Raw genomic sequence first — 56,880 nt, forward strand, 5'->3', positions numbered from 1 at the left:
AGTCGGATGCGGCGTAAACGCCTTATCTGACCTACGTTTTGTGTCGTTGTAGGCCTGATAAGACGCGGCAAGCGTCGCATCAGGCAACGGCAGTCAGATGCGGCGTAAACGCCTTATCTGACCTACGTTTTGCATCGTTGTAGGCCTGATAAGACGCGGCAAGCGTCGCATCAGGCATTACAAGGGGCTGCTATTTAATAAACGTAAACGCCGTGGTCACACGCTTCACGCCGCTCACCCGGCTGGCAATATCTGCCGCTGCTTTCGCTTCACGTTCAGTCACCAGCCCCATCAGGAACACTTCACCATTTTCGGTGGTCACTTTCACGTTGGACGATTTCACCAGATCGCTGGTTAAGAGCTGCGAACGCACTTTGGTGGTGATCCACGTATCGTTAGACGCTTCGCCCAGACCAATCGGCTGGCCCTGACGAATCTCGTTATACACTTCATTCGCGCCATCTACGCCCATAGCAATCTGTTTGGCGCGAGCCGAAAGTTCAGAGTTTGGTGACTGCCCAACCAGCAGCACTTTGCCCTGATAGGCCGTTACATTAATGCGCGCTTCTTTCTTAATCTGTTCGTCTTTCGACAATGCGCTGTTCACGCGCACTTCCAGAGTACCATCGTCCACCTGGGTACCGACACTGCGTGGGTCAGTTGCGGCTTTGGTACCCACAGCAGCGGTACCCACTACGGCAGCGGCAACACAACCTTGCAACAGCAGCGCGGAAATAAGGACTGCGATTGGCGATAATGCCTTCATGTATTCTCCTTAATCATCCTGGTGAGGGAAAAGCGTGTTATCGATCAGATCGCACAGGCAATTTACCGTCAGCATATGCATTTCCTGAATGCGAGCACTACGATGCGAAGGAATGCGGATCTCCACATCCTGTGGCCCTAACAAACCTGCAAGTTCGCCGCCGTCATAGCCGGTTAATGCCACAATGGTCATATCACGCGTAACGGCAGCTTCTACCGCTTTTACAATATCGCGGCTGTTGCCACGGGTAGAAATGGCTAACAATACATCTCCCGCATGACCCAGCGCCCGCACCTGTTTTGCATACACTTCATCATGTAAGCGATCGTTGGCAATCGCCGTTAAGACAACATTATCAGTATTTAGTGCAATGGCAGGTAGGCTGGGCCGCTCCGTTTCGAAACGGTTGATCATGCTGGCAGCAAAATGCTGTGCGTTGGCAGCGGAGGTTCCATTACCACAACAGAGGATTTTGTTGCCATTGAGCAGAGACTGAACCAGCGTCATGGCTGCACGGGAGATGGCATCCGGAAGCGCCTCTGCCGCCGCAATTTGAGTTTGAATGCTTTCAGTGAAGCAAGCTTTAATTCTTTCTTGCACGCTAATCCTTAAACCTTAATTATGAGTGGCCATTAAAGGCATCCTTAATCCACTCAACCTCATTCCCGGTGAAGGCTACCACATCGAACCGGCAATCCACAGTATCAAAACTCCCATTATGACGCGCGAGCCACAAGCGGGCAGTCTGTAATAATTTGTGTTGTTTGCTGCGGGTCACACTGGCTACCGCGCCGCCGTATAGGGCAGAGCGGCGGTAGCGCACTTCGACAAAAACGGTGGTCTGGCCTTCACGCATTATCAGATCGATCTCGCCGCCACGCTCGTTCACGTTAGCGGCGATAAACCGCAGTCCTTTGCCTTCCAGCCAGCGACGCGCTTGCGCTTCCCACGCATCGCCGGTCTGTTTAGTGGTTAACTGGCGGGGACTACCTGACCTTGTTGGTACTGTAGCCATGATAACTTCCTGTTAATCACGCAATCCGGGTTAGCCGTCAGACCTCCGGTATTACCGTTGATTTCAAAACCCTGAACCTGGCGCATTTGTGAGAAATGATTTGCCAGCGACCATGCATCAACACCCATTGCATACATGCGAGCCAGCGAATAATCGTTATTCACTGCGCTTAGTGCCTGCTGCATTAACGGTAGATTACCGCCTGCCAGCATCGGGATCTCGCTGTACTGTAATCCTTCCATCTCAAGTCGGAAATCAGGGCCAGCAGAGCCTTGTGCGCTGCGGGAACTGGCGTACAGCGTTGCGCCGCTATGGCTGCCGTTACGCATGGCGATCATCGGTTTGACGAAAGCGATTTCGCCCGGCGTTGCCACAATATAGACCGCGTCGACACGACCACCGTTATTAGTGAACTGGTCATCGGTTGGTGTGGTTTGCAGCGTCGGATTGTTTGTGGTCATGCCGGAATCGGTTGTCGCTCTGGGGGTAATCGGGCTACCCGTTAAGGCGATGCCGGAGCCGCCGTTCACGCCCGCGCGTAATTCGCTGATGGAACCAAATTTTTGTTGCAGAACGGTGCCGCCACCCAATTTCTGCCACTCTTGCGCGAAGGCGTTTGCTACGCGGTCGCCAAGCGAACTGCGCGGGATCAGTACCAGCGGCGCCTGTTTCCCCTGGTCACGAATATGACGTGCCGCATCGCGTGCTTCATCTTCCGGCGATAGCGCGAAGTAACAGATATTAGCGCGGTTTTCGATATTTTCCGGCTGATTCAGCGCCAGAACGTTCAGTGGCGTGTTGCTCTTCAGCAACTCTTCAACATTATTTTTCAGCAGCGGACCGACCACAATGCTCGCGCCGTCTTGCTGAACCTGGCTTAAGATCTGGCTAAGCGGTTGTGAAGAGGTATCGTAGATTTTCAGTTCTGCGGCTGGATTCGCTGGCGTGCTTACCGCCGCAGTACTTGCCGCAGGGGCGCTTACAGGCACCGGCTGTGCTGCGGTTTCTTCACCCGTTAGATCGCTAACCGAGGCTTGTGCCGGGCTGGCAACGCCATCCACGGTTTGCGGCTGAGGTTGTTCTGTTACGTCAGCGGCAGGTGCGGCAGCTACCTGAGCCGCCACTGGCTGAGTGCCAATGTTTTTCGCCGCTTCAAAGCCTTGCTGAATTGTGCGACCAAATACCGCAGCCTGACCATTCAACGGCAGCAGCAGGGCGATTTTATTGGTTGACGCTGGTTTGAACGCTTTTACGTTTACCAACTGTGTTGGCAGCATTTTCGCGCCCGGGTTGTTCGGATAACGTTTTTGCCAGTCGGCGATCCCGGCTTTCATCATGTTGGGATCGTTACGGTTATCAAACCAGACGCGTTGCAGATCCAGCCAGCCTTGCAGGATATTTTCGTCGGCGTTAATTACCAGCGTATTCGCCTGCTGTTGGGTCATGGACGATAGCGCCTGCCAGGTAGCGTCAATATTCTGTTGCTTTTCCTTCGCGCCGAGCAGAGGTTCCTGGGCGACTAACGCACGCAGTAATTCAATGGAAGGACGTCCCTGGCTGGCATCGATTTTCGCCTGCCAGTAGCGCGCTTGCTGGTTTTGTTCTAAATCGGTCGGCGTGATTTTTGCTAACAAGGTCTGTGCGCCAGTAAAATCTTTTTGCGCCAGCTTGATTTCTACCGCCAGCAGCGTTTTCTCGCGACGCTGGGTATCGTTTAGTTCTTGCGGTAGCTGATTAAACAATTCCACCGCTTGCCCGGTTTTGCCTTCTTTCACCAGTGCACGAATGGCGAGTAATTGCCAGTTGATCCTGGTATCATCAGAGCTTTGCTGCATCTGCTGTAGATAAAAGGCAGAATCGGCCTGCGCCGTCCCCTGCATGTAGGCAGTGGACTGATCGGGGGTATGGGTGCCACAACCGGCGAAAATCAGGGCTGCCAGAACAACAGGCAGACAACGCGCGGCTTTCAAACGAGAAAATGTTGAGGGTACCATAATGTATCCAGTGATATTTTTTTTACGCAATGCTCAATATTAAATCGGCAATACGGACGACACAATGAAACAACACCAATCGGCGGATAATTCTCAAGGCCAGCTCTATATTGTACCTACGCCAATCGGTAATCTGACGGACATTACCCAGCGTGCGCTTGAGGTATTGCAGGCTGTTGATCTGATTGCTGCCGAGGATACCCGTCATACCGGTTTACTGCTGCAACATTTTGGCATAAACGCCCGGTTGTTCGCGCTTCATGACCATAATGAACAACAAAAAGCCGAAACGCTGCTGGCGAAGCTACAGGAAGGGCAAAACATTGCGCTGGTTTCCGATGCCGGGACGCCGCTGATAAACGATCCGGGCTACCATCTGGTGCGAACCTGCCGTGAAGCGGGGATTCGCATAGTGCCACTACCGGGGCCATGTGCTGCCATCACTGCGTTAAGCGCCGCGGGTTTACCATCAGATCGTTTTTGTTATGAAGGCTTCCTGCCTGCCAAATCAAAAGGCCGCCGCGATGCGTTGAAAGCCATTGAAGCGGAACCACGTACGCTGATTTTTTATGAATCGACCCACCGTCTGCTAGATAGCCTTGAAGATATCGTTGCGGTATTAGGCGAATCGCGCTACGTGGTGCTGGCACGTGAGCTCACCAAAACCTGGGAAACCATTCACGGCGCGCCCGTTGGCGAGCTGCTGGCGTGGGTAAAGGAAGATGAAAATCGCCGCAAAGGCGAAATGGTGCTGATTATCGAAGGCCATAAGGCGCAGGAAGACGACTTACCCGCAGATGCGCTGCGCACGCTGGCGCTGTTACAGGCCGAGCTTCCGCTGAAGAAAGCGGCGGCGCTGGCGGCAGAGATTCACGGCGTGAAGAAAAATGCTCTGTATAAGTATGCGCTGGAGCAACAGGGGGAGTGATTTGATTACAGGCGTCGCAGCAGGAATAGAGCTACAACGCCTGTACCAGGCGAGTTAACGACGACACATCTCATCAATCACGCATGTGAAATGGTTATGCAGCCATAAAAACGAAGCCGGGATAGCGGTGGAGACTTTAGCCGTGAGAAAACGCGCTGTTGCATCCTGCTTTCCTTCGCCAGTCACCAGTAGCAAAACTTCGCGGGCATTGAGAATATCCTTCAGTCCTAAGGTGATCCCCCGGGTTACGGGGCGACCCGCGGTTATTAACATTTCATGTTGCTGCGTTCTGGCATCAAGTTGGCTGATATGGCAGGCCGGTTGCAGGCTTTCTCCCGGCTCGTTCAGCCCCAGATGACCGTTTTTCCCCAGCCCAAGCACGCACAAATCGATACCACCTTTAAGCGCAATCAGGTTTGTCACCCGCTCACACTCCGTCTCGTTAATATCTTCAGAGCGAAAGCTGATGAGCTGGTCTTCACGTAGCCCCAGCGGCTGCACGATATGTTGCTGAAGGAAGGTTTCGCAGGTGCCGGGCAGGGTTAATGGCAGATCCACCCATTCGTCGAGCTTGACGAAGGTAAGTTGGCTGACATCAACGTGCTGCTGGTGGATTTTTTCCACCAGATAATAATACGTCAGTAATGGCGTGGCTCCGGTCGCCAGGCAGATCACGGCGTTCGGTTTACTACGAATCACACCCAATAAATATTCGCTGGCGCGTTCACTTAACGCCGTATAGTTTTCAACTTGCTGAAGGATTTGCACAGGATGAAATTCCTTAAGTAAAGAGGCTCCGTCAGGTGCGATGCTCAAACCGATGGCAAACGCAAAATTGCCTGATGCGCTACGCTTATCAGGCCTACATCGTTTCTGCAATGTATTGAATTTGCATGATTTTGTAGGCCGGATAAGGCGGTAACGCCGCATCCGGCATGAACAAAGCGATCTTTGTTAACAATCTGAGGCACCGCCAGACGCAGTGCCTCGTTTTATTTATAAAATGCCGAAGGCGGAACAAACGATGGAAAGCACAAAAGTCACGCCGATTAACAGCACCGGATGCGCTTTTTTCACCCGTAGGAAGTAATACATCAGCAGGGTATAAGCCATCGGCAAAATATTCGGGAAGACTTTATCGAAGAAATCCTGTTGCAGAGCGACGCTGTGGGTACTGTCGATAGCAAACGACGTCACCACGTTAATATGCACATATGAAGCGATCAGCCCGCCAATTACCGTGATCCCGAGGATGGTTGCCGAACGGGCGATCATCTGCGAGTTTTCTCTAACTTTATCGATAGCCTTTACGCCGACCGAATAACCAACGTGGGTCCAGCCGACGCGGAGGAAAAAGATAATCAGGTACACGGCGAAGAACAGAATCGGCCCCAGCAGGTTTCCCTGGCTGGCAAATGATGAGCAAATTCCCGCCATAATCGGCAACAAAGTGAACCAGAAAATCGCATCGCCAATTCCGGCGATTGGGCCGAACAGCGCCACTTTGAGGCCTTTAATGGTGTCGCGGTTTTCCCCTTTCTCTTCCATCGAAATTAACAATCCCATCAGGAATCCGACCAGATTCGGATGGGTATTAATAAATTCGAGGTTATCTTTCATCGCCGCGCTTAAGCCCGGTTTGTCGTCCTTATAAATCTTTTTCAGGATCGGCAACATCGCCCAAGTAAAACCGCCCGCCTGCATCCTTTCGTAGTTAAAGCTCGCTTGCAGCAGCGACGAACGAAAGCCCAGACGGGTGATATCTTTTTTACTGATTTCAGATCCCATTGCTGTAGTCCTCTTCTTCATTTTTACTGGCAACGGGCTGCGGTTGCGCTTGCTGCCGGGATTTCGCATTGAAAAACTCATACACCGCAAAGCCTGCGCCCAGCACGGCAACCGGCAACAGGTTGCTGACCTGGATGTAGCAAACAAACAGGAAACCAGCGATCAGGTAAGGGATATATTGCGCTTTGAACATCACGCGCAGCAGCAAGCCAAAACCAACGGCAGGTAGAATGCCGCCAGCCACTTCAAAGCCGTGGGTCAGCCAGGCGGGCATCGCCTTCACCAGCGCCTGCATCGCGCCCTGCGCCAGGTAAGTACAGAGGAAAGCAATCACCGCATACGCTAAAGCGACGATGAGCATCGTTGTCCAGTTAAGTCGGGAAAACGCTGCTGTATCCGCCTCTTTCGCGCATTTATCGGCTTTGGTCATAAATAATGAGAAAGCGGAATAGAAGAACAGAATGACGTACTGCATTAACAAACTAAATGGCAGGCCAAGACCAATTGCCGTTTTGGCATCAACGCCCGTAGACCATGCAATGACAGTGGTCATCAGCCCCGCCATAATCGGGTTGGGCGGCTGAACACCACCGGCAGGGGTTAATCCGGCGAAAGCCAGCTCTGTCAGACCACCGGTAATTAAGCCAGTCTGAATATCACCGAGAATAGCGCCAGTGAGGGTACAAACGATTATCGGGCGGAATAAAAATAAGGCTTCCAGCCAAAAATCAATCCCCAGAACGAAAACTAACGCCGCCAGGGATAGCCCCTGAATTAGGGTTATTTCATGCATTTTTATTACCTCAAACCAATATTAAGGCGATTTTAGATTTAGTCAGGAATTTGTTCTTTTTGATCGCCGGGGACGTCCTGGATAAAAATATTCACGCCGCGTTGTTTAATAAAATGTAAGTCCGTGAGATCTTGATAATCGACATACACTTTACTGCTGATTTGCTTTTTCCCTTCCGAGAAATGCATATTACCGACGTTGACATCTTTCAGGTCAATACCACCTTCTACCAATTTACGTACCGTTTGTGGCGTACGGCAAATCAGGAAGATTTTCTGATGCGGCGCAGCTTTTCCGATAACATTAATGGTTTTTTCGATAGTAAAGAAACGAATGCCAAAGCCGTAGGTTTCCGCGGTAATCCCCATCAATTTCTGTTGAATATCATCGTTCGCGACGACATCATCCACGACCACCAGCAGATTCGCACCGATAGTGGATGTCCAGGTCACGCCAACCTGGCCATGAACCAGACGGTTATCAATACGGGTTAAGAGAATATTTGGACTGCTCATTGTGTCATCCTCACCATAAAGTTGAATAATATAATCTTTTTAAATATATTATTGTTGCGATATTGTACTGATGTATTTATTAAGGTTTAGTTATCTCCTTTGCCGTTAAGGCACTACCCGATATTAATCGGGCAGTGCATTCTGAAAAATCGTATAAAATTAATGATTACGCGGAAATTCGATTCGCTGAACCACAGACATTAATTTTATTTCTGACAACTTCTTTCATCGCATCCATACCGACGCGCATATAATAACGAGGATCATTACCCTGCGGATTTTCCGCGAACCAGGCTTTTACCGCACCTGCGAAGGCAATTTTTAATTCCGTGGCGACATTAACTTTCGTCACACCCAGTTTAATCGTCCAGCGAACAAATTCATCAGGGACATCGCTGGCGCCATGCAGTACCAGAGGGATGTCTACCATTTCACGAATTTCCGCCAGCCGTTGGAAATCAATTTTTGGTATTTTCCTGTACAAGCCATGCGCCGTACCGATCGCTACCGCCAGGCTGTCGACGCCAGTCAGTTCGACAAAGCGTCTGGCTTCTTGTGGGTCGGTCAGGAACGCGCTTTCGGCGTCGACGCTCATGTCATCTTCAACACCGCCCAGACGGCCCAGTTCTGCTTCCACGCTGCAATCCTGCGAGTGACAGAAATCGACCACTGATTTCACCAGCTTCACGTTCTCGGCAAACGGGAAGTGGCTGCCGTCGATCATCGCACTGCGTACGCCTGCGTGGACTTTTCGGCGAATATCATCGAGTGATTCGTGGTGGTCGAGATGCAGCGCCAGCGGCATGTTGTAGGTTGTGGAATAGGCGCTACACAGAGCGTAAATCTCTTCCAGCGCAATATGTTTAAAGGTCCCCGGCGTCCCGGCGAGGATCACTGGCGATCGCATTTCGCTACATACTTCGAGGATCGCCTGGATCGTCTCGGCGTTATGAATGTTAAAGGCTGGCACCGCGTAGCCATTGGCCTGGGCGTCCTGTAACAGATATTTGGTGGAGATAATGCTCATAATGCGATCCTCTTATGCCTGCCACGGATGAATGATTACGCCTTGCACCACGCGGTTTACGGTGCCACTGGCTGATGGGGTATCCGGCGTATTGCCCATGTGCAATGACTGCATGAGTGCAAACGTCTGGGCGTACATCAGGAAGCAAAATGCCTGTTCAACGTCGATAAAGTGACGGGATGGCGGCAGGATGATATGCGGGCCAGCGGCGATAACGTCGGTGCTTTCCGCGGCGATGGCGATTACGCGCATTGCCTGGTTGTCACGGCGGAGTTCTGCCAGCAGATCAAGATCATACTGACGGGTGTAAGGGTGGCTTGAGACAAATACCACCACCAGCGTTTCGTTATCGACCAGCGATTTCGGGCCATGACGGAATCCGGTCGGGGAATCATAAAAGGCCGCCAGTTTACCCGCCGTTAGTTCCAGCACTTTCAGCGCCGACTCGCGTGCTGCGCCCTGTAAGCCACCGCTACCGAGATAAACGATCCGTTTCCACGGTGCGTAACCAAACACACCTTCGCTGAAATCGCCCAGTGAGGTCAGGATCGCCTGGCAACGATCCGCCACATCGCGGAAGCTCTGGCTGTTGATCGTCTCAGGTGCGAAAACCGCGAGGCAGCTGGCCATCATGGTGGTAATGCTGCTGGTCATCGCAAAGCCGCGATCGTGTGTTTCTGCGGGCATCAGCAGGGCAAACGCGTTGTCGCTGTTGATCGCGTTTTGGTAAAGATCGCCCGCTTCGTTGCAGGTGATCGGCAGGTGATAGCACTCGGGTACAAACTGATTCGCCAGTTCCACGGCGGCAACGCTTTCCGGGCTGTTGCCGGAACGCCCGAAGGAGATCAACAGCAGCGGATGAGCTGGGTTCAGGTAGTCCATCGGATTAGTGACCAGATCGGTGGTTGGTACGGCGCTGAAGTTTTTACCGGTATGGCTGGCGAGCCACGGCGCGATGATGTCACCGATAAATGCCGAGGTTCCGGCTCCGGTCAGGATTACCCGCAGATTCTCTTTGCGCAGTAACGGTTCAAGGAAGTTACTGAGCGCGGAACGTAACGCGTCGATGTTGGTGAGGGAACGGATCCATGCGCGAGGCTGATGACGGATCTCTTCTTCGGTCCATGTACCGGTGGTCGCGGCAGCAGGGGTGTAATTTTCTGACATAACTCAATCCTTAGTCTGATGAACTTGACTTCCGGCGTGGTAGCTTTCGCTTGCCTTTCGTTTCATTTCACTTGGTGATTTCTTTCGTTGATTAAAATCTATAGAAAAGAAACTGAAAGTTCAATGGAGAAAAAGGAAATAAAACGAAATCTGTGATCGTTGAAAGAAAAGATAAGGGAAGCAAAAGGGATTTCCGGATGCGGCGTAAACGCTTTATCCGGCCTTACGGTCACCAACTGTAGGTCGGATAAGACGCGTCAGCGTCGCATCCGACACCACTGCTCAGATCAAAACGAAAGAAAAAGAAAGGCCTTACGGGGGAAGTGAAGGCCCAATAACGGAGCAAACAATTAAAACGAAGCTAATTGACCCTGAATCCAGATTTGTTGCACATGCAGCCCGCTATCCAGCGCAACGACGCTGGCGCGTTTGCCCGGTTTAAGCGATCCCAGAACACCATCAACACCCAGCATTCGCGCCGGATGCAGCGACGCCATATGGATGGCTTCCGCAGGCGTTACGCCCGTCAACTCGACCATATTGCGCACTGCCGCATCGACAGACAGCGTACTGCCCGCCAGCCCACCGGACGCGGTACGGACAACGCCACCGTGCATCTGCACTTCTTCACCACATAACGTATAGCGACCATCCGGCATCCCGGCTGCCTGCATCGCGTCGGTGATCAGCACGATTCTCTCTTTCGCACAGCAACAACACAGCGACATCGCCGCCGGATGTACATGATGCCCATCGGCTATCAGTTCCAGCCAGGCGCGCTTGTCTGTTAATCCCGCGCCAACCATTCCCGGTTCGTGGTGATGTAAACCCGTCATCCCGTTATAGCAATGTACCAGGCCGTCTGCTCCAGCATCAAACGCAGCGCAGGTTTGTTGCCAGGTTGCTGCGCTATGTCCCAGCATCACCCGTACGTTTTGCTGTTTAAGATGGCGGATGGCCTGCAATGCCCCTTCTTTTTCCGGTGCCAGTGCCACCACGCGCAAAGTGTGCTGAGAAACGGTAATCAATTGATCCAGCTCGGTAATTTCCAGCTCGCAGAACAGATCCGGCGGATGTGCGCCTTTATTCTGCGGCGTGAAGTACGGTCCTTCGAGATAACTTCCCAGCACTTGCGCACCAGGTCCGCCGCGTTGGCAACGTTGAGCAATACGCGCCAGCGTCGCATGAATGGCATTAAGCGGCGCGGTTACGGTAGTCGGCAACCAACTGCCGACACCTTCGCGCGCTTTGTGCATTGCCAGCTTGTCGAGAGCATCCGGTGCGTCATCCATCACATCAACGCCCGCGCCGCCGTGCACATGGGTGTCGATGTAAGCGGGGCAGAGCAGTTCCGCATTGCGTTCAGTCACGCCTGGTGGAATCGGTTCGATTGCCGCGATCACACCGTCAGCAATGCGCAGCTGATGATCATCAAGCCAGCCCTCTTCAGTCAGCAGCCTTCTGGCGCGCAGAACGTGTGTCATATTCCTTCCTCGACCGGACATTCCTCATGGCAGCGGCCTAACTCGTCCACCAGACTGGTCAGCCCACGATGTCCACACTCCAGCGCCTGCACACGGAATTCTTCACCGCTTAATCCTTCGCGCTCCAGCACCATCTCCAGTAGCAGTTGTAAATTGGTCCCTGTGATCACTTCACAGCCCGGTTTTTGCATCGCCAGCGTTGAAGCCACGCGAAACGGCGTGCCGCCCAGCAAATCCGTCAGAAAAACAATGCCGTCTTCACAATCCAGTTGGGCAATGGCCTCTTCAAGCTGCGATGTAAGCAGCGCGGTGCTTGAGGTTTCGGGAAAATCGATGGCAATAAACTGCGATTGCTCGCCGAGGATTTGCTTCATTGCTTTTTCCATGCCGCTGGCAAATCCGCCATGCCCTGTCAAAATAATACTTAACATCTAATACCTCATTGTATTTAAAGGAAATGACAGAATTTACCGACGATGCCGAGAACCACGGTCACCGCAATCAGGCGCAGCGGACTCCAGCCGCGGCGTACCAGCCAGAACATGGTCAGGGTGTAGACCAGTGGTAAGAAGGCAGGCATCAGTTTGTCGATAACATCAGCCTGTAACTTAACCACTGCGTCGCCCGCCGTGATTTCCAGCGTGGTACTTAAGCGAACATAGGTTGCCACCAGCGCACCGATTACCGTCATCCCAACGATAGACGCTGCATGGCCGACTTTTTTGGTATTCGCTTTAATCAGCGGGATCGCTGCGACGCCCATTCGATACGCGTAATGCGCAAGACCAAAACGCAAACCAAGATGCACCACGTTGAACAGCACAATAAATACGACTGCGCCGAGAATAGAGCCTTGTAGCGCGAGGCTTGCACCTATCCCGCCACAAATTGGCAGTAGCGTTAGCCAGAACATCGCATCGCCAATCCCGCCGAGCGGCGCACCGACGGCAATTTTGGTGCTCTGAATACTGTTTACATCCTGCTTAGAACGCTCCATCGCAAGGATAATGCCGATAACAAACGTCACCAGAAACGGATGGGTATTGAAGAAACCCATATGCCCCTTCATGGCGCGCGCCAGGTCACGTTTATTAGTGTGGATCTTTTTCAGTGCTGGCAGCAGACCGTACAGCCAACCGGAAGCCTGCATACGTTCGTAGTTAAAAGAAGCCTGCAACAGCATGGAACGCCAGGCGACGCGGTTGATATCTTTTTTCGTCAGCTCCGCGCCAATGCTCTGATCTTCATACACGTTTTCATTGACGCCAGTCAGCAATGTTTCTTCGTTTTCACTGACGTTCGGCAGGGTGGTTTGATTAGATGCCATCTTCAAATTCCTCTTTCTGTGCCGCAGGTTGAGTCGGTTCAGGAGATTTACGCAGCAGGTCGATCAGCGCCATCGCCAGCGCGGCGGCAGCAATAGCCAGCACCGGTAACTTGAGCCAGGCTGCGGCAACAAAGCCCAGGATGAAGTAGGGGATGTAGACGTTTTTCATCATGATTTTCAGCAGCACGGCAAAACCGATTGCTGGCATGATGCCGCCCGCGACGCCGAGGCCGTCGATTAATCGTTGCGGCAGGACATCAATGATGGTTTTTGCATGTTCCGCACCGAAGTAGATAGGCAGGAAAGCGCAGAGAAAATAGAAAGTGCCGAGTGCCAGCAGTGCCAGATAGTTCACGCGTTCAATACCGCGTGTATCGGCGTTCTCTGCCATCCGGTCACAGCGGGACATTACGCCAGACATCACCGAGAACAGGAAGGTAATCCCCATCTGTACTGCGACAGCGAAAGGTACGGCGACACCGACCGCGACATCGGGTTTCACGCCAGTAGTAATGGCAAACGCCGTGCCGACGATAGTACCGATAATCACGTTAGGCGGCTGTGCGCCCGCCAGAGGGGCCAGCCCCATCCACACCAGTTCCAGCGTACCGCCGGTTAAAATACCGGTATGCAGATCGCCAAGTACCAGCCCGACCAACGGGCCGAGGACCACCGGGCGGTGCATATGGGTTAGGCCGTTAAACATATCCAGGCCAGCGATAAAGGCGATAATGCCCAACGCAAATGCCTGCAACAGACTGATTTCCATGATGAATCCCTCAAAGTAATTTAAAGAGGTCCACAGCAGGCTCTGTCGGGACGCCCTGAACGAAGCATTCCACCCCAGCGGCTTTCAGGTCGTTAAATGCTGCGATATCGCCCGCATCCACTGAAACCGTTTTGGCGATTTGCTGCTTGCCATTGGCGTAGTGCATATTGCCAACGTTAATGCGGCTAACCGGGACGCCACCTTTCACCAGCGTCAGGAAATCGGCGGGTGTTTTACAAACCAGCAGGATTTTCTGTCGATCGGCGGCGCGATGAATGTTGTCGATAACTTTTTGCAGCGTCCAGAAACGTACGGCTATCCCTTCTGCCAGTACCATTTCCATCAGGTTTTGTTGTACCGGATCTTCGGCAACCTCATCGTTGGCTACCAGCACCAGATTTGCCCCCGCAAATCCGACCCACTGAACGCCGACCTGACCGTGAATCAAGCGTTCATCAATCCGGCTTAAAACAATATTTGGCATAGCGTCTTCCTCTTTGTTTTGGTTATTGGCCTTCACAGGCTGTGTGGTACTGCGCCAGGATGTCCTGAATGTGGTTGATAATGAGTTCCCGTGGCGTCGGTTGCAGCTCGCCGGAGCGAACTTTCACGTACTGCAGCGGCAGATACTGGCTGATGAGCGGCAGCGGAATTGGTGAATCCGCCAGATTACGAACCAGATGAGCGAAAGCGTCATCAATCTGGCTGTCCGGCCAGTAATAGCGCACGCGATCCGAGTAGCTATAACCACGCGCCAGACGACGCGCGTTGCCGTCACCGTGGTAGTGGCTTTGCCAGTATTCCGGGCGGTCGAGCATCACGTTTTCCAGTACCTGACGCAGACCGGAACAGGCTTTCGCTGGCACCAGTTCTTCTTCAATCGCTGCCAGAGAGAACAGGGCTTCACGCAGGGCGAAGGTCAGCGCCGGGCCGACTTTCAGAATGGCAAAGTGGTCAATAACCAACTGACGTAACGATTGCGGCGTTTGATAATCCGTAGAGTGAGCTTCGAAAATCAGCGTTTCGTAGTTTTCGACCATTTGGCTTAAGGCGGTCGCTTTGGCGGGCTGATAATCAATAACGTTGGTGTGATCGAATTCGACGCCAGGCTGAACTACCAGCGCAATGATGCGTGGCCAGATGGCATTCAGGCCCTGCTTTTCAAAGGCGTGGCGATGGGCTTCCAGCGTGGCGCGGGCGGCATCCGGCGTGGTGACCGCCAGCTCGCTTAAGGTTTCATGCGCGCCGCCAGGCACCGGCACTTCGGTGCCAATGACATACTCCAGATCGGCCTCGCCAAAATGTTCACGGCAGGTTTCTTCCGCCACTTTCGCCAGACGAGCGGCGCGTTCGGCCACGATGCCATCGGTTAAGGGAATCGGATCGTCCTGACAAGACATGCTGCAATCAAGGTGAATTTTTTTGAATCCTGCCGCCACGTAGCTTTTAATCAAATCATCGGCATTGGCCATTGCCTGAGCGGCAGGCAGATTTTGCCAGTGGTTTGGCCCCAGATGGTCGCCACCCAGAATCAACGCGTCCTGTGGGAAATTCAGCGAGTCAGCAAGCTGGCAAACAAAGCCGCGAAAATCGGCTGGCGTCATTCCGGTATAACCGCCGAACTGGTCCACCTGATTGGACGTCGCTTCAATCAGTAGCGGCGTTTGGTTTGCACAGGCGTAGCGGATTGCAGCTTCCAGCACCAGCGGATGTGCGGAACAAACGGCATAAATCCCATTTGTTTTGCCCGCTTTGTGCTGTCTCACCATTTCTGTCAGATGTTTCACTTTCCTCTCCAGTTTAGATTGCTGCGATATTAATCTTTCGTTTTGTTTCAGTTGATACTGCTCCATGGTGAGATAAAAATAAAACGAAAGATAATGGTTTTCTGATCTGATTCACAAAAGAAACATAATGAAAGCAATTGAAACGAGAGAAGCTTGCGCCAATGGGCAAGGTGGGCTTGCATTTGCTTAATAGAAAGGCGTTAATAGGCAAAACGAAATGAAACGAAAGTTTTACGAAAGGACTTACTATGAGTAATACCGACGCTTCAGGCGAGAAGCGAGTGACAGGCACCAGTGAGCGACGAGAGCAGATCATTCAACGACTGCGCCAGCAAGGAAGTGTGCAAGTTAATGATCTATCGGCATTGTATGGTGTATCTACTGTGACGATCCGTAACGATCTGGCGTTTCTGGAAAAGCAGGGGATCGCTGTGCGGGCCTATGGGGGCGCGTTGATCTGCGATAGCACGACGCCGTCAGTCGAGCCATCAGTGGAAGATAAAAGCGCGCTCAACACGGCGATGAAACGCAGCGTTGCGAAAGCTGCCGTTGAGTTGATTCAGCCAGGTCATCGGGTGATCCTCGACTCCGGGACCACCACTTTTGAGATTGCCCGTCTGATGCGCAAGCACACTGACGTAATTGCGATGACCAACGGTATGAACGTGGCCAATGCTTTGCTGGAAGCGGAAGGCGTTGAGCTGCTGATGACCGGCGGGCATTTGCGCCGTCAATCGCAATCTTTTTACGGCGATCAGGCTGAACAATCGCTGCAAAATTACCACTTCGATATGCTGTTTCTTGGCGTAGATGCTATTGATCTGGAGCGTGGCGTCAGCACGCATAATGAAGATGAAGCCCGTTTAAACCGTCGGATGTGCGAAGTTGCGGAACGGATCATCGTAGTCACCGATTCCAGTAAGTTCAACCGCTCCAGCCTACATAAGATCATCGATACCCAGCGGATCGACATGATCATTGTCGATAAAGGCATTCCTGCAGATAGCCTGGAAGGGCTGCGAAAGGCAGGGGTTGAAGTGATTCTGGTCGGGGAGTGAGAAAGGGTGCCCGCTGGTCAACACCAATGCGTTCGGCGGGCATTGTGAACACTATCAATGCTTTTCTTCTGTCTCTCGGGTGAGGGTTTCCCAGTCGGCAGGAGGATGTCCTCTTTTTAACATTTTGCTGAATACGGTATAGGCATCTGTTTTTTTACCGTAGGAGCGCAGCGTGTTTTCATCGTTCATCCATCCCAGAATGATGACTTTCTCTTTTTCGCTGTAACGAAAGAAGAGACGATAACGACCAGCGCCAAATTTTACCCGTGACCAGTCTTTATTTTTCCCAGAGCCTAACGACTTACCATGACGGAATGCCGGTGATGATGGATTGACCGTGATATGCTCCTCAATCACTTTATGGACTACCGCCAATAACTTTGTGGCGGCTTTTCTCTGATAATTTTCAGGCTCTTTCCCCTTTAATGTCTCGACTTCGGCAACTAAAGCGTCGTAGGTTTCCTGAAAGCAGGGATGAGCATATAGCGCCCAACCATTAACCCTTTGTGGAAAATCCATTATTCGTCGTCGCCAATCTCATCATCAATGTTGACGTCCATGCCAGCGACAAGTTTCTTTCCTTGTTGAATGTTGAATGGACGAGTTTTTTGCGGGTTGTTCTGGATATCTGCATCCAGAAAACGCAAAAATGCATTCATAGTATGATCCTCCTGTTCATCTCCCAGTCGGCACATAAATACTTGCCCACCAGGCAGGATTTCGTAATGAATGCTGTCCAGGCCTGGCTTCAGTTTTAAGGCCTCACGCACTGGCGCGGGGATAGTTGTTTGTCCGCGTATCGTGACCTTTGATTCAGTGGTCAGTACAGCGTGAGAGCGAGCATTAGCGGGCATGATTCACTGTCCTTTTACAGCCTGTTTTCTGCTCAAATTATAAGCTTGAACTAAGGTAATGCAAATGCATTATTAATGGACGTGGGGACTTTAAACAATAAAAACATGGCACTAAGGCCATGTTTTGCGAGGGACGTTCCAAAAGAAATCAGGTCACCGGTGCTGGGTTAAACACCGCCAGCTGGTTATGCAGTCCCCATTGATCCGAGAAGGTTTTCTTCTTCCCGCTGGCGACGTCGAGAATAAAGTGGAACAGCTTCCAGCCCACCTCTTCAATGGTTTCTTCGCCGGTGGCGATGGTGCCTGCGTTGATATCCATTAAGTCAAACCAACGGTTTGCCAGCTCGGTGCGGGTCGCCATTTTAATGACGGGTACCGCCATCAGGCCATACGGCGTGCCGCGACCGGTCGTAAACACTTGCACGGTGATACCCGAAGCCACCTGTTGCGTGCCACAGACAAAATCGCTGGCTGGCGTCGCGGCGTAAATTAATCCGCGTTTAGTCGGGCGTTGACCAGGCGACAGCACTTCAACAATTGCGCTTTTACCCGATTTCGCAATGGAGCCGAGTGCCTTCTCTACCACGTTTGCCAGACCGCCTTTCTTGTTTCCCGGCGAAGGATTGGCGCTGCGGTCGGTTTTCCCCATATTGAGATAGTTATCGTACCACTCCATCTCTTCCAGCAGCCGTTTGCCGACCTCTTCGTTAATGGCGCGCGGTGTCAGTAGATGAATCGCGTCACGCACTTCCGTTACTTCTGAAAACATCACCGTTGCACCGCAGCGCACCAGTAAATCAGACGCATATCCAACCGCCGGGTTTGCCGTTACGCCAGAAAAGGCATCGCTGCCACCGCACTGCATGCCGACAACCAGTTCTGAAGCCGGACAGGTTTCTCGCTGCCGTTGATTCAGTTTGTGCAAATGGCGTTCGGCGACCTGCAAAATATCCTCGACCATGGACTGAAAACCGACATGCTTTTCATCCTGCAAGCTGACAATGCTGGCGCTTTCTACTGGAATAGCTTGCACATCATCCGTTCCAATCAGCAGGCGTTCAGGCTGTAACTTTTCACAGCCCAGGCCAATCACCATCACCTCGCCGCCAAAGTTAGGGTTCAGCGAAATATTGTGAATGGTACGTATTGGCACTACAGCCGCCGGAGCATTAATCGCCACGCCACAACCGTACAGGTGATTCAGCCCCACCACGCCATCGACGTTCGGGTATTTTGGCAGCAGATCGCGCTCAATGATTTTTACTACGTAATCCACCACGCCTGCCACACAGTGGACGCTGGTGGTAATGCCGAGCAGGTTTTTGGTACCCACGCTACCATCAGCATTGCGATAGCCCTCAAAGGTATAACCTTCCAGCGGCGGTAAGGGTTCCGGGACTTTGGTTGCCAGTGGTAGCGTGTGTAACGGCGGCGCTTCCGGTAGTACTACCATTGATTCGTCGATCCAGCTTCCGCGTGGGATTGCGCGCACGGCGTAACCAATCACTTCGCCATAACGAATAATTTCACCATTAGCCGGAATGTCCAGCAATGCGACTTTATGCCCCTGAGGAATATGTTCAATTAATTCCAGTCCGTCCGGAAAACGCGTTCCTGCTTTCAGGCCATTATCATTAACAATAATTGCCACATTATCTGTGTCGTGAACTTTTATATAAAACGCAGTTGGCGTTTCTTGTCTGATTTCGATGTTGGCCATTGTGCAATATTCTCCAGCCAGGGACTATTAAAATGAGGACCTGGTCTCATTTAAAAATAAATGACTTCATTGGGTGAAATAAGAATGTCAGGAGTTTAAACGCAGAAATGTGATCAATGTCAATCATTTCAGGGATTGCAGTACCGCCCGGCAAGGCAATGCGTAAATCTGTGCTTTAGCGCGCAACCTTATGTGCATATGCTCAAAATAATATTTAAATCGTATTAATTAAATTAGCATTTGCACAATGATTATTATTCTCGCGCTGCTTATACTGATTCCCGAGTTCATTGTCATTACGGCATAAATGAAACTCATAAATAACATCTTCCCCATAATAATAAAAATCAGCATAAGTACCCGAGGTAAATAAAATGATTCTGGACACCGTTGACGAAAAAAAGAAAGGCGTGCATACCCGCTATTTAATATTACTGATTATTTTTATTGTTACCGCCGTTAACTACGCCGATCGTGCAACGCTGTCTATTGCTGGTACCGAAGTGGCAAAAGAGTTGCAGTTAAGTGCGGTTTCGATGGGTTACATCTTCTCCGCTTTTGGCTGGGCCTACCTGCTGATGCAAATCCCCGGCGGCTGGCTGCTTGATAAGTTTGGCTCGAAGAAAGTTTACACTTACAGCCTCTTTTTCTGGTCGCTGTTCACCTTCCTGCAAGGCTTTGTTGATATGTTCCCGCTGGCCTGGGCAGGGATCTCCATGTTCTTTATGCGCTTTATGCTGGGGTTTTCGGAAGCGCCGTCATTCCCGGCGAACGCCCGTATTGTCGCGGCCTGGTTCCCGACGAAAGAACGTGGTACTGCCTCCGCCATCTTTAACTCGGCGCAATATTTCTCGCTGGCGCTCTTCTCACCGCTGCTTGGCTGGCTGACTTTTGCCTGGGGCTGGGAGCACGTCTTTACCGTTATGGGAGTGATTGGTTTTGTGCTGACGGCGCTGTGGATCAAGTTGATTCATAACCCGACAGATCACCCACGTATGTCTGCGGAAGAGTTGAAGTTTATCTCTGAAAATGGCGCGGTGGTTGATATGGACCATAAAAAGCCGGGCAGTGCAGTGGCAAGCGGTCCCAAACTGCATTACATCAAGCAATTGCTCTCCAGTCGCATGATGCTGGGTGTATTTTTCGGACAATATTTTATCAACACCATCACCTGGTTCTTCCTTACCTGGTTCCCGATTTATCTGGTGCAGGAAAAAGGTATGTCGATTCTGAAGGTAGGCCTGGTCGCCTCGATTCCGGCACTGTGTGGTTTTGCTGGAGGCGTGCTCGGTGGTGTCTTCTCGGATTATCTGATCAAACGCGGTTTGTCACTGACCCTGGCTCGTAAGCTACCGATTGTACTGGGAATGTTGCTGGCTTCCACCATCATCTTATGTAACTACACCAACAACACCACGCTGGTGGTCATGCTGATGGCGCTGGCCTTCTTTGGCAAAGGATTTGGTGCGCTGGGCTGGCCAGTGATTTCTGACACCGCGCCGAAAGAGATTGTTGGTCTCTGCGGCGGTGTCTTTAACGTCTTTGGCAATGTTGCCTCCATTGTCACTCCACTGGTGATTGGCTACCTGGTAAGTGAACTGCACTCCTTCAATGCAGCACTGGTTTTCGTGGGATGTTCGGCGCTGATGGCGATGGTCTGCTACCTCTTCGTGGTTGGCGACATTAAACGTATGGAATTGCAGAAATAAGCAAAGGTATAAGCGATGAATAACGATATTTTTCCCAATAAATTCAAAGCCGCACTGGCTGCTAAACAGGTACAAATTGGTTGCTGGTCAGCGCTCTCTAACCCGATTAGCACTGAAGTTCTTGGTTTGGCTGGCTTTGACTGGCTGGTGTTGGATGGCGAACATGCGCCAAACGATATCTCCACATTTATTCCCCAACTGATGGCCCTGAAAGGTAGCCCCAGCGCGCCAGTGGTGCGGGTGCCGACCAACGAACCGGTAATTATTAAGCGTCTTCTGGATATCGGTTTCTATAACTTCCTGATTCCATTTGTCGAAACAGAAGAGGAAGCGGTACAAGCTGTGGCATCTACTCGTTATCCACCAGAAGGTATTCGCGGCGTCTCCGTTTCTCACCGCGCCAATATGTTTGGCACCGTGGCGGATTATTTCGCACAGTCGAACAAGAACATCACCATTCTGGTCCAGATTGAAAGTCAGCAAGGCGTAGATAACGTCGATGCTATCGCCGCTACCGAAGGTGTAGACGGCATCTTCGTCGGTCCCAGCGATCTGGCTGCGGCATTAGGCCATCTCGGCAATGCATCACACCCAGATGTACAAAAAGCGATTCAACATATTTTTAACCGTGCCAGAGCGCACGGCAAACCCAGCGGTATCCTCGCACCGGTCGAAGCCGATGCGCGTCGTTATCTGGAATGGGGCGCGACGTTTGTGGCTGTTGGTAGCGATCTCGGCGTGTTCCGCTCTGCCACCCAGAAACTGGCAGATACCTTTAAAAAATAACCACCACCGCAACAAGAGAGATGATTGATATGACTATGAAAGTTGGTTTTATTGGCCTGGGTATTATGGGTAAACCAATGAGTAAAAACCTTCTGAAAGCAGGTTACTCGCTGGTGGTTTCTGACCGTAACCCTGAAGTTATCGCAGAAGTGATTGCTGCAGGTGCAGAAACAGCTTCTACGGCTAAAGCGATCGCTGAACAGTGCGACGTCATCATTACCATGCTGCCAAACTCTCCTCATGTGAAAGAAGTGGCGCTGGGTGAAAATGGCATTATTGAAGGCGCGAAACCCGGCACGGTATTGATCGACATGAGTTCTATCGCACCGTTGGCAAGCCGTGAAATCAGCGAAGCGCTGAAAGCGAAAGGCATTGATATGCTGGATGCTCCGGTTAGCGGTGGTGAGCCGAAAGCGATTGATGGCACTCTGTCAGTGATGGTGGGTGGCGATAAGGCTATTTTCGACAAATACTATGACTTAATGAAAGCGATGGCGGGGTCCGTGGTACATACCGGGGAAATCGGCGCAGGCAACGTCACCAAACTGGCCAACCAGGTCATTGTGGCGCTGAATATTGCCGCGATGTCAGAAGCGTTGACGCTGGCAACCAAAGCAGGCGTTAACCCGGATCTGGTTTATCAGGCAATTCGTGGTGGACTGGCGGGCAGTACCGTGCTGGATGCGAAGGCGCCAATGGTGATGGACCGTAACTTCAAGCCAGGTTTCCGTATTGATCTGCATATTAAGGATCTGGCGAATGCGCTGGATACCTCCCACGGCGTTGGCGCGCAACTGCCGCTGACGGCTGCGGTTATGGAGATGATGCAAGCGCTGCGTGCCGATGGTCTGGGAACAGCAGACCATAGCGCCCTGGCGTGCTACTACGAAAAACTGGCGAAAGTCGAAGTTACTCGCTAATGACGTCGTGCCCGGATGGCTTATTGCTATCCGGGCCTGGAATCCAGGCCGAATAAGAGAAACGCCCCCCGGCGTCATGTGGTAACAGGCAAAGGTATGAAAATCGTAATCGCCCCAGACTCTTATAAAGAAAGTTTATCAGCCAGCGAGGTTGCGCAGGCGATAGAAAAAGGATTTCGGGAAATTTTTCCTGATGCACAGTACGTTTCTGTTCCTGTTGCCGACGGTGGCGAAGGAACGGTGGAAGCGATGATTGCTGCCACCCAGGGGGCTGAACGTCACGCCTGGGTTACAGGGCCGCTGGGCGAGAAAGTGAATGCCAGTTGGGGGATCTCCGGCGACGGCAAAACCGCGTTTATCGAAATGGCGGCGGCCAGTGGGCTGGCGCTGGTGCCATCGGAAAAGCGTGATCCGCTGGTAACCACTTCACGCGGCACAGGGGAGTTAATCCTGCAGGCGCTGGAGAGCGGTGCAACAAGTATCATTATCGGCATTGGCGGCAGCGCCACCAACGATGGCGGTGCAGGGATGATGCAGGCGCTGGGAGCGAAGTTAAGCGATGCCAATGGCAATGAAATCGGCTTTGGCGGCGGCAGTCTTAATACTCTGAATACCATTGATATCAGTGGCCTCGATCCACGTTTAAAGAATTGTACGATTCGCGTCGCCTGTGATGTCACCAATCCGCTGGTGGGCGACAGTGGCGCTTCGCGGATCTTTGGCCCGCAAAAAGGGGCGAATGAAGCCACGATTGTCGAACTGGACAAGAATCTCTCTCACTATGCTGATGTCATCAAAAAATCGCTGCATGTTGATGTGAAAGACGTCCCCGGTGCAGGTGCGGCGGGCGGAATGGGCGCGGCGTTGATGGCTTTTCTTGGCGCAGAGCTAAAGAGCGGTATTGAGATTGTGACTACGGCGCTCAATCTGGAAGAACATATTCATGATTGCACGCTGGTTATCACAGGAGAAGGGCGCATTGATAGCCAGAGCATCCATGGCAAAGTACCGATTGGGGTGGCTAATGTGGCGAAGAAATACAATAAACCGGTAATTGGCATTGCGGGTAGTCTTACGAAGGATGTTGGCGTTGTGCACCAGCATGGTATCGATGCTGTATTCAGCGTGTTAAACAGTATTGTTACGCTGGATGAAGCTTTCAGCGGGGCTTATGACAATATTTACCGAGCTTCGCGCAATATTGCTGCAACACTGGCGATTGGAATGCGCAACGCGGGGTGACAAGGGCGTGTAAACCCTCTATACTGCGCGCCGAAGCTGACCAGACAGTCGCCGCTTCGTCGTCGTCCTCTTCGGGGGAGACGGGCGGAGGGGAGGAAAGTCCGGGCTCCATAGGGCAGGGTGCCAGGTAACGCCTGGGGGGGAAACCCACGACCAGTGCAACAGAGAGCAAACCGCCGATGGCCCACGCGAGTGGGATCAGGTAAGGGTGAAAGGGTGCGGTAAGAGCGCACCGCGCGGCTGGTAACAGTCCGTGGCACGGTAAACTCCACCCGGAGCAAGGCCAAATAGGGGTTCATAAGGTACGGCCCGTACTGAACCCGGGTAGGCTGCTTGAGCCAGTGAGCGATTGCTGGCCTAGATGAATGACTGTCCACGACAGAACCCGGCTTATCGGTCAGTTTCACCTCTTCAACGAAAACCCGCCAGTGCAAACTGGCGGGTTTTTGCTTTTGCGCGGCAGTAAGATGAATGACTGTCCACGACGCTATACCCAAAAGAAAGCGGCTTATCGATCAGTTTCTTTTTTTCAGTATAAATACTCTTTTTTCGTCACCCTTGTTGTCTCCCGAGATTACTTACCTTCAAATATGAATTATTAGTTTTGTGATCATCAACACAAAATGCTATCCGTGCATTATGAGGGCAGCAGAAATCATGGAAAACGATTGCATTCACAAAATGACGTCCTGCTATGATGGTAAAAGTTGACGTTAATCAATTGTTCGAGATGATCAATATCTGTATTCGACTTTTTAAAATATTGATAAAATAGATGTTTTGTGACCAACAAATTCCGCGAAAAAATGTGACGCGGCGCATTATTTACCTGTAAATATGATTTGTTTATAATAAAATTTGATAACTTGCTCATTAAATTTAACTTAAAATTCGACTGAGAAATACACGATATTTGCTTGAAATATCGTCGCAGGGAATTTTTTAATAAGTTATATAAAGCGTGTTGTTATCGCCATAAAATATGGTTATCCCCCCCTTTGTTTTTTGATAAAAGTCAGGCTTTACGCGGATTTTATTATGTTAACTTATTGATATTAAAGGTTTATATTGATTTAAGTAGATACTTGGAAAGCAATTGAAAGTTAATTTGTGAGTGGTCGCACATATCCTATTCATTCCATTTTGATACACTTCATGTCGTCAATGAGGTAATTAATGCAGGCCGATATGAGCACTATTCTTCTTCCTAAAACGCAGCACCTGGTAGTCTTTCAGGAAGTCATCAGAAGTGGCTCTATTGGCTCGGCTGCAAAAGAATTAGGTTTAACTCAACCTGCTGTAAGTAAAATCATTAACGATATTGAAGATTATTTTGGCGTGGAATTAGTGGTACGGAAAAATACCGGTGTAACGCTGACGCCAGCCGGTCAATTGTTGCTCTCACGTTCCGAATCCATTACCCGCGAAATGAAAAATATGGTTAATGAGATAAGCGGTATGTCCTCTGAAGCCGTGGTGGAAGTCTCATTTGGTTTTCCTTCGCTAATTGGCTTTACCTTTATGTCCGGGATGATCAACAAATTCAAAGAGGTGTTCCCGAGAGCGCAAGTCTCAATGTATGAAGCACAGTTGTCCTCGTTCTTACCTGCTATCCGCGACGGACGCCTCGATTTTGCGATTGGTACATTAAGTGCAGAGATGAAGCTTCAGGATTTGCATGTTGAGCCGCTGTTCGAGTCCGAGTTTGTGCTGGTGGCCAGCAAGTCCCGAACATGCACCGGCACTACCACGCTGGAGTCGTTGAAAAACGAACAGTGGGTGTTGCCGCAAACTAATATGGGATACTACAGCGAACTTCTCACCACGTTACAAAGAAATGGCATCAGTATTGAAAACATCGTTAAAACCGACTCAGTCGTGACAATTTATAATCTTGTTCTCAATGCTGATTTCTTAACCGTGATTCCTTGTGATATGACTTCACCTTTTGGTTCTAATCAATTTATTACTATTCCGGTTGAAGAAACGTTGCCCGTGGCGCGATATGCCGCGGTATGGTCAAAAAATTATCGTATTAAAAAAGCAGCATCGGTTTTGGTTGAACTAGCCAAAGAGTATTCATCTTATAATGGGTGTAGACGAAGACAATTAATAGAAGCTGATTAGTTATTTGTTTTTCTCAAACATAAATAATCCACCTGTCTTTTTTCGGGTGTCGGTTACGGTTACCTACATATTTAATTCAGGTTAAGAGGTTTATCATGCATATTACATACGATCTCCCGGTTGCTATTGATGACATTATTGAAGCAAAACAACGACTGGCTGGGCGAATTTATAAAACAGGCATGCCTCGATCCAATTATTTTAGTGAACGTTGCAAAGGTGAAATATTCCTTAAGTTTGAAAATATGCAGCGTACTGGTTCATTTAAAATTCGTGGCGCATTTAATAAATTAAGCTCTTTAACCGATGCTGAAAAACGCAAAGGTGTGGTGGCCTGTTCTGCGGGTAACCATGCGCAAGGGGTTTCGCTCTCCTGCGCCATGCTGGGCATCGACGGGAAAGTAGTAATGCCGAAAGGCGCGCCAAAATCCAAGGTCGCGGCGACATGTGACTACTCCGCTGAAGTTGTTCTGCACGGCGACAACTTTAACGACACCATCGCCAAAGTTAGCGAAATTGTCGAAACGGAAGGCCGTATTTTTATCCCACCTTATGATGATCCGAAAGTGATTGCCGGTCAGGGAACGATTGGCCTGGAAATTATGGAAGATCTCTATGATGTCGATAATGTGATTGTGCCAATTGGCGGTGGCGGTTTAATTGCTGGTATTGCGGTAGCGATTAAATCTATTAACCCGACAATTCGTGTTATTGGTGTGCAATCAGAAAACGTTCACGGCATGGCGGCTTCTTTCCACTCGGGAGAAATAACCACGCACCGAACTACCGGCACCCTGGCGGATGGTTGTGATGTCGCCCGCCCGGGTAATTTAACTTACCAAATCGTTCGTGAATTAGTCGATGACATCGTGCTGGTCAGCGAAGACGAAATCAGAAACAGTATGATTGCCTTAATTCAGCGCAATAAAGTCGTCACCGAAGGCGCAGGCGCTCTGGCATGTGCTGCGTTATTAAGCGGTAAATTAGACCAATATATTCAAAACAGAAAAACCGTCAGCATTATTTCCGGCGGTAATATCGATCTTTCTCGCGTCTCTCAAATCACCGGTTTCGTTGACGCTTAATTAATTCGTTGAGGATAGGATATGAGTACTTCAGATAGCATTGTATCCAGCCAGACAAAACAATCGTCCTGGCGTAAATCAGATACCACATGGACGTTGGGTTTGTTCGGCACAGCTATTGGTGCTGGCGTGCTGTTCTTCCCTATCCGCGCAGGTTTTGGCGGACTGATCCCGATTCTTCTGATGTTGGTATTGGCATACCCCATCGCGTTTTATTGCCACCGGGCGCTGGCGCGTCTGTGTCTTTCTGGCTCTAACCCTTCCGGCAACATTACGGAAACGGTGGAAGAGCACTTTGGTAAAACGGGTGGCGTGGTCATCACGTTCCTGTACTTCTTCGCGATTTGCCCACTGTTGTGGATTTATGGCGTCACTATTACCAACACCTTTATGACGTTCTGGGAAAACCAGCTTGGCTTTGCAGCGTTGAACCGCGGCTTCGTGGCGCTGTTCCTGCTGCTGCTGATGGCGTTCGTCATTTGGTTTGGTAAGGATCTGATGGTTAAAGTGATGAGTTACCTGGTATGGCCATTTATCGCCAGCCTGGTACTGATTTCTCTGTCACTGATCCCTTACTGGAACTCTGCTGTTATTGATCAAGTTGACCTCAGTGCGCTGACGTTAACCGGTCATGACGGTATCTTGATTACCGTCTGGCTGGGGATTTCCATCATGGTCTTCTCCTTTAACTTCTCGCCAATCGTCTCTTCCTTCGTGGTTTCTAAGCGTGAAGAGTATGAGAAAGACTTCGGTCGCGACTTCACCGAGCAGAAATGCTCACAGATCATCTCCCGTGCCAGCATGCTGATGGTTGCCGTGGTCATGTTCTTTGCCTTCAGCTGCCTGTTTACGCTGTCTCCGGCAAACATGGCGGAAGCAAAAGCACAGAACATTCCGGTGCTTTCTTATCTGGCTAACCACTTTGCTTCCATGTCCGGTGAGAAATCGACGTTCGCCACCGTACTGGAATATGCCGCTTCTATCATCGCACTGGTTGCTATCTTCAAATCTTTCTTCGGTCACTATCTGGGAACGCTGGAAGGTCTGAACGGTCTGGTACTGAAGTTCGGCTACAAAGGCGATAAGACGAAAGTGTCTTCCGGCAAACTGAACACCATCAGCATGATCTTCATCATGGGTTCCACCTGGGTAGTTGCTTACGCCAACCCGAACATTCTGGACCTGATTGAAGCCATGGGCGCGCCGATTATCGCTTCACTGCTGTGCCTGTTGCCGATGTATGCCATCCGTAAAGCGCCGTCGCTGGCGAAATACCGTGGTCGTCTGGATAACGTGTTTGTTACCGTGATTGGTCTGCTGACCATCCTGAACATCGTGTACAAACTGTTTTAATCCGTAACTCAGGATGAGAAAAGAGATGAATGAATTTCCGGTTGTTTTGGTTATTAACTGTGGTTCGTCTTCAATTAAGTTTTCCGTGTTGGATGCCTCGAACTGTGAAGTATTAATGTCAGGTATTGCCGACGGTATTAATTCGGAAAATGCATTCTTATCCGTAAATGGAGGAGAGCCAGCACCGCTGGCTCTCCACAGCTACGAAGGTGCACTGAAGGCAATTGCGTTTGAACTGGAAAAACGGAATTTAAATGACAGCGTGGCCTTAATTGGCCACCGCATCGCCCACGGCGGCAGTATTTTTACCGAGTCCGCCATTATTACCGATGAAGTCATTGATAATATCCGTCGCGTTTCTCCACTGGCGCCGCTGCATAATTACGCCAATTTAAGTGGCATTGAATCGGCCCAGCAATTATTTCCTGGCGTAACTCAGGTAGCGGTATTTGATACCAGCTTCCACCAGACAATGGCCCCGGAAGCGTATTTATACGGCCTGCCGTGGAAATATTACGAAGAGCTGGGTGTGCGCCGCTATGGCTTCCACGGCACGTCTCACCGCTATGTGTCCCAGCGTGCGCATTCTCTGCTGGATCTGGCGGAAGATGACTCCGGCCTGGTGGTGGCGCATCTTGGCAATGGCGCGTCTATTTGCGCGGTTCGTAACGGGCAGAGCGTGGATACCTCAATGGGTATGACGCCGCTGGAAGGGCTGATGATGGGGACGCGCAGTGGCGATGTCGACTTCGGCGCGATGTCCTGGGTGGCCAGTCAAACCAACCAGAGTCTTAGCGACCTGGAACGCGTGGTGAATAAAGAATCGGGACTATTGGGGATTTCCGGTCTTTCTTCCGACTTGCGTGTACTGGAAAAAGCCTGGCATGAAGGTCATGAACGTGCACAACTGGCAATTAAAACGTTTGTTCACCGAATTGCCCGTCATATTGCCGGACACGCTGCCTCATTACATCGCCTGGATGGAATTATATTCACTGGCGGAATAGGTGAGAATTCAAGTTTAATTCGTCGTCTGGTCATGGAACATTTGACTGTATTAGGCGTAGAGATTGATGCAGAAATGAATAATCGCTCTAACGCTTACGGTGAAAGAATTGTGTCCAGTGAAAATGCGCGCGTAATTTGCGCCGTTATTCCGACTAATGAAGAAAAAATGATTGCGCTAGATGCAATTCATTTAGGCAAAGTTAAAGCACCCGCAGAATTTGCATAATTTAGTTGAAGTATTGTAGAGAGATTATTTTTCATGAAGGTAGATATTGATACCAGCGATAAGCTGTACGCCGACGCATGGCTTGGCTTTAAAGGTACGGACTGGAAAAACGAAATTAATGTCCGCGATTTTATTCAACATAACTATACACCGTATGAAGGGGATGAATCTTTCCTCGCCGAAGCGACGCCAGCCACTACGGCATTGTGGGAAAAGGTGATGGAAGGTATTCGTATCGAAAACGCGACCCATGCGCCGGTTGATTTCGATACCAATATTGCCACCACCATTACTGCCCATGATGCAGGTTATATCAACCAGCCGTTGGAAAAAATCGTTGGCCTGCAAACAGATGCGCCACTGAAACGTGCGCTGCATCCGTTCGGCGGCATCAACATGATTAAAAGTTCATTCCACGCCTATGGCCGTGAAATGGACAGCGAATTTGAATACGTGTTTACCGATCTGCGTAAAACCCATAACCAGGGCGTATTTGATGCTTACTCACCGGATATGCTGCGCTGCCGTAAATCTGGCGTATTGACTGGTCTGCCGGACGGTTATGGCCGTGGACGTATTATCGGTGACTATCGCCGCGTGGCGTTGTACGGCATCAGTTATCTGGTCCGTGAACGCGAACTGCAATTTGCCGATCTCCAGTCTCGTCTGGAAAAAGGGCAAGATCTGGAAGCCACCATCCGTCTGCGTGAAGAGCTGGCAGAACATCGTCATGCGCTGCTGCAGATTCAGGAAATGGCGGCGAAATACGGCTTCGACATCTCTCGTCCAGCGCAGAATGCACAGGAAGCGGTGCAGTGGCTCTACTTCGCTTACCTGGCGGCGGTGAAATCGCAAAACGGCGGCGCGATGTCGCTGGGTCGTACTGCATCGTTCCTCGATATCTACATTGAACGTGACTTCAAAGCCGGTGTGCTCAACGAGCAGCAGGCGCAGGAATTGATCGACCACTTCATCATGAAGATCCGCATGGTGCGCTTCCTGCGTACGCCGGAATTTGATTCGCTGTTCTCCGGCGACCCTATCTGGGCAACGGAAGTCATCGGCGGGATGGGGCTGGACGGTCGTACCCTGGTGACCAAAAACTCCTTCCGTTATCTGCATACACTGCACACCATGGGGCCAGCACCGGAACCTAACCTGACCATTCTGTGGTCGGAAGCATTGCCGATTGCCTTCAAAAAATATGCGGCACAAGTCTCCATCGTCACTTCTTCTTTGCAGTATGAAAACGACGATCTGATGCGTACTGACTTCAACAGCGACGATTACGCGATTGCCTGCTGCGTCAGCCCGATGGTGATTGGTAAGCAGATGCAGTTCTTCGGCGCACGCGCTAACCTGGCGAAAACGCTGCTGTACGCAATTAACGGCGGGGTGGATGAGAAGCTGAAGATTCAGGTCGGCCCGAAAACAGCACCACTGATGGACGACGTTCTGGACTACGACAAAGTCATGAGCAGCCTCGACCATTTCATGGACTGGCTGGCAGTGCAGTACATCAGCGCGCTGAACATCATCCACTACATGCATGACAAGTACAGCTACGAAGCCTCACTGATGGCGCTGCACGATCGTGATGTTTATCGCACGATGGCATGTGGTATTGCGGGCCTGTCGGTGGCGACGGATTCACTTTCCGCAATTAAATATGCTCGCGTGAAACCGATTCGTGACGAAAACGGCCTGGCGGTGGACTTTGAAATCGACGGCGAATATCCGCAGTACGGCAACAACGACGAGCGCGTAGACAGCATTGCCTGCGACCTGGTTGAACGCTTTATGAAGAAAATTAAAGCCCTGCCAACCTATCGTAACGCCGTACCAACTCAGTCGATTCTGACCATCACCTCTAACGTGGTGTACGGCCAGAAAACCGGTAACACACCGGATGGTCGTCGCGCCGGTACACCGTTCGCACCAGGTGCTAACCCGATGCACGGTCGTGACCGCAAAGGGGCCGTGGCTTCGCTGACCTCCGTTGCCAAGCTGCCGTTCACCTACGCCAAAGACGGTATTTCGTACACCTTCTCAATTGTCCCTGCGGCGCTGGGCAAAGAAGATCCGGTACGCAAAACCAACCTTGTCGGCCTGCTGGATGGTTATTTCCACCACGAAGCGGATGTGGAAGGCGGTCAGCACCTCAACGTCAACGTTATGAATCGGGAAATGTTGCTGGATGCCATTGAGCACCCGGAAAAATACCCGAACCTGACAATCCGTGTCTCTGGCTACGCCGTGCGCTTCAACGCACTGACCCGTGAACAGCAGCAGGATGTGATTTCACGTACCTTTACCCAGGCGCTTTGATGCCGGAGGATGTATGAAAAAGATTATCGAAACGCAACGTGCGCCAGGCGCAATCGGCCCGTATGTTCAGGGCGTTGATTTAGGCAGCATGGTCTTCACCTCCGGGCAAATTCCGGTTTGTCCGCAGACCGGTGAGATCCCGGCTGACGTGAAAGATCAGGCGCGTTTAAGTCTGGAAAACGTCAAAGCGATCGTGGTTGCTGCCGGGCTGACCGTTGGCGATATCGTGAAGATGACGGTGTTCATTACCGACCTTAATGACTTTGGCACCATCAATGAAGTCTACAAGCAGTTTTTTGACGAGCATCAGGCGACCTACCCGACACGCAGCTGTGTGCAGGTAGCGCGTTTGCCGAAAGATGTGAAGCTGGAAATTGAAGCTATCGCGGTACGCAACGCGTAAAGCTCCTGAGCGGGGCGATCGCAGGGTCGCTCCGCTCCTCTTCACGAACGGCAATCCGAGGGTGTGGATATGATTAGTGCATTCGATATTTTCAAAATTGGGATTGGTCCCTCCAGTTCTCATACCGTGGGGCCAATGAATGCCGGAAAAAGTTTTATTGATCGACTGGAGAAGAGCGGCTTATTAACCGCGACGAGCCACATTGTGGTCGATCTTTATGGATCGTTGTCACTGACGGGCAAAGGTCACGCCACGGATATCGCTATCATCATGGGACTGGCAGGAAATAGTCCGCAGGACGTTGTTATTGATGAGATACCTGCATTTATGGAATTAGTGACGCGCAACGGAAGGTTGCCGGTGGCAGCGGGCGCACATGTCGTTGATTTCCCAGTGGCAAAGAACATTATTTTCCATGCGGAAACGCTGCCCCGTCATGAGAATGGGATGCGTATTACCGCGTGGAAAGAGCAGGAAGAACTGTTAAGCAAAACCTATTATTCAGTCGGTGGCGGATTTATTGTCGAAGAAGAACAATTCGGCCTGTCACTGGATGTTGAAACGCTCGTCCCTTACGATTTCCATTCAGCAGGTGAGCTGCTGAAAATGTGTGATTACAACGGGTTATCTATTTCTGGTTTGATGCTGCAAAACGAGTTGGCGCTACGTAGCAAAGCCGAAATTGATGCTGGTTTTTCGCGTATCTGGCAGGTGATGCATGACGGTATTGAACGCGGTATGAATACCGAAGGTGTGCTGCCAGGCCCGCTCAATGTGCCACGTCGGGCGGTGGCGCTGCGGCGTTTGCTGGTTTCCAGCGACAATATCTCTAACGATCCGATGAACGTGATCGACTGGATCAATATGTTTGCTCTGGCAGTCAGCGAAGAAAACGCCGCTGGCGGACGTGTTGTGACAGCGCCAACTAACGGCGCTTGCGGCATTATTCCTGCGGTGCTGGCCTATTACGATAAATTCCGCCGCCCGCTCAATGAGCGCTCCATTGCTCGTTTTCTGCTGGCGGCTGGCGCTATCGGTGCGCTGTATAAAATGAATGCCTCCATTTCCGGTGCGGAAGTGGGCTGTCAGGGCGAAATTGGCGTGGCCTGTTCAATGGCGGCGGCAGGGTTAACCGAACTGCTGGGCGGCAGCCCGGCGCAGGTGTGCAATGCGGCGGAAATCGCTATGGAACACAACCTGGGACTGACCTGCGATCCGGTTGCCGGGCAGGTGCAAATTCCGTGTATTGAACGCAATGCTATTAATGCTGTTAAAGCCGTGAACGCCGCGCGGATGGCGATGGGACGCACTTCTGCACCGCGTGTTTCTCTCGATAAAGTTATCGAGACGATGTACGAAACCGGCAAAGATATGAACGATAAATACCGCGAAACTTCACGCGGAGGACTGGCCATTAAAGTGGTCTGCGGCTGATATCTCATCCGCGTTTATACTGGGGTGCACAAAATGTGCACCCTTTTTTATTGTGATCTGCCGCAAATAGAGAATAACTATTTCTCTAAGATTGATTTGATAGAAAATTATTATCCATAACTGCTATTTCAAAGTCTTGATTGTGAAGATTTTCTCTGACCTCACGCGTATCATTTCTTCATTCTAATAACTCGCCTGCAAAAAAAAACGTAGACCGCGTATCGCCTTGATGCGGCTCGAAAAAAATAATAAGCCCTACAAAATATTGAGCGAGAACTTATGGAAATTGCAACGAATAAAGGCGTCATTGCAGACGCTTCGACCCCGGCGGGTCGTGCTGGAATGAGTGAAAGTGAATGGCGTGAAGCTATCAAATTCGACAGTACCGACACCGGTTGGGTGATTATGAGTATTGGGATGGCGATTGGCGCGGGGATAGTTTTTCTCCCGGTGCAGGTCGGATTGATGGGATTGTGGGTATTTTTGCTCTCATCAGTAATTGGCTACCCGGCAATGTATCTGTTTCAGCGATTGTTTATTAATACGCTGGCGGAATCTCCAGAGTGTAAAGATTACCCGAGTGTCATTAGTGGTTATTTGGGTAAAAACTGGGGCATTTTATTAGGTGCACTTTACTTTGTGATGCTGGTTATTTGGATGTTTGTTTACTCCACCGCCATCACTAACGATAGCGCCTCCTATCTGCACACTTTCGGCGTGACGGAAGGATTGCTGTCTGACAGTCCGTTTTATGGCCTGGTACTGATTTGTATTCTGGTAGCGATCTCTTCACGCGGCGAGAAACTGTTATTCAAAATTTCGACCGGCATGGTGCTGACCAAACTGCTGGTGGTGGCAGCGCTGGGTGTATCGATGGTCGGGATGTGGCATCTGTATAACGTAGGTTCGCTGCCGCCGCTGGGGCTGCTGGTGAAAAACGCCATTATCACACTGCCGTTTACCTTAACCTCGATTCTGTTTATCCAGACGTTAAGCCCGATGGTGATCTCTTATCGCTCGCGGGAAAAATCAATTGAAGTGGCGCGACATAAAGCGTTGCGGGCGATGAACATTGCGTTTGGGATCCTGTTTGTCACCGTCTTTTTCTACGCAGTGTCGTTCACTCTGGCGATGGGACATGACGAGGCAGTAAAAGCCTATGAGCAGAATATTTCCGCGCTGGCGATTGCAGCTCAATTTATTAGCGGCGACGGTGCAGCATGGGTGAAAGTGGTCAGCGTCATCCTCAATATCTTTGCCGTAATGACAGCGTTCTTTGGCGTCTATTTAGGCTTTCGCGAAGCAACGCAAGGGATCGTAATGAACATCCTGCGCCGCAAGATGCCAGCTGAGAAGATTAACGAAAATCTCGTTCAGCGCGGCATCATGATTTTCGCCATTTTACTGGCCTGGAGCGCCATCGTACTGAATGCGCCAGTGTTGAGCTTTACCTCTATCTGTAGCCCGATTTTCGGCATGGTAGGGTGCCTGATCCCGGCGTGGTTGGTTTACAAAGTACCGGCATTGCACAAATACAAAGGTGCCTCTCTGTACCTGATTATCATCACCGGTTTGTTGCTTTGCGTTTCTCCGTTCCTGGCATTTTCATGATTTACCTGAAATTTTAAGGTTTTTATTATGTTTGATTCGACTTTAAATCCGTTATGGCAGCGTTACATCCTTGCAGTTCAGGAGGAAGTAAAACCGGCGCTGGGATGTACTGAACCGATCTCACTGGCGCTGGCGGCGGCGGTTGCTGCGGCAGAACTGGAAGGTCCGGTTGAACGTGTAGAAGCCTGGGTTTCGCCAAATCTGATGAAGAACGGTCTGGGCGTTACCGTTCCCGGTACGGGAATGGTGGGGCTGCCGATTGCAGCGGCGCTGGGGGCGTTAGGTGGAAATGCCAACGCCGGGCTGGAAGTGCTGAAAGACGCAACGGCGCAGGCAATTGCCGATGCCAAAGCGTTGCTGGCGGCGGGGAAAGTCTCGGTCAAGATCCAGGAACCTTGCGATGAAATCCTCTTCTCACGCGCCAAAGTCTGGAACGGCGAGCAGTGGGCTTGTGTCACCATCGTCGGCGGGCATACCAACATTGTGCATATCGAGACGCACAATGGCGTGGTGTTTACCCAGCAGGCCTGTGTAGCAGAGGGCGAGCAAGAGTCGCCGCTGGCGGTGCTCTCCAGAACGACGCTGGCCGAGATCCTGAAGTTCGTCAATGAAGTGCCGTTTGAGGCTATCCGCTTTATTCTCGATTCTGCGAAATTAAACTGCGCGTTATCGCAGGAAGGTTTGAGTGGGAACTGGGGGCTGCATATTGGCGCGACGCTGGAAAAACAGTGTGCACGCGGTTTGCTGGCGAAAGGTCTCTCCTCGTCAATTGTGATTCGTACCAGCGCGGCATCCGATGCGCGTATGGGTGGCGCAACGCTTCCGGCAATGAGTAACTCCGGTTCTGGCAACCAGGGGATCACCGCGACAATGCCCGTGGTGGTTGTCGCGGAACACTTCGGGGCAGATGATGAACGGCTGGCGCGCGCGCTGATGCTTTCGCATTTGAGCGCGATTTATATCCATAACCAGTTACCGCGTTTGTCTGCGCTGTGTGCCGCAACGACCGCCGCAATGGGCGCCGCCGCCGGGATGGCGTGGCTGGTGGATGGGCGTTATGAAACCATCTCGATGGCAATCAGCAGTATGATCGGCGATGTCAGCGGTATGATTTGCGATGGCGCGTCGAACAGTTGCGCGATGAAGGTTTCGACCAGTGCCTCGGCAGCGTGGAAAGCGGTGTTAATGGCGCTGGATGATACCGCCGTGACTGGCAATGAAGGGATCGTGGCGCATGATGTTGAGCAGTCAATCGCCAACCTGTGCGCGCTGGCAAGCCATTCAATGCAGCAAACTGATCGGCAGATTATCGAGATTATGGCCAGTAAGGCCAGGTAAGCGCCGGATTTCGGATGTCATACCTGATGCCGGATGCGATGCTGACGCATCTTATCCGGCCTACGGATTGTGCAATTTGTTGGTTTTGTAGGCCGGATAAGGCGTTTACGCCGCATCCGGCAACCTGTGTTTACGCGGTAGCTTCATCCTCGGCTAACCGTATTTCGGCGTCGGCGACTATCGCCTCCAACTCACTCAACATCTCTTCATAGCCAAAACTTTTGGTAGCGCGAGTGGTTTCTTTCGCCGCAACGGACTTTACTGGCTGACGTTTTTTCGCCGATTTTTTACTCATCATCTTCTCCCTGTAAAAAAACTAGACAGGTAAATCTATCAGCAAAGCGCGCAGCGGGGAATCAGCAACGAGTGTAATGTTAGCCTCGTCACGAATAAATGCGCCATCACCGCAGGTCAGCGCTGCTTTCTCTTCGTGATGCGTAAGCGCATGAAATTGGCCGTGGATCGATTGCAAATAAGCGCGCGGACCGTGCAGTTGAAAGTTCGCGCTTTCTCCCTCGGCGAGCACAATATGATGCAGCCACACCTGCTGGCGCAGTTGCAGGCTACCTTTCGCGCCATCTGGCGAGGCGATTAATTGCTGCTTGTCCATATTCAGCGCCAGTTTTTGAATCAGCGGATTCTCCCGTTGCGGGCAGGCATCCAGCCAGAGCTGCATTCGCGTTAACGGTTTGTCCTTGCTGATATTATGTTCGCTATAACTCACGCCCGGCTGAGTAGAAAGCAATAAGGCTTCACCGGCGCGGGCCTGAACATGATTACCTTCGCTGTCCCGATACTCTGCTTCTCCGTCGAGAATTACATTCAAAATATCAACTTTTGGGTAGGTACGTGGCTGGAAGGCGGCCCCTGGAGCCAACACTTCCTGGTTAAGCACGCGCAGGGAGGCATAGCCTAACAATTTAGGGTCGAAGTAGTGTCCAAAGGAAAAAGTATACCGGGCCTGCAACCATCCGTAGTCTGCTTGTCCACACTGCCTGGCAGTTCGGGTAGTAATCATAATTCTTGACCTCTCTTTACTTCCTTTTATGGTAAGGGGCTGGACGCTACATTGTTAGCCAGATATTCTGCCCGGTATGTTCAAATTTCCTGAATGAGAACGAAATGGCCAAAGAAAGGGCATTAACGCTGGAAGCACTAAGGGTTATGGATGCGATCGATCGCCGTGGTAGTTTTGCGGCGGCGGCCGATGAGCTGGGACGCGTGCCTTCCGCGCTTAGCTACACCATGCAAAAACTGGAAGAAGAGCTCGATGTGGTGCTGTTTGACCGCTCGGGCCATCGCACCAAATTCACCAATGTCGGGCGGATGTTGCTGGAGCGGGGACGTGTTCTGCTGGAAGCCGCAGATAAACTGACCACCGACGCCGAAGCCCTCGCGCGTGGTTGGGAAACGCATCTCACCATCGTGACTGAAGCGCTGGTGCCCACGCCTGCCTTTTTCCCGTTGATCGACAAACTGGCCGTTAAAGCCAATACCCAACTGGCAATCATCACCGAAGTGCTGGCGGGGGCGTGGGAGCGGCTGGAACAAGGGCGAGCAGATATTGTTATCGCGCCGGATATGCATTTTCGTTCCTCGTCGGAGATCAACTCTCGTAAGCTTTACACCTTGATGAACGTCTACGTGGCAGCGCCTGATCACCCGATTCATCAGGAGCCGGAACCGCTTTCTGAAGTGACGCGCGTGAAATATCGCGGAATTGCAGTGGCAGATACTGCTCGTGAACGCCCGGTATTGACCGTACAGTTACTGGATAAACAACCGCGCCTGACGGTCAGTACCATTGAAGATAAACGTCAGGCATTGCTGGCAGGGCTTGGCGTCGCGACGATGCCGTACCCGATGGTAGAAAAAGATATCGCTGAAGGACGGTTGCGTGTAGTCAGTCCGGAATCGACCAGTGAAATCGATATTATTATGGCCTGGCGTCGCGACAGTATGGGGGAAGCAAAATCCTGGTGTCTGCGGGAAATTCCAAAGTTGTTCGCTGGAAAATAATCTATTAAGCACCTTTCACAAGGTGCTTCTGACTGCTGACAAACGCAAAACTGCCTGATGAGCTACGCTTATCAGGCCTACGCAGTCACTGCAAAATATTGAATTTTTTGCGATTTTGTAGGCTGGATAAGGCGTTTTCGCCGCATCCGGCATAAACAAAGCGCACTTTGCCAACAATCTGAAGCACCTTTCACAAGGTGCTTAATTATTATTCCTGTTCCAGTTTTGGATCTGGTCCAAACCGGTTTTCGCCTGGCGTCCCCGGCTGGCAGTTAAAGATGATGATAATCAGCCAACCGATAAACGGAATTAAGAACAGTAGCACCCACCATGCTGAACGGTCGGTGTCATGCAGGCGACGGAACTGTACTGCCCACCACGGCAAAAACACCAGAATGCCGTAGATAGTCGTCAGGATGCCTTCGCCACCGGCACGTTGCCAGCCCAGCATTTTATCCAGCAGCCCCAGCACGAGCGTAAAGATGATGTTGACCAGAATAAACATCCAGTACTCTTTGCGCCGTGCACGTCCCCGGAAACCGACATAATTTTTTAGTACTTTCAGATACCAGTCCATTTTTGCCTCAATTTTGCTCAATCACTTGTTTTTAAAGCAGCAAATTAAGAATAGACATGAATGAATTTGCAGTAAATATTATCGCGATGAATTAATAAGGCGCTGTGAAGGATAAGGGCAAGCGCAAAATAGCCAGATGCGCTACGCTTATCTGGCCTGTGCGGGTTCTGCAATATATTGAATGTACAATGTTTTGTAGGTCAGATAAGGCGTTCACACCGCATCCGACATAACAACACGCACTTAGCCAACAACCAGAGGCACCACGAAGGGTGCCTTTGTTTAACCGAAGCGAACATCCCGCCCGTGCGGTTCATCGAGATCCTGCCACGGGCCAATCGAAATAATTCCCGTTGGGTTGATGGTCTTATGGCTGCGGAAGTAGTGATTACGGATATGGTCGAAATTGACGGTTTCGGCTATTCCCGGCATCTGATAGATATCGCGCAGGAAGCCATACAAATTCAGGTAATCGCTGATACGGTGCTTATCGCACTTGAAGTGGGTGACATACACCGGATCAAAACGAACCAGCGTGGTCCACAGGCGAATATCGGCTTCGGTTAACTGGTTACCCGTCAGGAAGCGATGCTGCCCTAATATCTGTTCCAGTCGCGCCAGCGATTCAAACACTTTCACCACCGCTTCGTCGTACGCTTCCTGGCTGGTGGCAAAACCAGCTTTATAGACGCCATTATTTACGGTGTCGTATATCCAGCCGTTAAGTTCGTCAATTTTAGTTTGCAGAGCAGGGGGGTAATAATCACCCGCTTTTGCGCCCAGCGCATCAAACGCAGTATTGAACATGCGGATGATTTCTGCTGATTCGTTGCTGACAATGGTGTGATTCTTTTTGTCCCACAGCACGGGGACAGTAACTCGTCCGCTGTAGTGTGGATCAGCGTGGAGATAAAGCTGGTACAGGAATTCATGTTGATAGAGCGTGTCGCCGGTTGCACCCGGGAAACTGTCATCAAAGGTCCAGCCGTTTTCCAGCATCAGCGGATTCACCACGGAAACGGAAATAAACGGTTCCAGTCCTTTGAGTTTACGCATGATCAGCGTGCGGTGCGCCCACGGGCAGGCGAGTGAAACATAGAGATGATAACGATCTTTTTCTGCGGCAAAACCGCCTTTTCCAGTGGGGCCTGGCGCGCCATCGGCAGTGAGCCAGTTACGAAATGCAGAAGCTGAACGTTGAAATTTACCGCCAGTGGATTTGGTATCGTACCAGGTGTCATGCCAGACGCCGTCAATCAGTTGACCCATTTTTCTCTCCTCCAATAGCAAAAACGAGGAGCGTTTCTCCTCGTTTGAGACTGATGGCAAACGCAAAACTGCCTGATGCGCTATGCTTATCAGGCCTACGAGGTTCTTGCAATATATTGAATTTGCATGTTTTTGTAGGCCGGATAAGGCGTTCACGCCGCATCCGGCATGAACAACGCGCACTTTGTCAACAATCTGAAACGAGGAGTTTCCCCCTCGTTTTTTATCGTTAAGTATAGCGCGTGCTTACCACTTTTTATTCAGCAGACGGTCGATGCTATACGCGCCAGGACCGGTAATCGCCAGCAGCAGGAATCCGCCAGAAATTGTCAGGTTTTTCATGAACATCAGCGAGTTGACGCCTTCGGCAAAGTTGCTGTGAAATAAAAACGCCGTCAACAGTGTAAAGCCAGCGGTAAACAGCGCGGTGGTGCGAGTCAGGAAACCGAACAGGATTGCCAGACCACCACCGAACTCAAGCAGGATCACCAGCGGCAGCATAAAGCCCGGGACGCCCATTGCTTCCATATATTGTTGAGTACCCGCGTAGCCAGTAATTTTTCCCCAGCCTGCGGTAACGAACAGAATCGGCATTAAAATACGCGCTACCAGTACACCAACATCTTCTAATTTTTTCATCATACTCTCCACTGCGCCACTCAGGCTGCTGATTGTTTTTTTGTGCAAGGGCGCGGTATTAGCGTCATTGCTGTCGATGGAGAGAAGCATAAACGTAGTGAATGGTGATTGTTAGCAAGGAAAACTGTCAAAAATTTTCAAAAAATTTGAGGGATAAGGCCGGAATAGTTCCGGCCAGAGAGGAAGTTAACCGCGAAGCTGTTGCTGATTGAGGGTGGTTTTAACCAGACGCCACGCACTCCAGACGCCAAAACCGCGCCTGGCCCAGCGGACCAGCATATTCGGATGGCGAATCGTCCAGATAGCCATCACGCTGCTGCCGACCAGCGCCCAGGAACGCAGGCTCAACAGCATATTCCAGCGGCGATCATAGGCACCCGTTGCCTCCAGCCAGTCACGCCGACTGGCGGAAAGATCCAACCGTTGCTGCTGGATCTGACGAAGCAGTTGTGCCTTACGTTGTTCACGTTCGACTTTACTGCTCACGGGACTCCTCCTCGAGAAGTTGTCGATCGTTTGCCAGTTCGTGACGCGTATGGCGCAGCAAGGTGGATTTGCGCGACTTGCGTAACGTCCAGATACCGCCGATGAGTGCCAGAAGCAGCAACACCACAGTGGTGGCAATCATTGCATTCAGGCGATATTGCGGATCAACGGCCCAGATAATCAGCACCATCAGGCTCATAAGACCAAATGCAGCGAAAAGCATCGTCAGGCCGAGCATCAGTAAAAGCTGAAAGATATTGGCTTTTTCTTCTTCCAGCTCAACCACCGCCAGCCGCAAACGCGTCTCCACCATTTCGACCATGATGGTGACAATTCGCTGCCCGATGCCCAGAACGCTTTTACCGGGCCCTTGCGCGTGATGAGTTTCCGCCATAATTAACGACGCGACAGCAGAACGCCCAGCACCACGCCGATGGCTGCGCCAATACCAACTCCCGCCCACGGATTTTCACGCACATACTCATCGGCACGCGCCGCCGCGACACGGGTTTGTTTAGCAATCGCGTCACCGGTTTCACCCAGACGATAGCGACTCTGTTTCAGAGCCTGTTCCGCTTTGCTACGAATCTTACTCAGCTCTTCTTTTGACTTTTCGCCAGAGGAGCTAAGCACCTCTTCCAGCGTATCGGACAGGGATTTCAACTCAGCACGCAGATGTTCCGTAGTGTGTTCTTTCGACATAGTTTTCTCCAGGTGAGTAAGTATTAACTATTGGGGATTAGTAGTCGCGCGCTTCCAGCTTTTTCAGCTCTTCCTGCGCTTCTGCCAGTTTCCGTTCGCGTTTAGCAATCTTATCCGCATCGCCTTTTTGTTTCGCCTCGGCTAAATCATGTTTGCGTTCTGCCACTTCATCTTTCTGCTTCGCGATTTTCTTTTGATGATCGGCACGCAACTGGTTATCTGAACAATTCGCCCGCACTTCACTAAGGGCTTTGTTCAGGCCGTTGATACGATTCTGGTTTTGATGTTTTTCGGCATAGCTGATCTCCTTAAGGATATTTTGCTCCTTTTCCTGACAAAGGGTAGTGGCATAACTACTGACACTAAGAGCAAAAAGAGAAACAGCTAAAGCGATGCGGTATTTCATTCTTGAACCTTCCATTGTGACTCGGACCCATTACAGAGGAACGATTGTCCAGACAACGAGGCGGTGGTATTAACCACCGCCTTATTAATCATAGACAGTAACGGTGAAATCACCAAAGTGAGTGATATGTTTCGGATAACAGGAAGTTATCCGAAGCGATGAGAATTGTCCCGCAGCCGGGTCAGCCATTGCATGGCCTGATTATTATCGTCCTGCTGCGCAATGATGTAGCCATGAGGCAATGTTCTATCGAGGACCGCTTTGGCGGCGGCGCTTTGATCGCTGGAATCAAACGTAATCAACAGAGTGTCATTCTTAGGGGTGATGCTTTTGAAAGGAATTCCATGAGCATCAAGGTGATGCCAGATGGAAAAACCGTCCGGCATCGTCGTCCCTTGATGAATGGCGCGGATCGCCAGCGTGGATTCTTGTTGACGAACCGCAGACCAGGCCAGCAGCAGCGTGCCAGCCAGCAATATAGCAGCGCCGAACCAGGCTAGCTGGCGAAGCGACATGCGAGGTATTTGCATCCTTTACCCCCGATTTCCATATTTCTTTTTCCATAAAACAACAAGAGAACCTGCCAGGCCGAACACCAGCAGCACCACCGGGAGCAGCATCAGGCATGACATCAGCTGGTCCTCATACTTCAAAAATACCGGCGTCTTGCCGAGCATGTAACCTAAGGTTGTCAGAATCAACACCCACAGCAGGCCACTCATCCAGTTGAAGAACTGAAAGCGGGCGTTATTCAGCCCTGACAGTCCGGCAATGGTCGGCAGTAATGTTCTGACAAATGCAATAAAGCGACCAATTAACAGCGCAGATAAACCGTGTTTATGAAAAAGATGGTGTGCGCGTTGGTGGTAGTGCGCAGGTAAATGGGATAGCCAGTTTTGTACGGTACGGGTGTTTCCCAGCCATCGCCCCTGTATGTAGCTGACCCAGCAACCGAGGCTGGCCGCAACAGTGAGCAGCATAATAGTCTGCGGGTAACCCATTGCGCCTTTGGCAATCAATACACCGACCAACACCAGCAAGCTGTCGCCTGGTAAAAAGGCCGCTGGAAGCAAGCCGTTTTCGAGGAACAAAATCACAAACAAGACAAAATACAACATGCCAATCATCGACGGATTGGCCAGGGTTTCAAAATCCTGCGCCCACAGGGCTTGCAGCAATTGGGTCAAAAGTTCCATTCATTATTCCTGGTGAATCGGTTAACGCCACGCCGGTTTTAAATGATGCACACCCGTCAGGTTATTGCTGTTGTTGTATATATTGCGGGTCGAGACACCAATACGGCCTGAACTATTCCCTGTTAAAACGTGAGATAAGAAAACATTTAATAGCATAAATTCAAATTGAATCTAATTGTAACAAAGGTCAACGTTGTTCGTTATCAAAATTACATGTCCGTGGAGTCTGATTTTGCTGATTGCAGAGGAGGGTGGCGAGAGGATTTACACAGGCTGACACTTTATACTTTTCGCTTACTGATAAAGCGAACAGGCGCGTTGCTGCGCCTGTCAGAAATGGGCGTTTATTTGCTGCTGTTGGCCACAGTATCCAGATGAACGACAGGATTCTCGGCGAACAAATAGCGGTCGGCATTGAATTCGAAATCGTCACTGGTTTCGTTAAACAACATAATTTTGGTATTTTCCAGATGCTGCCACATTGCAAGTTTGGCGGCATGAGGATCTTTGCGTATCAACGCTTTGAGGATCTGATCGTGGTCATCACACCAGTTATCGACGGTACGGGAATCAATGTGCTCGTGCAATTTTTTCCAGTACGGGTTATGACTACGCTGGGTCCACATTTTCTCAACGATGGCAGCCAGTGCAGAGTTCTGCGTCGCTAATGCGACCTGAATATGAAACTGCAAATCCCACTCGGAATCACGGAAGCATTGTTCGCCGCGCGCCTGTTCCTGGATGGCCATCAGTTTCATGATGTCCTGTTTCGTTACCTGGGTTGCAGCAAACTCGGCAATATTGCTTTCGATAAGTTGACGTGCCTGGAGCAGTTCAAACGGACCGTAATTGGCAAATTCCATATTCGCGTCCGCCGCCTGCTGATGGCGAGGCTGGTTGGAAACCACATGAATTCCCGAGCCTTTGCGTACTTCTACATAGCCCTCGACTTCAAGCATGATGATGGCTTCACGAACCACGGTGCGGCTGACGTTTTTTTCATCAGAAATAAAACGTTCGGCGGGCAGTTTATCACCCACCAGATAGACGCCCTGCTCGATGCGCTCTTTCAGGTCAGCGGCGAGCTGTTGGTACAAACGGCGTGGTTCAGTGATTTCCATATGCGCTCCAGGCATGATACGGCAGACTATATTTGTTATACCACTTTTGCGAGCTTAGCTCTACTCGCAGTGGTGAAAAAGCCGCCTGAGAAGGCGGCTTTGAAGGGAAACTAAAACTTACATTTAGCGTTAATGTTGCGGTGCGGGATCGTTATGTGTTTCCTGCGCCACCTCAATCGCCGGTTTGTTCTGCAACACGGTCCAGATAACCAGCGCACCTAACAGGTCGAACACTGCGAGTACTGCGAACAGCGGGCTGAAGCCGATGGTGTCAGCCAGTGCACCTACAACCAGCGCAAAAAGCGTACTTGCCAGCCATGCGGACATCCCGGTCAGACCGTTCGCCGTTGCCACTTCGTTACGACCAAACACGTCAGAAGAGAGGGTAATCAGCGCGCCAGACAGTGCCTGGTGAGCAAAACCACCGATACACAGCAGCATAATCGCGACATACGGGTTGGTGAACAGACCGATCATACCTGGGCCAATCATCAGTACCGCACCCAGTGTTACCACCATCTTACGGGAAACAATCAGGTTCACACCAAACCAACGCTGGAACAGTGGCGGCAGGTAACCACCGAGGATACAACCCAGGTCAGCAAACAGCATTGGCATCCAGGCGAACATCGCGATCTCTTTCAGGTTAAAGCCGTATACTTTAAACATGAACAGCGGGATCCACGCGTTGAAAGTACCCCAGGCCGGTTCAGCCAGGAAGCGCGGTAATGCGATACCCCAGAACTGACGGTTACGCAGGATCTGACCAACGGACATTTTCTTCGCCGCGCCAACCTGGTGCTGGGCTTCCTGACCATTAATAATGTAGTCACGTTCTTCATCGGTCAGATGTTTCTGGTCGCGTGGATGTTTATAGAAAATCAGCCATGCCATCGCCCAGATAAAGCTCAACGCACCGGAGATAATAAATGCCATCTGCCAGCTGTGCATGACGATTGCCCATACCACCAGCGGCGGCGCAATCATCGCACCAATTGAGGAACCAACGTTAAAGTAACCTACTGCGATGGAGCGTTCTTTCGCCGGGAACCATTCGGAACTGGCTTTCAGACCTGCAGGGATCATCGCTGCTTCTGCCGCACCTACCGCACCACGGGCAATCGCCAGACCGCCCCAGCTACCAGCCAGTGCAGTTGCGCCACAGAATACCGCCCACAACACGGCAAACATTGCGTAACCGATTTTTGTCCCCAGAACATCCAGAACATAACCCGCTACAGGTTGCATGACCGTATATGCAGCAGAATAGGCTGCGATGATGTAGGAATACTGTTGGGTGGAGATGTTTAACTCTTCCATCAGAGTTGGTGCAGCTGCCGCCACAGTGTTACGCGTCAGGTAACCGAGCACGGTGCCGAGCGTCACCAATGCGATCATGTACCAACGTAACCCTTTAATTTTACGCATGTAAAACCTCATCGTTTTGTTATATCCGCAATAAGCGCGGTCATCATCCTGCCTGGGGCAGAGGATGTTAGTTACGACCGGATGACCGAAAAAAAAACCGGTACACCCCGAACGCTGCCATGAAAGTTTCGTGCTAATTCGGCTTCCGTACCGGTCAACCCAATCCATCTAACAAATGAATGAATCGGCAATTTGCATTCCGTCGACTTATGATTCGCGACGGCAGAAAGATAACTTGTCATACAACTTTAAAAGGTGAGAGCCATCACAAATGTGGGAATATTTGTAGGGGCATTACTGGATGAGAGTGAAGCCAGAACTGGCGCGGCTTGCAGAGGGATTTACCACTTTGAGAGTAATTTTTTTAACTACGTTTATTGATCTAACTCACGAAAATATCTTCGGGCTCTGGAAATTGGTGTGATAACTTTGTCAGCATCGCACCCTAAGCAAGCTAGCTCACTCGTTGAGAGGAAGACGATAATGACTCCGTTTATGACTGAAGATTTCCTGTTAGATACTGAATTTGCCCGCCGTCTGTATCACGACTACGCAAAAGACCAGCCGATTTTCGACTACCACTGCCATTTACCGCCGCAGCAAATCGCAGAAGACTATCGCTTTAAGAATCTGTATGACATCTGGCTGAAAGGCGACCACTACAAATGGCGTGCAATGCGTACCAATGGTGTTGCTGAGCGCCTGTGTACTGGTGATGCATCTGACCGTGAGAAGTTTGATGCCTGGGCGGCGACCGTTCCGCACACGATCGGTAACCCGTTATACCACTGGACGCACCTCGAACTGCGTCGTCCGTTTGGTATCACTGGCAAACTGCTGTCTCCGTCTACCGCAGATGAAATCTGGAACGAATGTAACGAACTGCTGGCGCAGGACAAATTCTCCGCGCGCGGCATCATGCAGCAGATGAACGTGAAAATGGTCGGCACCACCGACGACCCGATCGACTCTCTGGAGCATCACGCAGAGATCGCCAAAGACGGCTCTTTCACTATTAAAGTGCTGCCGAGCTGGCGTCCGGATAAAGCCTTCAACATTGAACAGGCGACCTTTAACGACTACATGGCGAAGCTGGGTGAAGTTTCCGATACCGACATTCGCCGCTTTGCAGACCTGCAAACTGCCCTGACCAAACGTCTGGATCACTTCGCGGCTCACGGCTGTAAAGTGTCTGACCACGCGCTGGATGTGGTGATGTTTGCCGAAGCGAACGAAGCGGAACTGGATAGCATCCTGGCACGTCGTCTGGCAGGCGAAACCCTGAGTGAGCATGAAGTCGCACAGTTCAAAACTGCGGTGCTGGTATTCCTGGGCGCCGAATACGCACGTCGCGGCTGGGTACAGCAGTACCACATTGGCGCGCTGCGTAATAACAACCTGCGTCAGTTCAAACTGCTGGGGCCGGATGTCGGCTTTGACTCCATCAACGACCGTCCGATGGCGGAAGAACTGTCTAAGCTGCTGAGCAAACAGAATGAAGAAAACCTGCTGCCGAAAACCATTCTCTACTGCCTGAACCCGCGCGATAACGAAGTGCTGGGCACCATGATCGGTAACTTCCAGGGCGAAGGTATGCCGGGCAAAATGCAGTTTGGTTCCGGCTGGTGGTTTAACGATCAGAAAGACGGTATGGAACGTCAGATGACCCAACTGGCGCAGCTCGGTCTGCTGAGCCGCTTTGTCGGTATGCTGACTGACAGCCGTAGCTTCCTGTCATATACCCGTCACGAATACTTCCGCCGCATTCTGTGCCAGATGATTGGCCGCTGGGTGGAAGCGGGCGAAGCACCGGCGGACATCAACCTGCTGGGCGAGATGGTGAAAAATATTTGCTTTAACAATGCGCGTGACTACTTCGCCATTGAACTGAACTAAGGTCTGGGGTTGATATGCAATACATCAAGATCCATGCGCTGGATAACGTCGCGGTCGCTTTAGCGGATTTGGCTGAAGGCACAGAAATCAGTGTCGATAACCAGACCGTAACGCTGCGCCAGGATGTTGCTCGTGGACATAAATTTGCGTTAACGGATATCGCAAAAGGGGCCAACGTCATCAAATATGGCCTGCCGATTGGTTATGCATTGGCGGATATTGCGGCGGGGGAACACGTTCACGCCCACAATACGCGCACGAATCTGAGCGATCTGGATCAGTATCGCTATCAACCTGATTTTCAGGATCTGCCTGCGCAAGCGGCAGATCGTGAAGTGCAGATCTATCGTCGCGCTAACGGTGATGTCGGGGTACGTAACGAGTTGTGGATCCTGCCGACCGTGGGCTGCGTCAACGGCATCGCGCGACAGATCCAGAACCGTTTTTTGAAAGAGACGAACAACGCTGAAGGTACCGACGGCGTGTTCCTCTTCAGCCACACCTACGGCTGCTCGCAGCTGGGCGACGATCACATTAATACCCGCACCATGCTGCAAAACATGGTGCGTCATCCGAACGCAGGCGCCGTGTTGGTCATTGGTCTGGGCTGTGAAAACAACCAGGTTGATGCTTTCCGTGAAACGCTGGGCGATATCGATCCTGAACGCGTTCATTTCATGATCTGCCAACAGCAGGATGATGAGATTGAAGCCGGGATCGAGCATTTGCATCAGCTGTATAACGTGATGCGCAACGATAAACGCGAGCCGGGCAAACTCAGCGAACTGAAGTTTGGTCTGGAGTGCGGCGGTTCTGACGGTCTTTCCGGTATTACTGCTAACCCAATGCTGGGGCGTTTCTCTGATTACGTCATCGCTAACGGCGGCACTACCGTGCTGACCGAAGTACCGGAAATGTTCGGCGCAGAGCAGTTACTGATGGACCATTGTCGCGATGAAGCGACGTTTGAAAAACTGGTCACTATGGTCAACGACTTCAAACAGTACTTTATTGCCCATGACCAGCCGATCTACGAAAACCCATCGCCGGGGAACAAAGCGGGTGGTATCACCACGCTGGAAGATAAATCTCTCGGCTGTACGCAGAAAGCGGGCTCCAGCCAGGTGGTAGACGTGCTGCGCTACGGCGAACGTTTGAAAACACCAGGGCTGAACCTGTTAAGCGCGCCGGGTAACGATGCCGTAGCGACCAGCGCCCTGGCGGGTGCGGGCTGCCACATGGTGCTGTTTAGTACCGGTCGCGGCACGCCGTACGGCGGATTTGTACCGACGGTGAAAATCGCCACCAACAGCGAACTGGCAGCGAAGAAAAAACACTGGATCGACTTTGACGCGGGTCAGCTGATCCACGGTAAAGCGATGCCGCAGTTGCTGGAAGAATTTATCGATACCATCGTTGAGTTTGCCAACGGTAAGCAAACCTGTAACGAGCGTAACGACTTCCGCGAACTGGCGATCTTCAAAAGCGGCGTAACGCTATAAAGTCGAAATGAGTTGTTAATAAAAAACGGCGTTTCATAATGTGAAGCGCCGTTTGCTTTTCCATACCTGCTAAGGATTTATCATGACCGCGTATTGGCTGGCCCAGGGCGTGGGTGTCATCGCCTTTCTGATTGGTATTACAACATTCTTCAACCGCGATGAACGTCGCTTCAAAATTCAGCTTTCCATCTATAGCGTATTTATCGGCATACATTTTTTCCTGATGGGCGTCTTCCCGGCGGGGGCCAGCTCAATCCTCAATGCTATCCGTACGTTAATTACTCTGCGTACCCGTAGTTTATGGATAATGGCGATCTTCATCGTGCTGACGGGAGGAGTTGGTCTGGCGAAGTTCCATCATCCGATGGAGCTGCTGCCGGTCATTGGCACGATTGTCAGTACCTGGGCGCTATTTCGCTTTAAAGGACTGACCATGCGCTGCGTGATGTGGTTTTCTACTTGTTGCTGGTTAACTCACAACATTTGGGCCGGGTCGATTGGTGGCACGATGATTGAGGGTAGTTTTCTGCTAATGAATGGCCTGAACATCATTCGTTTCTGGCGTATGCAGAGAAGGGGAATTGATCCGTTTAAAGTGGAGAAAACCCCTTCCGCCGTAGACGAAAGGGGCTAAGCATTAGTTTCGCAGGGCGCTATTTGCCAGACGTGCATCTTCCGCCTGGCACGCCGCTGCGGTGAACAGCACGTCAGTTGAAGAGTTCAGCGCGGTTTCGCAGGAGTCCTGCAATACGCCGATGATAAAGCCGACGGCAACCACCTGCATGGCGATATCGTTCGGAATACCGAACATATTACAGGCCAGCGGGATCAGCAGCAGAGAACCACCTGCCACGCCGGAAGCACCACAGGCGCACAGAGAAGCCACTACGCTCAACAGCAGCGCTGTGGGCAGATCCACCGGAATACCCAGCGTATTAACCGCAGCCAGCGTCAACACGGTAATGGTAATGGCTGCGCCTGCCATATTGATGGTGGCACCCAGCGGAATAGAAACGGAATAGGTATCGCGGTCCAGATTCAGCTTTTCACACAATGCCATGTTTACCGGAATATTCGCCGCCGAGCTACGGGTGAAAAAGGCGTATACACCACTTTCGCGCAGGCACAACAGTACCAGCGGGAATGGGTTACGACGAATTTTCCACCACACCAGCAATGGGTTGACCACCAGCGCCACCAGCAACATACAGCCAACCAGCACGACCAGCAGTTGCGCGTAGCCCCACAGTGTGGAGAAACCAGTGGTTGCCAGCGTAGAAGAAACCAGACCAAAAATACCGATTGGTGCGAAACGAATCACCAGTTTCACCATAAAGGTAACGGCATTCGACATATCGTTGACCAGGTTTTTGGTGGTTTCGTTACCGTGACGCAGAGCGAAACCAAGGCCAATGGCCCACACCAGAATCCCGATGTAGTTACCTTTCAGCAGGGCGTCGATGGGGTTGGAAACCATGCTCAACACCAGCCCACGCATCACTTCCACGATGCCTGACGGCGGCGAAATATCGCCCGCGCTACTGGACAAATGCAGGGTAGAAGGGAAGGCGAAGCTGAAGACAACCGCAGCCAGCGCGGCAGAGAAAGTACCCAGCAGATAGAGGAACAAAATAGGGCGGATATTGGTTTTCTGCCCGTGCTGGTGGTTAGCGATGGAAGCCATTACCAGCATCAGCACCAGAATTGGCGCTACAGCTTTCAATGCACCAACGAACAAAGTGCCTAACAGACCGACAGCTTCAGCCGCCGGTTTTGAGATCCATGCCAGGAGAATCCCCAGAACAAGGCCGACCAGGATTTGTTTTACCAGGCTGCCATGAGCCAGACGCCGGAATAGCCCCGGTGAACGTTGCGTAGTCATTTTTCGATCCTTTCATTGTGTTGTCGCACATCCCTGGTGCGTTCTGTCGACGCATCTTTCAGGATGTAACAAAGTGTTTGCAAGGTCGAGTATAAGGAAAGTTACAGCTTCGGGAAGCGAAAAATGCTGGATTTTAAAGAGAGGTCATATTTTGCAACTTAATGCTTACATTTATTTGACATAAACAGAAGGAAGGACTGGCTACTAAGGCTGATTAGATAACATATGGGCAAACTATTTGGAATATGAGAACGGTTGCGCTCCTTTAATGTGCTATGCCATATAAAGTCACTGGCGCAGGGAGCGCGCAGGGGGCGGCCAATCGCCGCCGCCCCCTGCACCCGTGCGGTCTTTTTGTAAAGAGCTATAAGCCGATTACATAATTAGTAGCTCATCTTTGTCTGGAATGAGTTATCTCTGGTAATGGCTTAATATACAGCGAATCATTCTCCCCGCTGCTTATCATGCCGATAATTCACCCACGCGTTGATAATAAATGTCATCACCAGAATGCCAAACACCACGCCCAGCGAAACGGCGATCGGAATATGGTAGAAGTCGACAATCAGCATCTTGATACCGATAAACACCAGAATCACCGCCAGGCCATATTTGAGCATCGAGAAACGCTCTGCTACGCCCGCCAGCAGGAAATACATCGCACGCAGGCCGAGGATCGCAAACAAGTTTGAGGTCAGCACAATAAACGGGTCGGTAGTCACGGCGAAGATAGCCGGAATGCTATCCACGGCGAAAATCACGTCGCTCAACTCCACCAGTATCAGCACCAGCATCAGCGGCGTGGCATACAACAAGCCATTCTTACGCACAAAGAAATGCTCGTTGTCGATGGTGTCGGTCATACGCAAATGACCGCGCAGCCAGCGCACCAACGGCTTGTCGCCAATCCCTGATTCATCTTCATGGGCGAGCGCCATCTTCACGCCAGTAAACAGCAGGAAGGCACCGAAGATATACAGGATCCAGTCGAACTGCGAAATCAGCCAACTACCGGTGAAGATCATGATGGTACGCAGAACAATCGCCCCGAGCACGCCATACACCAGCACGCGCCGTTGTAACGCCGCCGGAACAGAGAAATAGCTGAACAACATCAGCCAGACAAAGACGTTATCGACCGCCAGCGATTTCTCAATCAGATAACCGGTGAGGAAGGCCAGTGCCTGCGGGTCCGCGACTTCGCGCCCCTGCGTCTGGACTAAATACCACCAGAAAGCGGCGTTAAACAGTAACGAAAGGGTCACCCACACCAGCGACCAGGCCGCAGCCTGTTTCATGGTCATGGCATGCGCGCCACGACGCCCCTGCAACAACAGGTCGATAGCCAGCATAATGGCGACAACAACAGCGAATCCGCCCCATAGCAACGGCGTGCCGACAGTATTCATAGAAGTTCCTTACACATAAAAAAACGGCCAACGTCGGAAGACGTCAGCCGCTGCTTTTTATGCATAGACCTCGCCTTCCGGCAAGGTCTCACTTACAACAAAAAAGGAATACGTCTGCGTATTCCTTTCAGATTGGTGACAAAGTGCCTGCGTTTATGCCGGATGCGGCGTGAACGCCTTATCCGGCCTACAAAATCATGCGAATTCAAAAGATTGCAGGAACTATGTAGGCCTGATAAGCGTAGCGCATCAGGCAATTTTGCGTTTGTCATCAGTCTCAAAGGAATACGTCTGCGTATACCTTTCGGGTTGCCCGGTGACCGGATGTGTTTTTTCACACATCGTAATGACGATCGACCGGCAATGAAGTTACTCCCCTTTGCAGGTAACAAAGTATGACAGACCATTCATCCAGTCAATGGTCTGTTACATGCCTTTTACACTGCTTTACGGTAACCATTATTGCTTTACGCTATCTGCCGGAAAAATCACCCCAGTCTGGCGGCGGATCTCGGTCAGCAGTTTGGCAGTGATGCGACTGACCGCCAGCCCCGGATGATTAATCAGATGCTCATCCACCAGTTCAGCAAACAGCTCTGCTTCGTAGAGCATGGTATTAATATGCTGTGGCTGAGTGAGATCCTGCATCTGGCTGCCGCGCGGCACAAAGCAGACTTTCTGGCATTCAGAGAGTTTTTCAATCACCAGCGATCCTGCTTCGCCCTGAATCTCGCTCGCCAGGACAGAATCACTGACTTTTGAGTGCTGCAACGTAACGCTGAAATCACCGTAATCCATCACCACCACGCCGTGGGCATCCACGCCGCTTGCCAGCAAACTGGCGGTTGCCTGCACGCTTTTCGGTTCACCGAATAATGCCACCGCCGACGCCAGGCAGTAAAAGCCGATATCCATAATCGAACCGTTAGAGAACGCCGGGTTAAAGGTGTTGGGATTCTCACCATCCAGATAACGTTGATACCGCGAGGAATACTGGCAATAGTTGAAAAAGACTTTCCGCAGTTTGCCGACTTTTGGCAGCGCCTGGCGTAACAGATGAAAGTTAGGCAGGCAGGCCGTTTTAAATGCTTCAAACAGCACCACCTGATTTTCCCGCGCACAGGCAATGGCCGCATCCACTTCCGCCAAATTCGACGCCAGTGGTTTCTCGCAAATCACATGGATTTTGTGGCTCAGAAAAAGCTGCGTCTGGGAAAAGTGCAGGGCATTCGGGCTGGCAATATACACCGCGTCAATGGCATCGCTTTCCGCCATCGCTTCCAGCGACGTAAACAGATGCTCGACAGAAAACTCATTGGCGAAGTGCTGGGCCTGTTCAAGGCTGCGGGAATAGACGGCGGTTAACTTATATTTACCGCTCTCATGTGCGGCCTCCACGAACTGGTGAGTGATCCAGTTCGTACCAATCACAGCGAAACGTATCATAACGCGTGGATACTCCATAAAGGGATTCTGCCGTCAATGTAGCACGCCTTTTTCATCTTCGACGTGCGCGGATACGCATTATTTCTGCGCCGGACAACCATGCTCACTAAACGGACCAATCATGACCGACGGCCCGAGATATTTTGGCTGGCGATGGAGGATTTTTGCGTCTATCACCGCTCTAACCCTGGCGAGTTTCTCCCGCAGCTGAGTATACAAACCGTGCTTCATATTCAGGTCTGGCGCGTTAAACCCGATAGCATCGATGCCGTACTGTTTTGCCAGCCAGATGGCGCGTTGGTTATGAAATTCCTGCGAGATAATGGTGATATGGTTTTCCCCAAACACTTTATTGGCACGTACCACTGAATCAAGCGTTGAGAATCCGGCATAGTCACAGAAGATCACTTTTGCCGGTACGCCCTTAGCGATCAAAGCCTGCTGCATGCCTGACGCTTCATCGTAATTTTTACGTCCGTTGTCGCCACTGACCAGCAACCATTTCACTTTTCCTGCGTGGTACAACTCTGCGGCGGTATCAATACGTCGGGTAAAGTAGCGATTACCCGGTCTCGCCCCCAGCAATAAACCCACGTTACGTGCCGGAACGGCGTTGACATCGCTCCAGGTGAGTTGTTGGCTGGCGTTGACCATTGCCCGATCGGCGATAAAAATCGTCGCGCCTGCTACAAGCAACAATAAACAGGTAATTTTGAGAGTCCGGCGAGAAAAACAAATGCGGCGAAGAAGGCGGGCAAATGCGCGCAGCATGGTCGTTATCCTTAACGATAGAGGGGAGGTCGATTTTAGGCGCTAAAGGAGGAAAAGATAGCGCCTGCGATCATTTTCAGATTTTGGCCTGCTCAAGCGTAAGCTGCGTCAGCCACAGACGGGTGTCGAACTCAAGCTGGTGGTACTGCGGTTCCATATGGCAGCACAACTGATAGAACGCTTTGTTATGTTCTTTCTCTTTCAGATGCGCCAGCTCGTGCACCACAATCATGCGCAAAAACGGTTCTGGCGCGTTGCGAAACACGGTGGCGACGCGGATCTCCGCCTTCGCTTTCAGCTTGCCACCTTGCACACGTGAAACAGCGGTATGTAACCCGAGCGCGTTTTTCAGCACGTGGATCTTATTGTCATACATCACTTTATTGATCGGCGGGGCATTGCGCAGAAACTGATTTTTCAGATCCTGAGTATATTGCCAGAGGGCTTTATCGGTGGCGTAGTTGTGCGTTCCCGGATAGCGTTTTGCCAGCACATCGCCCAGACGCTGTTCATTAATCAGCGTGCGCACCTGGGAAAGTAGCTGCTCGGGATAACCCTGAAGATAAGTAAGATTGCTCATAACCGCCCACGAAAAAGAGAAAAAGGGTATACTCACGCACCCTTTTCAGGGGCAACGTCGAAATTTTATCATTCAGGAGGGCCGATGAGCCACTTAGACAACGGTTTCCGTTCACTGACACTACAACGTTTTCCGGCGACGGATGACGTTAACCCGCTACAGGCGTGGGAAGCGGCGGATGAATATTTGCTGCAACAGTTGGACGATACAGAAATCCGCGGCCCGGTGTTAATCCTGAATGATGCTTTTGGCGCGTTAAGCTGTGCGCTGGCGGAACATAAGCCGTACAACATTGGCGACTCATACATCAGCGAACTGGCGACGCGTGAGAATTTACGCCTCAACGGGATTGATGAGTCGAGCGTGAAGTTCCTCGACAGCACCGCCGACTACCCGCAACAGCCGGGTGTGGTGCTGATCAAAGTGCCGAAAACACTGGCATTGCTGGAACAGCAACTGCGTGCGCTGCGCAAAGTGGTCACGCCGGAAACACGCATTATTGCCGGTGCCAAAGCCCGTGACATTCACACCTCCACGCTGGAACTGTTCGAAAAAGTGCTCGGCCCGACCACCACCACACTGGCATGGAAAAAAGCGCGCCTGATTAATTGCACTTTCAATGAACCGCCGCTGGCCGATGCGCCGCAGACCGTTAGCTGGAAGCTGGAAGGTACTGACTGGACTATCCACAACCATGCGAATGTCTTCTCCCGCACCGGGCTTGATATCGGCGCGCGCTTCTTTATGCAACATCTGCCGGAAAATCTCGAAGGTGAGATTGTCGATCTCGGCTGTGGTAACGGCGTTATTGGCCTGACATTGCTCGATAAAAATCCGCAGGCGAAAGTGGTGTTTGTCGATGAATCGCCGATGGCGGTCGCTTCCAGCCGTTTGAACGTTGAAACCAACATGCCTGAGGCGTTGGATCGCTGCGAGTTTATGATCAACAACGCGCTCTCCGGCGTGGAGCCTTTCCGCTTTAATGCTGT

58 protein-coding genes, 1 other RNA gene and 1 pseudogene (1 of these 60 only partly in view) are annotated in these 56,880 nt (G+C 51.2%); 22 read left to right on the plus strand and 38 right to left on the minus strand.

The genetic code is table 11. The features are described from left to right. Positions 1-190 precede the first annotated feature (190 nt). The 4 genes from dolP to lpoA are packed head-to-tail and all read right to left on the minus strand — an operon-like array spanning position 191 to position 3,775. Positions 191-766: a division/outer membrane stress-associated lipid-binding lipoprotein gene (gene dolP / locus FFT88_RS16250; RefSeq protein ID WP_000646037.1), complete on the minus strand. Its 576-nt coding sequence runs from the start codon at positions 764-766 to the stop codon at positions 191-193. Positions 767-775: 9 nt separating this feature from the next. After that, on the minus strand, positions 776-1,366 hold the full coding sequence (diaA, locus tag FFT88_RS16255) for a DnaA initiator-associating protein DiaA (RefSeq protein WP_001158034.1): 591 nt from the start codon (positions 1,364-1,366) through the stop codon (positions 776-778). A gap of 19 nt (positions 1,367-1,385) precedes the next feature. Continuing rightward, positions 1,386-1,781, minus strand: a complete 396-nt coding sequence (locus tag FFT88_RS16260) for a YraN family protein (RefSeq protein ID WP_135403901.1) — start codon at positions 1,779-1,781, stop codon at positions 1,386-1,388. Further along, the gene (lpoA, locus tag FFT88_RS16265) at positions 1,739-3,775 is read right to left on the minus strand and encodes a penicillin-binding protein activator LpoA (RefSeq protein WP_135403902.1); all 2,037 of its coding nucleotides are present in this window, start codon (positions 3,773-3,775) and stop codon (positions 1,739-1,741) included. Before lpoA ends, FFT88_RS16260 begins: the two co-directional genes overlap by 43 nt. 64 nt (positions 3,776-3,839) lie before the next feature. Here lpoA and rsmI point away from each other — a divergent pair, with 64 nt between their 5' ends. Next, positions 3,840-4,703, plus strand: coding sequence for a 16S rRNA (cytidine(1402)-2'-O)-methyltransferase (gene rsmI, locus FFT88_RS16270; protein ID WP_135403903.1), 864 nt, complete (start codon positions 3,840-3,842; stop codon positions 4,701-4,703). 54 nt (positions 4,704-4,757) lie between these two features. Here the strand turns inward: rsmI and FFT88_RS16275 are convergent, their stop codons facing one another. The 12 genes from FFT88_RS16275 to kbaZ form a co-directional block, all read right to left on the minus strand. Beyond that, on the minus strand, positions 4,758-5,525 hold the full coding sequence (locus tag FFT88_RS16275; RefSeq protein ID WP_130219255.1) for a galactosamine-6-phosphate isomerase: 768 nt from the start codon (positions 5,523-5,525) through the stop codon (positions 4,758-4,760). Positions 5,526-5,699: 174 nt separating this feature from the next. Next, positions 5,700-6,491, minus strand: a complete 792-nt coding sequence (gene agaD / locus FFT88_RS16280; protein WP_130204630.1) for a PTS galactosamine transporter subunit IID — start codon at positions 6,489-6,491, stop codon at positions 5,700-5,702. Then, positions 6,481-7,284: a PTS galactosamine transporter subunit IIC gene (agaC, locus tag FFT88_RS16285; protein ID WP_130204632.1), complete on the minus strand. Its 804-nt coding sequence runs from the start codon at positions 7,282-7,284 to the stop codon at positions 6,481-6,483. The genes agaD and agaC overlap by 11 nt, the downstream gene beginning before the upstream one ends. A 38-nt stretch (positions 7,285-7,322) precedes the next feature. Then, the gene (agaB, locus tag FFT88_RS16290; RefSeq protein ID WP_135403904.1) at positions 7,323-7,799 is read right to left on the minus strand and encodes a PTS galactosamine transporter subunit IIB; all 477 of its coding nucleotides are present in this window, start codon (positions 7,797-7,799) and stop codon (positions 7,323-7,325) included. 166 nt (positions 7,800-7,965) lie between these two features. Then, positions 7,966-8,826: a tagatose-bisphosphate aldolase subunit KbaY gene (kbaY, locus tag FFT88_RS16295; RefSeq protein ID WP_135403905.1), complete on the minus strand. Its 861-nt coding sequence runs from the start codon at positions 8,824-8,826 to the stop codon at positions 7,966-7,968. A 12-nt stretch (positions 8,827-8,838) separates the two neighbouring features. Further along, the gene (locus FFT88_RS16300; RefSeq protein ID WP_135403906.1) at positions 8,839-9,993 is read right to left on the minus strand and encodes an AgaS family sugar isomerase; all 1,155 of its coding nucleotides are present in this window, start codon (positions 9,991-9,993) and stop codon (positions 8,839-8,841) included. 350 nt (positions 9,994-10,343) lie between these two features. Beyond that, a complete protein-coding gene (nagA, locus tag FFT88_RS16305) occupies positions 10,344-11,477 on the minus strand; it encodes an N-acetylglucosamine-6-phosphate deacetylase (RefSeq protein WP_135403907.1) in 1,134 nt (377 codons plus the stop codon). Beyond that, positions 11,474-11,908, minus strand: a complete 435-nt coding sequence (gene agaF, locus FFT88_RS16310; protein WP_000948824.1) for a PTS galactosamine/N-acetylgalactosamine transporter subunit IIA — start codon at positions 11,906-11,908, stop codon at positions 11,474-11,476. The genes nagA and agaF overlap by 4 nt, the downstream gene beginning before the upstream one ends. A 17-nt stretch (positions 11,909-11,925) precedes the next feature. Beyond that, positions 11,926-12,804, minus strand: a complete 879-nt coding sequence (gene agaE / locus FFT88_RS16315; protein ID WP_001295548.1) for a PTS N-acetylgalactosamine transporter subunit IID — start codon at positions 12,802-12,804, stop codon at positions 11,926-11,928. Next, positions 12,794-13,573 (minus strand): PTS N-acetylgalactosamine transporter subunit IIC, encoded by a 780-nt coding sequence (agaW, locus tag FFT88_RS16320; RefSeq protein WP_000406214.1) that lies wholly within the window; start codon positions 13,571-13,573, stop codon positions 12,794-12,796. The genes agaE and agaW overlap by 11 nt, the downstream gene beginning before the upstream one ends. 10 nt (positions 13,574-13,583) lie before the next feature. Then, positions 13,584-14,057 (minus strand): PTS N-acetylgalactosamine transporter subunit IIB, encoded by a 474-nt coding sequence (gene agaV / locus FFT88_RS16325; protein WP_001352914.1) that lies wholly within the window; start codon positions 14,055-14,057, stop codon positions 13,584-13,586. 22 nt (positions 14,058-14,079) lie between these two features. After that, positions 14,080-15,360, minus strand: coding sequence for a tagatose-bisphosphate aldolase subunit KbaZ (gene kbaZ / locus FFT88_RS16330; RefSeq protein ID WP_135403908.1), 1,281 nt, complete (start codon positions 15,358-15,360; stop codon positions 14,080-14,082). Positions 15,361-15,608: 248 nt separating this feature from the next. Here kbaZ and agaR point away from each other — a divergent pair, with 248 nt between their 5' ends. Continuing rightward, a complete protein-coding gene (gene agaR / locus FFT88_RS16335; RefSeq protein WP_130259086.1) occupies positions 15,609-16,418 on the plus strand; it encodes an aga operon transcriptional regulator AgaR in 810 nt (269 codons plus the stop codon). A gap of 54 nt (positions 16,419-16,472) precedes the next feature. On the opposite strand, the gene yhaV is transcribed toward agaR, so the two are convergent. The 3 genes from yhaV to garD all read right to left on the minus strand — a co-directional run bounded on the left by yhaV (position 16,473) and on the right by garD (position 18,992). Next, the gene (gene yhaV, locus FFT88_RS16340; protein ID WP_135403909.1) at positions 16,473-16,937 is read right to left on the minus strand and encodes a type II toxin-antitoxin system ribonuclease toxin YhaV; all 465 of its coding nucleotides are present in this window, start codon (positions 16,935-16,937) and stop codon (positions 16,473-16,475) included. Next, positions 16,937-17,272 carry a type II toxin-antitoxin system antitoxin PrlF gene (prlF, locus tag FFT88_RS16345; protein ID WP_001308975.1) on the minus strand — a complete coding sequence of 112 codons (336 nt, stop codon included), beginning with the start codon at positions 17,270-17,272 and terminating at the stop codon, positions 16,937-16,939. The genes yhaV and prlF overlap by 1 nt, the downstream gene beginning before the upstream one ends. A gap of 148 nt (positions 17,273-17,420) precedes the next feature. After that, positions 17,421-18,992 carry a galactarate dehydratase gene (garD, locus tag FFT88_RS16350; RefSeq protein ID WP_135403910.1) on the minus strand — a complete coding sequence of 524 codons (1,572 nt, stop codon included), beginning with the start codon at positions 18,990-18,992 and terminating at the stop codon, positions 17,421-17,423. Positions 18,993-19,366: 374 nt separating this feature from the next. On the opposite strand from garD, the gene garP reads away from it, so the two are divergent. The 5 genes from garP (at position 19,367) to rnpB (ending at position 24,058) form a co-directional block, all read left to right on the plus strand. Further along, a complete protein-coding gene (gene garP, locus FFT88_RS16355) occupies positions 19,367-20,701 on the plus strand; it encodes a galactarate/glucarate/glycerate transporter GarP (protein WP_064529564.1) in 1,335 nt (444 codons plus the stop codon). 15 nt (positions 20,702-20,716) lie between these two features. After that, complete coding sequence (gene garL / locus FFT88_RS16360; protein ID WP_130204646.1) at positions 20,717-21,487, plus strand: 2-dehydro-3-deoxyglucarate aldolase; 771 nt, start codon at positions 20,717-20,719, stop codon at positions 21,485-21,487. Between the two features lie 29 nt (positions 21,488-21,516). After that, positions 21,517-22,407 (plus strand): 2-hydroxy-3-oxopropionate reductase, encoded by an 891-nt coding sequence (gene garR, locus FFT88_RS16365; protein WP_130260155.1) that lies wholly within the window; start codon positions 21,517-21,519, stop codon positions 22,405-22,407. Positions 22,408-22,503: 96 nt separating this feature from the next. Continuing rightward, on the plus strand, positions 22,504-23,649 hold the full coding sequence (gene garK, locus FFT88_RS16370; protein WP_130204650.1) for a glycerate 2-kinase: 1,146 nt from the start codon (positions 22,504-22,506) through the stop codon (positions 23,647-23,649). Positions 23,650-23,681: 32 nt separating this feature from the next. Further along, an RNA gene (gene rnpB, locus FFT88_RS16375) (RNase P RNA component class A) lies at positions 23,682-24,058 on the plus strand. A gap of 246 nt (positions 24,059-24,304) precedes the next feature. Here the strand turns inward: rnpB and tdcR are convergent. Further along, positions 24,305-24,523 (minus strand): transcriptional activator TdcR, encoded by a 219-nt coding sequence (tdcR, locus tag FFT88_RS16380; protein ID WP_217355970.1) that lies wholly within the window; start codon positions 24,521-24,523, stop codon positions 24,305-24,307. 314 nt (positions 24,524-24,837) lie between these two features. Between tdcR and tdcA the strand changes: the two genes are divergently transcribed. The 9 genes from tdcA (at position 24,838) to cyuA (ending at position 36,562) form a co-directional block, all read left to right on the plus strand. Further along, positions 24,838-25,776: a transcriptional regulator TdcA gene (gene tdcA, locus FFT88_RS16385; protein ID WP_130210820.1), complete on the plus strand. Its 939-nt coding sequence runs from the start codon at positions 24,838-24,840 to the stop codon at positions 25,774-25,776. A gap of 95 nt (positions 25,777-25,871) precedes the next feature. Continuing rightward, the gene (gene tdcB, locus FFT88_RS16390) at positions 25,872-26,861 is read left to right on the plus strand and encodes a bifunctional threonine ammonia-lyase/L-serine ammonia-lyase TdcB (protein WP_130218297.1); all 990 of its coding nucleotides are present in this window, start codon (positions 25,872-25,874) and stop codon (positions 26,859-26,861) included. 21 nt (positions 26,862-26,882) lie between these two features. After that, on the plus strand, positions 26,883-28,214 hold the full coding sequence (tdcC, locus tag FFT88_RS16395; protein ID WP_130210806.1) for a threonine/serine transporter TdcC: 1,332 nt from the start codon (positions 26,883-26,885) through the stop codon (positions 28,212-28,214). Between the two features lie 25 nt (positions 28,215-28,239). Next, positions 28,240-29,448: a propionate kinase gene (gene tdcD, locus FFT88_RS16400; RefSeq protein ID WP_135403911.1), complete on the plus strand. Its 1,209-nt coding sequence runs from the start codon at positions 28,240-28,242 to the stop codon at positions 29,446-29,448. A 33-nt stretch (positions 29,449-29,481) separates the two neighbouring features. Then, positions 29,482-31,776, plus strand: coding sequence for a 2-ketobutyrate formate-lyase/pyruvate formate-lyase (gene tdcE / locus FFT88_RS16405; protein ID WP_130218293.1), 2,295 nt, complete (start codon positions 29,482-29,484; stop codon positions 31,774-31,776). A 13-nt stretch (positions 31,777-31,789) separates the two neighbouring features. After that, complete coding sequence (locus FFT88_RS16410) at positions 31,790-32,179, plus strand: enamine/imine deaminase (RefSeq protein ID WP_064529572.1); 390 nt, start codon at positions 31,790-31,792, stop codon at positions 32,177-32,179. Positions 32,180-32,248: 69 nt separating this feature from the next. Further along, complete coding sequence (gene tdcG / locus FFT88_RS16415; RefSeq protein WP_130223840.1) at positions 32,249-33,613, plus strand: L-serine ammonia-lyase; 1,365 nt, start codon at positions 32,249-32,251, stop codon at positions 33,611-33,613. Positions 33,614-33,892: 279 nt separating this feature from the next. After that, entirely contained in the window at positions 33,893-35,224 is a 1,332-nt protein-coding gene (locus FFT88_RS16420; protein ID WP_130218289.1) for an amino acid permease, read from the plus strand. Positions 35,225-35,251: 27 nt separating this feature from the next. Next, positions 35,252-36,562: a cysteine desulfidase gene (gene cyuA / locus FFT88_RS16425; RefSeq protein ID WP_135403912.1), complete on the plus strand. Its 1,311-nt coding sequence runs from the start codon at positions 35,252-35,254 to the stop codon at positions 36,560-36,562. A gap of 130 nt (positions 36,563-36,692) precedes the next feature. Here the strand turns inward: cyuA and yhaL are convergent, their stop codons facing one another. Continuing rightward, a complete protein-coding gene (gene yhaL / locus FFT88_RS16430) occupies positions 36,693-36,857 on the minus strand; it encodes a protein YhaL (protein ID WP_130210466.1) in 165 nt (54 codons plus the stop codon). Between the two features lie 21 nt (positions 36,858-36,878). Next, positions 36,879-37,580, minus strand: coding sequence for a pirin family protein (locus FFT88_RS16435; protein WP_130259081.1), 702 nt, complete (start codon positions 37,578-37,580; stop codon positions 36,879-36,881). A gap of 104 nt (positions 37,581-37,684) precedes the next feature. Here FFT88_RS16435 and yhaJ point away from each other — a divergent pair, with 104 nt between their 5' ends. Further along, positions 37,685-38,581, plus strand: coding sequence for a DNA-binding transcriptional regulator YhaJ (gene yhaJ, locus FFT88_RS16440; protein ID WP_135403913.1), 897 nt, complete (start codon positions 37,685-37,687; stop codon positions 38,579-38,581). 208 nt (positions 38,582-38,789) lie between these two features. On the opposite strand, the gene FFT88_RS16445 is transcribed toward yhaJ, so the two are convergent. The 11 genes from FFT88_RS16445 to exuT all read right to left on the minus strand — a co-directional run bounded on the left by FFT88_RS16445 (position 38,790) and on the right by exuT (position 46,405). Further along, complete coding sequence (locus tag FFT88_RS16445) at positions 38,790-39,158, minus strand: DUF805 domain-containing protein (RefSeq protein ID WP_130218283.1); 369 nt, start codon at positions 39,156-39,158, stop codon at positions 38,790-38,792. A 282-nt stretch (positions 39,159-39,440) separates the two neighbouring features. After that, positions 39,441-40,427 carry a glutathionyl-hydroquinone reductase YqjG gene (yqjG, locus tag FFT88_RS16450; protein ID WP_130210378.1) on the minus strand — a complete coding sequence of 329 codons (987 nt, stop codon included), beginning with the start codon at positions 40,425-40,427 and terminating at the stop codon, positions 39,441-39,443. A gap of 246 nt (positions 40,428-40,673) precedes the next feature. Beyond that, positions 40,674-41,066 carry a DoxX family protein gene (locus FFT88_RS16455; protein WP_135488730.1) on the minus strand — a complete coding sequence of 131 codons (393 nt, stop codon included), beginning with the start codon at positions 41,064-41,066 and terminating at the stop codon, positions 40,674-40,676. Positions 41,067-41,252: 186 nt separating this feature from the next. After that, complete coding sequence (locus FFT88_RS16460; protein WP_130218279.1) at positions 41,253-41,552, minus strand: YqjK-like family protein; 300 nt, start codon at positions 41,550-41,552, stop codon at positions 41,253-41,255. Then, positions 41,542-41,946: a phage holin family protein gene (locus FFT88_RS16465; protein ID WP_130223850.1), complete on the minus strand. Its 405-nt coding sequence runs from the start codon at positions 41,944-41,946 to the stop codon at positions 41,542-41,544. The genes FFT88_RS16460 and FFT88_RS16465 overlap by 11 nt, the downstream gene beginning before the upstream one ends. A gap of 2 nt (positions 41,947-41,948) precedes the next feature. Beyond that, complete coding sequence (locus tag FFT88_RS16470; protein ID WP_064529583.1) at positions 41,949-42,254, minus strand: YqjD family protein; 306 nt, start codon at positions 42,252-42,254, stop codon at positions 41,949-41,951. A gap of 37 nt (positions 42,255-42,291) precedes the next feature. Next, entirely contained in the window at positions 42,292-42,660 is a 369-nt protein-coding gene (gene yqjC, locus FFT88_RS16475; RefSeq protein WP_130210388.1) for a DUF1090 family protein YqjC, read from the minus strand. Between the two features lie 146 nt (positions 42,661-42,806). After that, positions 42,807-43,190: an EnvZ/OmpR regulon moderator MzrA gene (gene mzrA / locus FFT88_RS16480; protein ID WP_130210390.1), complete on the minus strand. Its 384-nt coding sequence runs from the start codon at positions 43,188-43,190 to the stop codon at positions 42,807-42,809. 3 nt (positions 43,191-43,193) lie between these two features. Next, a complete protein-coding gene (gene yqjA / locus FFT88_RS16485; protein WP_064529586.1) occupies positions 43,194-43,856 on the minus strand; it encodes a DedA family general envelope maintenance protein YqjA in 663 nt (220 codons plus the stop codon). A gap of 344 nt (positions 43,857-44,200) precedes the next feature. Continuing rightward, positions 44,201-44,977, minus strand: a complete 777-nt coding sequence (exuR, locus tag FFT88_RS16490) for a transcriptional regulator ExuR (protein ID WP_064529587.1) — start codon at positions 44,975-44,977, stop codon at positions 44,201-44,203. Between the two features lie 129 nt (positions 44,978-45,106). Beyond that, positions 45,107-46,405 (minus strand): hexuronate transporter ExuT, encoded by a 1,299-nt coding sequence (gene exuT, locus FFT88_RS16495; RefSeq protein WP_130218273.1) that lies wholly within the window; start codon positions 46,403-46,405, stop codon positions 45,107-45,109. Positions 46,406-46,888: 483 nt separating this feature from the next. Between exuT and uxaC the strand changes: the two genes are divergently transcribed. The 3 genes from uxaC to FFT88_RS16510 all read left to right on the plus strand — a co-directional run bounded on the left by uxaC (position 46,889) and on the right by FFT88_RS16510 (position 50,437). Further along, positions 46,889-48,301 carry a glucuronate isomerase gene (uxaC, locus tag FFT88_RS16500; RefSeq protein WP_053292087.1) on the plus strand — a complete coding sequence of 471 codons (1,413 nt, stop codon included), beginning with the start codon at positions 46,889-46,891 and terminating at the stop codon, positions 48,299-48,301. A gap of 14 nt (positions 48,302-48,315) precedes the next feature. Next, the gene (uxaA, locus tag FFT88_RS16505; protein ID WP_130218271.1) at positions 48,316-49,803 is read left to right on the plus strand and encodes an altronate dehydratase; all 1,488 of its coding nucleotides are present in this window, start codon (positions 48,316-48,318) and stop codon (positions 49,801-49,803) included. A gap of 82 nt (positions 49,804-49,885) precedes the next feature. Continuing rightward, on the plus strand, positions 49,886-50,437 hold the full coding sequence (locus tag FFT88_RS16510) for a YgjV family protein (RefSeq protein WP_130210398.1): 552 nt from the start codon (positions 49,886-49,888) through the stop codon (positions 50,435-50,437). Positions 50,438-50,440: 3 nt separating this feature from the next. Here the strand turns inward: FFT88_RS16510 and sstT are convergent, their stop codons facing one another. Next, positions 50,441-51,685, minus strand: coding sequence for a serine/threonine transporter SstT (gene sstT / locus FFT88_RS16515; protein ID WP_135403914.1), 1,245 nt, complete (start codon positions 51,683-51,685; stop codon positions 50,441-50,443). Positions 51,686-52,128: 443 nt separating this feature from the next. Then, positions 52,129-53,094 carry a TerC family membrane protein Alx gene (alx, locus tag FFT88_RS16520; RefSeq protein WP_001098819.1) on the minus strand — a complete coding sequence of 322 codons (966 nt, stop codon included), beginning with the start codon at positions 53,092-53,094 and terminating at the stop codon, positions 52,129-52,131. Positions 53,095-53,251: 157 nt separating this feature from the next. Here alx and FFT88_RS25860 point away from each other — a divergent pair. Next, positions 53,252-53,350: pseudogene (locus FFT88_RS25860) on the plus strand (hypothetical protein); the annotation flags it as partial. 203 nt (positions 53,351-53,553) lie between these two features. Here FFT88_RS25860 and FFT88_RS16525 read toward each other — a convergent pair. The 3 genes from FFT88_RS16525 to FFT88_RS16535 all read right to left on the minus strand — a co-directional run bounded on the left by FFT88_RS16525 (position 53,554) and on the right by FFT88_RS16535 (position 55,891). Then, a complete protein-coding gene (locus FFT88_RS16525; RefSeq protein WP_130218265.1) occupies positions 53,554-54,540 on the minus strand; it encodes a Gfo/Idh/MocA family oxidoreductase in 987 nt (328 codons plus the stop codon). Between the two features lie 78 nt (positions 54,541-54,618). Further along, positions 54,619-55,311, minus strand: coding sequence for a vancomycin high temperature exclusion protein (locus tag FFT88_RS16530; RefSeq protein WP_135403916.1), 693 nt, complete (start codon positions 55,309-55,311; stop codon positions 54,619-54,621). A 76-nt stretch (positions 55,312-55,387) separates the two neighbouring features. After that, entirely contained in the window at positions 55,388-55,891 is a 504-nt protein-coding gene (locus FFT88_RS16535; RefSeq protein WP_135403917.1) for a M48 family metallopeptidase, read from the minus strand. Between the two features lie 84 nt (positions 55,892-55,975). On the opposite strand from FFT88_RS16535, the gene rlmG reads away from it, so the two are divergent. Continuing rightward, positions 55,976-56,880, plus strand: the 5' portion of a protein-coding gene (gene rlmG / locus FFT88_RS16540) for a 23S rRNA (guanine(1835)-N(2))-methyltransferase RlmG (protein WP_130259072.1). Its footprint extends 232 nt past the window's final position; only the first 905 of its 1,137 coding nucleotides appear in the window; its start codon is at positions 55,976-55,978; the stop codon falls past the right edge of the window.

The sequence above is a fragment of the Escherichia sp. E4930 genome (genome assembly GCF_005845405.1).
Taxonomy (GTDB): Bacteria; Pseudomonadota; Gammaproteobacteria; order Enterobacterales; family Enterobacteriaceae; genus Escherichia.

What these genes read in the sequence shown, in the direction of transcription:
- dolP (WP_000646037.1), bottom strand. Translation starts at nt 766, where the DNA reads ATGAAGGCATTATCGCCAATCGCAGTCCTTATTTCCGCGCTGCTGTTG.
- FFT88_RS16260 (WP_135403901.1), bottom strand. Translation starts at nt 1,781, where the DNA reads ATGGCTACAGTACCAACAAGGTCAGGTAGTCCCCGCCAGTTAACCACT.
- lpoA (WP_135403902.1), bottom strand. Translation starts at nt 3,775, where the DNA reads ATGGTACCCTCAACATTTTCTCGTTTGAAAGCCGCGCGTTGTCTGCCT.
- rsmI (WP_135403903.1), top strand. Translation starts at nt 3,840, where the DNA reads ATGAAACAACACCAATCGGCGGATAATTCTCAAGGCCAGCTCTATATT.
- agaD (WP_130204630.1), bottom strand. Translation starts at nt 6,491, where the DNA reads ATGGGATCTGAAATCAGTAAAAAAGATATCACCCGTCTGGGCTTTCGT.
- agaC (WP_130204632.1), bottom strand. Translation starts at nt 7,284, where the DNA reads ATGCATGAAATAACCCTAATTCAGGGGCTATCCCTGGCGGCGTTAGTT.
- agaB (WP_135403904.1), bottom strand. Translation starts at nt 7,799, where the DNA reads ATGAGCAGTCCAAATATTCTCTTAACCCGTATTGATAACCGTCTGGTT.
- kbaY (WP_135403905.1), bottom strand. Translation starts at nt 8,826, where the DNA reads ATGAGCATTATCTCCACCAAATATCTGTTACAGGACGCCCAGGCCAAT.
- FFT88_RS16300 (WP_135403906.1), bottom strand. Translation starts at nt 9,993, where the DNA reads ATGTCAGAAAATTACACCCCTGCTGCCGCGACCACCGGTACATGGACC.
- nagA (WP_135403907.1), bottom strand. Translation starts at nt 11,477, where the DNA reads ATGACACACGTTCTGCGCGCCAGAAGGCTGCTGACTGAAGAGGGCTGG.
- agaF (WP_000948824.1), bottom strand. Translation starts at nt 11,908, where the DNA reads ATGTTAAGTATTATTTTGACAGGGCATGGCGGATTTGCCAGCGGCATG.
- agaE (WP_001295548.1), bottom strand. Translation starts at nt 12,804, where the DNA reads ATGGCATCTAATCAAACCACCCTGCCGAACGTCAGTGAAAACGAAGAA.
- agaW (WP_000406214.1), bottom strand. Translation starts at nt 13,573, where the DNA reads ATGGAAATCAGTCTGTTGCAGGCATTTGCGTTGGGCATTATCGCCTTT.
- agaV (WP_001352914.1), bottom strand. Translation starts at nt 14,057, where the DNA reads ATGCCAAATATTGTTTTAAGCCGGATTGATGAACGCTTGATTCACGGT.
- agaR (WP_130259086.1), top strand. Translation starts at nt 15,609, where the DNA reads ATGAGTAATACCGACGCTTCAGGCGAGAAGCGAGTGACAGGCACCAGT.
- yhaV (WP_135403909.1), bottom strand. Translation starts at nt 16,937, where the DNA reads ATGGATTTTCCACAAAGGGTTAATGGTTGGGCGCTATATGCTCATCCC.
- prlF (WP_001308975.1), bottom strand. Translation starts at nt 17,272, where the DNA reads ATGCCCGCTAATGCTCGCTCTCACGCTGTACTGACCACTGAATCAAAG.
- garD (WP_135403910.1), bottom strand. Translation starts at nt 18,992, where the DNA reads ATGGCCAACATCGAAATCAGACAAGAAACGCCAACTGCGTTTTATATA.
- garP (WP_064529564.1), top strand. Translation starts at nt 19,367, where the DNA reads ATGATTCTGGACACCGTTGACGAAAAAAAGAAAGGCGTGCATACCCGC.
- garL (WP_130204646.1), top strand. Translation starts at nt 20,717, where the DNA reads ATGAATAACGATATTTTTCCCAATAAATTCAAAGCCGCACTGGCTGCT.
- garR (WP_130260155.1), top strand. Translation starts at nt 21,517, where the DNA reads ATGACTATGAAAGTTGGTTTTATTGGCCTGGGTATTATGGGTAAACCA.
- garK (WP_130204650.1), top strand. Translation starts at nt 22,504, where the DNA reads ATGAAAATCGTAATCGCCCCAGACTCTTATAAAGAAAGTTTATCAGCC.
- tdcR (WP_217355970.1), bottom strand. Translation starts at nt 24,523, where the DNA reads ATGAGCAAGTTATCAAATTTTATTATAAACAAATCATATTTACAGGTA.
- tdcA (WP_130210820.1), top strand. Translation starts at nt 24,838, where the DNA reads ATGAGCACTATTCTTCTTCCTAAAACGCAGCACCTGGTAGTCTTTCAG.
- tdcB (WP_130218297.1), top strand. Translation starts at nt 25,872, where the DNA reads ATGCATATTACATACGATCTCCCGGTTGCTATTGATGACATTATTGAA.
- tdcC (WP_130210806.1), top strand. Translation starts at nt 26,883, where the DNA reads ATGAGTACTTCAGATAGCATTGTATCCAGCCAGACAAAACAATCGTCC.
- tdcD (WP_135403911.1), top strand. Translation starts at nt 28,240, where the DNA reads ATGAATGAATTTCCGGTTGTTTTGGTTATTAACTGTGGTTCGTCTTCA.
- tdcE (WP_130218293.1), top strand. Translation starts at nt 29,482, where the DNA reads ATGAAGGTAGATATTGATACCAGCGATAAGCTGTACGCCGACGCATGG.
- FFT88_RS16410 (WP_064529572.1), top strand. Translation starts at nt 31,790, where the DNA reads ATGAAAAAGATTATCGAAACGCAACGTGCGCCAGGCGCAATCGGCCCG.
- tdcG (WP_130223840.1), top strand. Translation starts at nt 32,249, where the DNA reads ATGATTAGTGCATTCGATATTTTCAAAATTGGGATTGGTCCCTCCAGT.
- FFT88_RS16420 (WP_130218289.1), top strand. Translation starts at nt 33,893, where the DNA reads ATGGAAATTGCAACGAATAAAGGCGTCATTGCAGACGCTTCGACCCCG.
- cyuA (WP_135403912.1), top strand. Translation starts at nt 35,252, where the DNA reads ATGTTTGATTCGACTTTAAATCCGTTATGGCAGCGTTACATCCTTGCA.
- yhaL (WP_130210466.1), bottom strand. Translation starts at nt 36,857, where the DNA reads ATGAGTAAAAAATCGGCGAAAAAACGTCAGCCAGTAAAGTCCGTTGCG.
- FFT88_RS16435 (WP_130259081.1), bottom strand. Translation starts at nt 37,580, where the DNA reads ATGATTACTACCCGAACTGCCAGGCAGTGTGGACAAGCAGACTACGGA.
- yhaJ (WP_135403913.1), top strand. Translation starts at nt 37,685, where the DNA reads ATGGCCAAAGAAAGGGCATTAACGCTGGAAGCACTAAGGGTTATGGAT.
- FFT88_RS16445 (WP_130218283.1), bottom strand. Translation starts at nt 39,158, where the DNA reads ATGGACTGGTATCTGAAAGTACTAAAAAATTATGTCGGTTTCCGGGGA.
- yqjG (WP_130210378.1), bottom strand. Translation starts at nt 40,427, where the DNA reads ATGGGTCAACTGATTGACGGCGTCTGGCATGACACCTGGTACGATACC.
- FFT88_RS16455 (WP_135488730.1), bottom strand. Translation starts at nt 41,066, where the DNA reads ATGAAAAAATTAGAAGATGTTGGTGTACTGGTAGCGCGTATTTTAATG.
- FFT88_RS16465 (WP_130223850.1), bottom strand. Translation starts at nt 41,946, where the DNA reads ATGGCGGAAACTCATCACGCGCAAGGGCCCGGTAAAAGCGTTCTGGGC.
- FFT88_RS16470 (WP_064529583.1), bottom strand. Translation starts at nt 42,254, where the DNA reads ATGTCGAAAGAACACACTACGGAACATCTGCGTGCTGAGTTGAAATCC.
- yqjC (WP_130210388.1), bottom strand. Translation starts at nt 42,660, where the DNA reads ATGAAATACCGCATCGCTTTAGCTGTTTCTCTTTTTGCTCTTAGTGTC.
- mzrA (WP_130210390.1), bottom strand. Translation starts at nt 43,190, where the DNA reads ATGCAAATACCTCGCATGTCGCTTCGCCAGCTAGCCTGGTTCGGCGCT.
- yqjA (WP_064529586.1), bottom strand. Translation starts at nt 43,856, where the DNA reads ATGGAACTTTTGACCCAATTGCTGCAAGCCCTGTGGGCGCAGGATTTT.
- exuR (WP_064529587.1), bottom strand. Translation starts at nt 44,977, where the DNA reads ATGGAAATCACTGAACCACGCCGTTTGTACCAACAGCTCGCCGCTGAC.
- exuT (WP_130218273.1), bottom strand. Translation starts at nt 46,405, where the DNA reads ATGCGTAAAATTAAAGGGTTACGTTGGTACATGATCGCATTGGTGACG.
- uxaC (WP_053292087.1), top strand. Translation starts at nt 46,889, where the DNA reads ATGACTCCGTTTATGACTGAAGATTTCCTGTTAGATACTGAATTTGCC.
- uxaA (WP_130218271.1), top strand. Translation starts at nt 48,316, where the DNA reads ATGCAATACATCAAGATCCATGCGCTGGATAACGTCGCGGTCGCTTTA.
- FFT88_RS16510 (WP_130210398.1), top strand. Translation starts at nt 49,886, where the DNA reads ATGACCGCGTATTGGCTGGCCCAGGGCGTGGGTGTCATCGCCTTTCTG.
- sstT (WP_135403914.1), bottom strand. Translation starts at nt 51,685, where the DNA reads ATGACTACGCAACGTTCACCGGGGCTATTCCGGCGTCTGGCTCATGGC.
- alx (WP_001098819.1), bottom strand. Translation starts at nt 53,094, where the DNA reads ATGAATACTGTCGGCACGCCGTTGCTATGGGGCGGATTCGCTGTTGTT.
- FFT88_RS16525 (WP_130218265.1), bottom strand. Translation starts at nt 54,540, where the DNA reads ATGATACGTTTCGCTGTGATTGGTACGAACTGGATCACTCACCAGTTC.
- FFT88_RS16530 (WP_135403916.1), bottom strand. Translation starts at nt 55,311, where the DNA reads ATGCTGCGCGCATTTGCCCGCCTTCTTCGCCGCATTTGTTTTTCTCGC.
- FFT88_RS16535 (WP_135403917.1), bottom strand. Translation starts at nt 55,891, where the DNA reads ATGAGCAATCTTACTTATCTTCAGGGTTATCCCGAGCAGCTACTTTCC.